The sequence below is a fragment of the Tenacibaculum bernardetii genome (assembly GCF_029125915.1).
Taxonomy (GTDB): domain Bacteria; phylum Bacteroidota; class Bacteroidia; order Flavobacteriales; family Flavobacteriaceae; genus Polaribacter; species Polaribacter bernardetii.
Genome location: NZ_JAQJCU010000004.1, coordinates 115344 through 173014, shown reverse-complemented (window position 1 = coordinate 173014; position 57671 = coordinate 115344). Strand labels below are relative to the sequence as shown.

Sequence of the window (57671 nt, the reverse complement as noted above, 5' to 3'; positions counted from 1 at the left end):
ATGTTTTTCTTAGCTACAACTAATAATCCTTTTAAATCTAAAGAAAGAAATTTTCCTGTAGATTATATTATGCCTTGGCAAGATAATTTTTCTGTTTCAATTACAATACCTCAAACATATTCAATTGAATCTTATCCAGAAAATATAGCAATAGGTCTGCCAGATAATTTAGGAATATTTAAGTTTCAAATTACTATTCAACAAAACAAAATTAAACTTTCATCTATTATGCAAATTAATTCAAACATAATTACTCCTGAACATTATAACAGTTTACAACGCTTTTATAAAGATTTAGTAAGTAAACAAACCGAAAAAATCGTTTTAATTAAAAAATAAGAATTAATAGTAGAGTGATTTTATAAAAAAAAGAGCAATTAATTGCTCTTTTTTTTTATAAAATTATTGCTTTAGAGCTCTTAACTTTACCTATAGCAAAAGTACTATAAGTACTCTCTATATGTTTTAATGCGGTTAATTTATTAACCATAAAATCGCGATATTCGTTCATATCTTTTACATATATTTTTAAGATATAATCGTAATTACCACTCACGTGAAAACACTCAGTTACTTCTTCTAATTTGGTGATTTCCTTTTCAAAAAAAAAAATATTTTCTTTTGCATGCTTCTCTAACTTTAAGTGACAGAACGCTAAAAACGATTTCTCGATTTTTTCTTTATCTACTATTGCTACGTATTGTGTAATTACCCCTTCTCTTTCTAACTTTTTTATGCGTTCATAAACAGCCGTAACCGACAAACCTAAGAACAAAGACAGCTGTTTTGTAGTCTGTTTACTGTCTTTTTGAAGTAAAACTAAAAGTTTTTTATCTATTGCGTCTAATTTCATCTGAATAATATATTGGTATTTTAAAGAATAACTATATAAATTTAATTTTAAAAACTAATATAACCATATTTTATAGTAAAATAATCTATAATTCAACTTTTATCTTTCTTTAAAAACAAAAAAACGAGTGTTTTGCAATTTAAATAACATGTTATGAATTTTAAAATGATAAAGCTCATAACCTAAAGAAAATTTACACACTATTTTTAATTATGAATGAAGTAATCGCTTTTGGTATTTTATCATTTACGTCTTTTTTTACGTTGATAAATCCTTTTGGAACCATGCCTATTTTTATGACTATGACTGCTGATTTAGATCAGAGCCATAGAACAAAAACTGCTCAAAAAGCAGCTGTTGTTAGTTTTATAACAATTGTGATTTTTGCCTTTTCGGGTCAGGTTTTATTTAACTTTTTTGGTATTTCAGTAAATAGTTTTAGAGTTGTTGGTGGTGTAATTTTCTTTTTAATGGGAATGGATATGCTACAAGCTCGTTTAGGAAAAGTGAAATTAAAAGAGTCTGAAATAAAAACCTATGTAGATGATATTTCTGTAACACCCCTTGCTATACCTATGATTTGTGGTCCTGGGGCATTAACAAATGCAATTGTGATGATGGAAGATGCTCATACTTTTGAAATGAAAATAGCGTTAATCTTCGCTGCTTTTACTGTTATTTTACTAACCTATTTTATATTATACAGTTCTTCTAAAATCATTAAAATACTTGGTCAAACAGGTATTAATGTAATGATGCGTTTAATGGGATTAATTGTTATGGTTATTGCTGTAGAATTTTTCTTTAGCGGATTAAAACCAATATTATTAGATATTTTTAGAGCGCTTTAAATTCCCTTAAATCGTTTTAAAAACTCGTTTAAGTCTTTTTTAGAAGGTGGATTTCCTGAAAACGGAACCATATCCCAGCGATTTCCATCTTTTTTTAATTCAAACTTAAATACTGATGTTGTAAAGTCTTTAGGATTTAATAACGGATAGCGTAAATCTAAATATTGTACGTTTTCTGAAGAATCTATTGGCACTAAATTGTAATAACCATTACTAAACCAAGTTAGGGTTTTTATATCTGGATGATTTACATCTAACAATTTTCTGTTTTTAGGAATCGTTAGTATTGTGTCTACTTTTACTTTGGTGTCTAATAAAGAATAGAATCCTATTTTATAATTCTTCTCTGTTTCTGCAACTCCGTACCACAAAACATTATTAAATATTGTTGGTTGTGTAGAAAATCTGCTATAAGAAATACCTGCTTCATCAAATGATTTTTTAAACACCCTATTTATATAAATTTTATTCCCTAAAGTAAATAACATATAAGCCGAACTAATATAAATACCTGTTTTCACCCAAGTTACTCTTCTTGTTCTTTTTCGATTATAAAACATCGCAACAACTAAACATATTAAAAACGGTAATGTATATAAAGGATCTACCACCGAAATATTATTAAACGCCACTCGGTAATCAGAAAATGGTAAAAATAATTGTGTACCGTAAGGTGTAAAACTATCTAATATAGGATGCGTGAAAATCGCTAAAAAATACAACCAAATCCAATTTTTCAGAGTCGTTGTCTCACTGCGTTTACCTTTATTGTATAATTTAAAAATTATCCATCCGAAGAGAAAAGCCCCAAAAACAGCAAATAAAATGGAATGCATAAACCCTCGGTGAAAAGCCATCGCATCAATTTCATTACTATACAACCATCCGCCAATAAACACATCTAAATCGGGGATTGTACCACCAATGGCTCCGAATAACAATGCTTTATTTCCAATCTTTTTACCAAGCACTAATTCGCCACAAGCAGCACCTAAAACAATTTGAGTTAATGAATCCATAAAAGCAAATGTAGTAAACGAATTCTACTTGTATAATTCTATACAAAATCGTAACATTACAAACCGAAAAAAAAGATACAATGCAAGACGATAAAAACTTATCTGAAATTAATATAGATAGCCAAAAAATTATTGATAATAAAGAATTAAATATTTGGGAAGCTTTAATTCCTGTAATCATTTTAATGAGTTTATTGGCGTATAATATTTTTTATGCAGACGGCGCTTGGTTAGGAGATTATTCTAATCAATATATTTTATTAATAGGAGGCTTAGTTGCTGCTGGTGTTGGGTTTTACAATAAAGTATCACTTAAAAAAATGGTTTCTGAAGTTTTAGAAAACTGGAAAAGTGTTTTCGTTCCTATTATGATTTTGTTTTTAGTTGGAGCTTTAGCAGGAACTTGGTTGGTAAGTGGAATTATACCTGCCATGGTATATTACGGATTACAAGTATTAAGTCCTGAAATATTTTTACCTGCATCGGTAATAATTGCAGCAATTATATCGGTAGCTACAGGAAGTTCTTGGACCACCTCAGCAACGGTAGGTATTGCATTGGTAGGAATTGGTAGTGCATTAGGAATTCCGACAGGAATGATTGCTGGTGCTGTAATTTCTGGAGCTTATTTTGGCGATAAAATGTCGCCTCTTTCTGACACTACAAATTTAGCTCCTGCTATGGCTGGCACCGATTTATTTACACATATTAAATATATGGCATATACCACAGTGCCAACAATTACAATTACACTTATTGTTTTTGCTATATTAAGTGCAACAATTGATACTACAGGAAGTACAGATATAAGTAATTTATTAGCGAGTATTAAAAATACGTTTCATATTTCACCGGTATTATTTATTGTTCCAGCAGTAGTTATTGCCATGATTTTATTAAAAACAAAACCATTAGTTGCCTTAGGTACTGGAGTTGTTTTAGCTGCTGTTTTTGCTTTTATTTTTCAAGGTGATGTGTTAGATGCTTTATCTGAATCTAGATATCAATCCGTTTTAAATGCTGTTATAACAGATACTCAAGTACAAACGGATAATGAAAAGTTAACCGAATTATTTAGCGCAGGTGGTGTTGTTGGAATGCTATGGACCATCTTATTGATTATATGTGCTATGGTTTTTGGTGGAGTTATGGATGCTATTGGTGCCTTAGCAAAACTTACAAAAGAATTATTAGCAATAGCAACTTCTGTATTCGGATTATTTGCAAGTACCGTTATTAGCTGTTTAGGGTTAAATATTATTGCTTCAGATCAATATTTAGCGATAGTAATTCCTGGTAAAATGTTTAAACAAGCTTATGAAGACAAAGGTTTAGCGCCTGAGAATTTAAGTAGAACCTTAGAAGATTCAGGAACCGTAACTTCGGTATTAATTCCGTGGAACACCTGTGGTGCTTACCAAGCTGGTGTTTTAGGTGTTGGTGTTGGCGAGTATGCTTTATACGCCATATTTAATTACTTAAGTCCGTTTATGACGTTGTTGTTTGCTGCTTTTAGAATTAAAATCAGACAAATCGCTAAAAAATAAATACGTTATTACGAAGAATTTTTATTCCGAAGTAATCTTACAATCAAAAAACTATATTTTATAGATTCCGTCACTTTGTTCAGAATGACGGAATTTTTTTTATATGATACAAAAAGCCACCATAAACGATAGGAATTTATTAACCAATATTGCTTTAACCTCTAAGGGGTATTGGGGCTATTCTAATGAATTAATAGAAAGTTGGCGAAGTGATTTAACTGTTACATCTAAAATGATTGAAGATGTATTTGTTTATAAATTTCTTCAAAAGGATAAAATTGCAGGCTTTTACATTTTAAACCAACCCATAGAAAATAAAATTGGACTAGAAATGCTGTTTATTCTTCCTGAATTTATTGGAAAAGGAATTGGTAAAAATTTATTATTACACGCTTTTACAAAAGCGCGTAACCTAAAAGTAAACAAACTAACTTTATTAGCCGATCCAAATGCGGTGGACTTTTATAAAAGTCAAGGCTTTGTTATAATTGACAAAAAGGAGAGTTCTATTCCGAATCGGTTTTTACCAATAATGCAGAAAGATTTAATAGCATAGATACTGCTAAAAGCAGCCAAGGTAATCCGTGTAATAAAACATCAAACCAATCCTTAAATTGCATTGCTTGTTCACCTGAAAAAGCATTTCCTCCTAAAATCCATTTTAGTTTACCAACAATATGTGGCGGATTAAAAGGAGCCAATCCTAAGGTTAAACTAGCTATTAAAAATAGTTTCCAATTATTTTTTAATTGATTTTTCATTTTTTAGATATTATATGATATTTATAAATTGCGAAAAGAAAAATCAAAAATGAATGGAGCGTTATTAACAATAATATCTTAAAATAAAATCCAAATTCTATTTTATCACTTTCTCTAAAATAAATTAATAGTGTGTAAAAAAATAGAATTACGATATTACATGAAATAAAAGAGAATAACTCTTTCCATCTTGCCAGAAAAAAAATACTCAAAAAACTGAATGTTAATGAGAGTATAAGAAAAATCAAAATAAACAACATACGTAATAGTTCTTATTTAATTATATAAACCAATTCCAAACAATTCCAAAACGGATTACAAAATCTCTGTATGGGTTGTTAGAATCAGATAAATAATTCTTTTTTAAGAAAAAAGAACTCACATTGTCTGCCTTAAAGTAAATACGTGTTCTACGCACTCTTGCGTTAAAAAACACATCAACCGTAGGATAACCTATTTCAGTATCATTTTGCAGCCTGAATTCAGCTAATAACGGATTATAAGTATTGGCTTTGTATTCTGAAAAATAATTTAACGTAGTTCCTATTTGCACATATAAAGGATCTCCTTTAAACCAACTATCAGAATAATACAAGGTATTTCTTGTTACAATTTCCGGAACTCTAAATACATCATTACCATTTGCTACTTTTTGATACATTACTGTGTTATCCAAAGCAAATTTTCCGAAAGTAAATTCTTTGGCTACTTTTGCTTTTAAATAATTAACACTCCCCGAAAATTGTTGCGGAGAACTTGTTTCATCAAAATAAGTGTAATTATCAATATTTGTAATATCTACAGATGCATTTCCCCATTTAGATTCAAACACACCGCCTAATGTTCTTGTTCCTACAGCAGCAAAATCGTTTTCCCAATTATAGTCGTTATAACTACTTTGGTGCAGTAAAAAGTTAAAGTTTGGTAATTTGTTACTTATTTCTAAATGCGCTTTTATCGTAAATAAACTATCCTTTTTATAAAAGGCTTCAGCTTTTAAATCGTTTCCAGAAAGTCTTGCGCTACCTGGTGTTAAATTACCAGAGGCATTTATATAAAAGTTTTTTATTTTTCCGTTCCAATTTGCACCAAAAGAAACTGCTTTTCCTATTAACTTATTCTTAGTAATTCCAACTAAATTATTCTGTAGGTTTTCATACCCATAACTATACGAGGTATATCCTGTTTTTACGCGGAACTTCCCCAATATATATTTAGAATTAAAATCTAAAAAAACTTCATTATTGTTAAGTAAATAACTGGCTTTATCATTTATGCTTCCTGATGTGTTTGCGTCACCAAAATAAGATGGTGTTGCAGTTGACTGGTTGAAACGATAGTATTTAGAATCTCTTGTAAAAGAATGTCCTATTTTTAAATTCGAAAAATCATTTTCATGTAAGCTATCTTTTGCTGATAGTAGCTTAAAGGTATGTTCAAAATACAAACGTTTTCCTTCTAGTGTATTTTCGGCATCATTTAAATTCACATCTAATCTACCTCTATTGCCACTAAAGTTAGGATCGTCGTTTAAGAAAGCCTCTAAAGAAGTAGCTGTTAAACCTCCGTTTTCTTGATTAAAAAAATCTTGATTAACTGCCTGACCTTTTATAGCATATTGTCCTTTAGGAGTTTCATATTTAAAACTCATTCTAAAATTACCTGAACTTGATAATGCGCGCCTGTAAGCACCTAACGAACGAATCCCTTTGTAGGACAAGCCTACATTAAATCGTTTTGAAAAATTTGTGGTAAATAAAATATCTAAAACTTGCCCTTGCTCTAATCCTGTTCTATATAAAACTTCGGTTGTTGGTGTTGGCACATGGTAATAATCTACATCTTCTTTTTCGAAATAATTAAACTGTTTTGCTCGAAAACCAATATCAGGGAACTGAGAAATACCTTTAAAATTATATCCTAAATTATTAAATGTTTGTCCTTGGTTATGAAAGGGTAATAACTCGAAATTATCCTTTCTTAAAAAATTAAACTTATAATGCTTTTTTAACGTTAACGTAGTATCTACAATTGTAGTATCGTTTTTAAAAGAGATTATCTTATAATCGGTATACTTTGTTTTACCGCTAAGTTTTACGTTAACCTCTCCTTCATATATAGAATCATTGCTCTGATTAAAACCACCTCTATTCCCTACATTTAAACCTCTCGGAAGGTCTCTTTTCTGAGAATACATTTGAGCGCTTAACACTAATAAAATAATGATTATAAAAAATTTCTTCATAATGACAAAAGTAAAATAATTAAACGACAAAAATTGTGAATAATTTCTTTGAAAACTGTTAATTTGTAATATGTTGAAATTAAATTATAGCGGACATATTTTAGAGGCAGGAACAGATGAAGCTGGTAGAGGTTGCCTATCTGGGCCTGTGGTTGCAGCAGCCGTTATTTTACCTGAAAATTTTCATCATGAATTACTGAATGATTCTAAGAAAGTTTCAGAAAAAAAGCGTCGTGAATTACGCCCCTATATCGAAGAACATGCCTTAGCCTTTGGCGTTGCTTTTGTAGATCATAAAGAAGTAGATGAGATAAATGTTTTACAAGCATCTATAACTGGTATGCAACGCTCTATAGAACAACTTTCTCCGCAACCTACATTTATTATTGTTGATGGTAATAAATTTAAACCTTATAAAGAAATTCCGCACGAAACAATTGTAAAAGGTGATGCTAAATTTATGAGTATTGCAGCAGCATCTGTATTAGCAAAAACATATAGAGATGAATATATGGAAAAAATTCATCAAGAATATCCGCAATATAATTGGCGAAAAAATAAAGGCTACCCTACAAAAGAACATCGAAACGCAATTCGTGAATTTGGTGCAACTCCTTACCACCGAATGACTTTTAAATTACTTCCCGAACAATTTAAATTAAAACTTTAGTTTCTCTATTTTTGTCTTCCAATATTTTAGAAGATGATTAAAAGAACGCGTGCAGAAATTAGCAAATGTATTATTCATAAAGTTGCTAATAAATACAATAGTGGCCAAAATGCTTTTTCAGAAAGCTTAGTTCGTTTCGATGAAGAAAGCTACGAATTATTGATGCCTTTTTTATTAAAAAACTTTGGTACAGTAACACAAAGTTATCGTTTTAACCATCATGCTGATGTTCGTTTAAACGAAATTAACAAATACACTTCTGATATTTTTGAAGATGAAAACACGTTCATAGAGCATTCTAAAAACATTGTAAATCACTTATACGAACAATCAAATTCTGCCAATATAAAAACAGGTGATGTTTTGGTGGTTTATTTCGAAGGCATCGAATATAAAGACATCTTAACTGAAGCTGTTGGTGTTTTTAAAATTGAAAGCAAAGTAGATTTTTTACAAACATATTTAGATGATGATAGTTTTGATGTGGTTGTTCAGAAAGGAATTTCAACTAAAAAATTAGACAAAGGATGTTTAATTGTAAATTCTTCTGATACTGAAGGAACCGTAATCTTATCAGTAGACAACAATAATTATGATGCGCAATATTGGATTAAAAATTTCTTAAATGCAAAATTTGCAGATGATCGTAATTTACATACTCAGAATTATTTAGAAATGTGTAAAGATTTTTCTGAAGAAATTATAAAACCTGAATTCGGAAAACATGAACAAAGCAATTTCTTAGCCAATACGGTTGATTATTTTAAAGAGCATGAAAACGTAGATTATCATGGTTTTAAAGAAGAAATTTTTGAAGACGAGAAACATAAAGGCATGTTTGAAGACTACAAAAAACATTTTGAAGGTTTGAATGATGTTTTAATTCGTAATAACTTTGAAGTTTCGGATGCGGTATTAAAAAAAGAAAAAAGTAAGTTTAAAACAGAATTTAAACTCGATACAAATATTCTAATTAAAATTGATGTAGACGCACCTGATGCTTCTTCAGAATATCTAGAACAAGGTTATGATGAAGAGAAAAAAATGAAATATTATAAAGTATTTTATAATACTGAAAAATAAGTAATAAAAAAGGGAACGTTTAAAACGTTCCCTTTTTTATTACCTATTTTTTAATGCTATTCTAAACTTGCTTCAGAATCTCATCGTTAGATTCTTACTCTTTCTCAGCCATTTTCTTAACGTAATCAGTAATAATAACGATTTGAGTTGGCCCTACTTTACCTTCAATATAATTTGCGTTTTCATGATCTAAAGAAATTCTACGAACAGCAGTACCTTGTTTGGCAACCATACTAGAACCTTTTACTTTTAAATCTTTAATTAATACTACAGAATCTCCTGCTTGTAAAATTACTCCGTTTGCATCTCTGTGAATTATTTTTTCACTTTCATCTAAATGATCTCCACTTTCTTTAGCATAACGTAAATCATCATCTTCTAAATACAACATATCTAACAAATCCTGAGGCCAACCTTCTTTACGAAGTCTAGATAACATTCTCCAAGCAATAACCTTTACGGCTCTAAACTCACTCCACATACTATCATTTAAACAACGCCAATGATTTGCTTCTGTTTTTTCAGCATCTTCAATTTGCTCAACACAAGTATCACAAGCTAATAAGCTACCATCAACACCACCAATAGCCATTGGTTTAACTTCATAAATTGATAAATTATCTTTTGAAGCGCATAACTCACATTGATTTCCACTTCTATCTTGTAATTCTTCTAATAAACTCATTTTTTTACTCTATAAATTAATGTCTGTAAAAATACATTTTTATTTTTCTTCAAGCTTTTATAATAGTTAAAAAGTAATTTTATCCTTCAGTAAAACAAAAAAAGCCTAGAAGATTAAATTTTCTAGGCTTTTTTTAATATTTTTCTTAAAAGAAAAGGTTAATCTTCTAAATACAATTCGATTAATCCTTTTGGCGTTTCTACTTCAATTGTTTTATTCTCTCGATCTACTTTTTTAATAAAGTCGTCAATCATAGGTATAAAAATCTCGGTATTACCGTTTTCAATTTCAAAAAGAGGTTGCGCTGCTTTATCATTTATATATGCTAAAGTACCTACCTCTCCGTAATTTTTATCAATAATCGTAAAACCTATAACTTCATGGTAATAAAATTTATTTCCAGTAAGTTTTGGCAGTAAATTTAAAGGCAAATAAATTCCTGCTCGCATAATAGCATCAGCATCTTGCTCGGTATCTACATCTTCAAATTTTACACGAAACATAGTGCTTTTACTTAACGAAGATTTTTCAATAAAAAAAGGAACCAGATTATTGCCTAAATCGACAAAAACTGATTCCAAATTTTCGTAAAGATCGGGTTCATCAGTGTCTAACTTAATAACCACTTCACCCTTAAAACTATGTTTTTTAACGATTTTGCCAAGATAAAAACACTCTTCTTTTTGCATCATCATTATAGTACAGTTTTTTATTCTTCGCTATCTGCTCCGTTATCTGCAGCTACTTCTTCACTATCCGCAACAGGTGCAGCAGGTGTATTAGCAGCAATACGTGCAGCGTTTACAGCTTTTTCAGCTTCTAAAGCTTTTGCTTTTGCATCAGCATCAGCCTTTGCTAAACCATCAACTTTACCAGCTACTAAACCAGTTTTTTCCTCTAACCAAGCTGCAAATTTAGCATCTGCTTGTTCTTGTGTTAAAGCTCCTTTTTTAACTCCACCAGCTAAATGATTCTTTAATAAAACACCTTTATAAGATAAAATGTTTCTTGCAGTATCCGTTGGTTGAGCACCTTTTTGTAACCATTCTACAGCTGTATCAACATCTAAGTCAATTACTGCTGGGTTCGTGTTAGGGTTGTACGTTCCGATTTTTTCTAAATAACGACCATCTCTTTTTGATCTTGAATCAGCAGCTACTACCCAGTAAAAAGGTTTTCCTTTTTTACCGTGTCTTTGTAATCTAATTTTTACAGGCATAATTTTTAATTTTTAAGGTACGCGACCTTGATTATTAACAAATCTTATCATCTCGTGATAAGTGGGCGCAAATGTATAGCTTTTTTTTTATTAAAAATTAAAAACGTAACATTATTGCAATAAAAAAGAGCCTGAAAAACAAGCTCTTAAGAAAATTTTGGTGAGTTTAGGTATTACAACACTCTAACGTCAACTGCGTTTAAACCTTTTTTTCCTTCTTTAAGATCATACTCTACTGTATCTCCTTCTCTAATCTCATCGATTAAACCTGATACATGTACAAAATACTCTGTGTTTGATCCTGACTCAGTAATAAATCCAAAACCTTTAGATTCATTAAAGAACTTTACTGTTCCTTCTTTCATTGTAAAAAAATATTATATTTAATAAAGTGCAAAGATACTTCTATAATTCGATTCTTAATTAATTTTATATCAATAAAACTAAAACTTAACATCTACGTAACAATAGATTATGTGTATTTATTGACTATAAAACTCAATATCACGTTACAAACTCGTTAATAACTTCTACTAAAAACAACACAAATTCTTCGTATTTTTACACTTTACTTATACCTAAACGCTTCAATAAAACACTCTAGATGTATTTAATTTTTGATACTGAAACTACCGGACTACCTAAAAGTTGGAATGCGCCTATTACTGACACTAATAATTGGCCTAGAGCTACTCAAATCGCGTGGCAATTACATGATGAATTAGGTAATTTAGTTGAGCATAACGATTTTTTAATTAAACCAGACGGATTTAATATTCCGTATGATGCAGAAAGAATTCATGGTATCTCTACCGATTTAGCGCAGGAGCAAGGAATTGAACTTTCTGAAGGTTTAGCGTTATTTAATGAAGCTTTAAGTAAAACAAAATTTATAGTTGGGCAAAATCTTGCTTTCGATATTAATATTATGGGGTGTGAATTCCATCGTTTAGGTGTTGATAACAACTTAACAAAACTACCAATATTAGATACATGTACAGAGCATACAGCAAAAATGTGTCAGATTCCTGGTGGTCGTGGTGGTAAATTTAAATTACCAACATTAACCGAATTACACCAGCATTTATTTGGAGACGGTTTTGGAGATGCGCACAACGCAACTGCCGATGTAGAAGCAACAACTAGATGTTTTTTAGAATTAATTCGTTTACGTCAGTTTACCAAAGAACAACTTCAGGTTACAGACGATTTTTTTGATCGCTACACTCAAAACAACCCAAGTGTTACTCAAATAATCGGACTAAATCACTTAAATCTTAAAAGAGAAAGTGAAAAAATTCGCGCTAGAAAAGAAAAAGCAAAAGGAGATACAACAACTATAAGTACTAATGAAGGTTTAGCTGAGTTAAAAGATAGTCAGTTCGCACACCTTCATAATCATACACAATATTCTGTTTTACAATCTACCATACAAATTGGTAATATTGTAAAAGCTGCTGCAAAAGATAACATGTCGGCAGTAGCAATGACCGATACAGGTAATATGATGGCTGCTTTTCATTTCGTACAAGCAGTTTTAAATCATAACAAAGCTGTTGATTCGGCTAATATTGAAGCTATAGAAAAAGGAGAAGAACCTACTCAAAAACCTTTAAAACCAATTGTTGGTTGTGAATTTAATATTTGTAACGATCACACTAATAAAAGTCAGAAAGACAACGGTTACCAAGTTGTTTTATTAGCTAAAAATAAAAAAGGATATCACAACTTAGCAAAAATGTCGTCTATTGCTTTTGTTGATGGTTTTTATTACATCCCTAGAATTGATAAAAAAGTAGTAGAACAATACAAAGAAGACATTATTGTACTTACTGGTAGTTTGTACGGTGAAGTGCCAAGTAAAATATTAAATGTTGGTGAAGCGCAAGCTGAAGAAGCATTAATTTGGTGGAAAGAACAATTCGGTGATGATTTGTACATCGAATTGATGCGCCATAATCAAGAAGATGAAAAAGTTGTTAATGAAACACTCTTAAAGTTTTCTAAAAAGCATAACGTAAAAACAGTTGCATCTAACAACACATTTTATTTAAGCAAAGAAGATGCCAATGCGCATGATATTTTACTTTGTGTAAAAGACGGTGAAAAACAAGCAACACCTAAAGGTAGAGGTCGTGGTTATCGTTATGGTTTACCTAACGACGAGTACTACTTTAAATCATCTGAAGAGATGAAAACTTTATTTGCAGATCTTCCTGAAGCCATCATTAATATTCAGGAAATTGTAGATAAAATAGAACCTTATACTTTAGCTCGTGATGTTTTATTACCTGCTTTTGATATTGCTGACGAATTTAAAGATGAAAAAGATAATGAAGACGGAGGTAAACGAGGTGAGAATAATTTCTTACGCCATTTAACATACGAAGGTGCAAAAAAACGATATGGCGAAATAACTGATAGTATTCGTGAACGTTTAGATTTTGAGTTGGAAGTAATTGAAAAAACTGGATATCCTGGTTACTTCTTAATTGTTGAAGATTTTATCCGCGAAGCGAGAAACATGGATGTTTCTGTAGGGCCAGGACGTGGTTCTGCCGCTGGATCTGTAGTTGCCTATTGTTTATGGATTACCAATATAGACCCTATTAAATACGATTTACTTTTTGAGCGTTTCTTAAATCCCGAACGTGTATCAATGCCCGATATCGATATTGATTTTGATGATGAAGGGCGTGGTCGTGTAATGGATTATGTAATCGACAAATACGGTGCAAATCAGGTAGCTCAAATTATTACCTACGGTACCATGGCTGCAAAATCTTCTATTAGAGATACTGCTCGCGTATTAGATTTACCGCTTTTTGAAGCTGATAGAATTGCCAAGTTGATTCCTGGAATGAAGCTAAAGAAAATATTCTCTTTGGATGACAAGACCTTAAAGGAAAAACTTCGTGCTGAAGAAATAGAATTAGTAAACGAACTAAAAAGACTTTCTAATGGAAATGATTTAATGGCAGAGACCATTAATAAAGCTCGGATTTTAGAAGGTTCTGTTCGTAACACTGGTATTCACGCCTGTGGTGTAATTATTACTCCAGATGATATTACCAAATTCGTACCTGTTGCACTTGCCAAAGATTCCGACATGTATGTAACTCAGTTCGACAACTCGGTTGTTGAAGATGCTGGTTTACTAAAAATGGATTTCTTGGGATTAAAAACGTTAACCTTGATTAAGGATACCGTTAAAATTGTAAAAGCACGACACGATGTTCTTTTAGACCCTGAGACCTTTCCGTTAGATGATGTAAAAACCTATGAACTTTTCCAAAGAGGAGAAACTGTTGGTATTTTTCAATATGAATCTCCAGGAATGCAAAAACACATGAGATCTTTAAAACCTACCGTTTTTGAAGATTTAATTGCCATGAATGCCTTGTATCGTCCAGGACCGATGGAATATATTCCTTCTTTTATCCGAAGAAAACACGGAGATGAAGAAATTGAGTACGATTTACCTGCCATGGAAGAATACCTAGCTGAAACCTACGGAATTACCGTATACCAAGAGCAGGTAATGTTACTTTCGCAAAAATTAGCTGATTTTACCAAAGGTGAAGCCGATGTTTTACGTAAGGCAATGGGTAAAAAGCAAATTGCTGTTCTTGATAAAATGAAACCAAAGTTTGTTAAACAAGCAATTGCAAATGGTCATGATGAAAAAAAATTAGAAAAAATTTGGACAGACTGGGAAGCCTTTGCTTCTTATGCTTTTAACAAATCGCACTCTACTTGTTATGCTTGGATCGCTTATCAAACTGCGTATTTAAAAGCCCATTACCCGGCTGAATATATGGCTGCGGTTCTTTCTAACAACATGAACGATATTAAATCGGTTTCATTTTTTATGGAAGAATGTAAGCGTGCCGGAATTACTGTTTTGGGGCCTGATGTAAATGAATCTTTCTCTAAATTCTCAGTAAACAAAGAAGGAGCAATTCGTTTTGGAATGGCTGCAATTAAAGGTGTTGGTGGTCTTGCCGTAAAGGCAATTATTAATGAACGTGAAGAGAATGGTCATTTTTCTTCTGTTTTTGATCTTGCTAAACGAGTTGATTTACGGGTGGCAAATAAAAAAGCATTTGAAGGTTTAATTTTAGCTGGCGGTTTCGATTCTTTTACAAATACACACAGAGCACAATATTTTGTGGAGGATGAAAAGAATCAAAAATTTATAGAAAAAGCATTACGTTTTGGTAACAAATATCAAGAAAATCAGAATTCTTCTCAGGTTTCTTTATTTGGCGGAGCCTCTGAAGAAGAAATGCCCGAACCAATTATCCCAACTTGTGATACTTGGGCAACTATGGAGCTATTAGGTAAAGAAAAAGAAGTAGTAGGTATTTATATTTCTGCGCATCCGCTAGATGATTTTAAAAACGAATTAAAATTTTGCAACGCAGCATTATCTCATTACAATGATTTACCTAAATACGAAGGCATGGCATTGTCTTTTGGTGGCATCGTAACCGATGTACAGCATCGCATATCAAAAGCAGGAAAAGGTTGGGCTACTTTTTTTATTGAGGATTATAGTGAGAATTTCGAGTTTAGAATTTTTGGTGAAGAATACCTTCGTTTTAAACACTTTTTGGTTCCTAATTCTTTCTTATTTGTAAAAACAATGGTAAAACCAGGTTGGACAAACAAAGAAGGTGTAAAAGGTGAACCAAGAGTCAGCTTTAACGAGTTCTTATTACTTCATGACATTATGGATAAAATGTGTAAAAAAATAACCATAAAGATGCCTTTACAAGATGTAAAAGAAAACAGAATTAAAGATTTGCAGCATTTATTTGCAACTAATAGAGGAACTCAGAATTTACATTTTACTATTTGGGACACCGAAGAAAAAATAGAGCTGAATTTACCAAGCAGAAATACTAAAATTAAAATTTCTAATGAATTTTTAAAGTTATTGGATGAGCAACATATTAATTATAAATTGAATTAAAAATGCTTTCTAAACATCTTAACAGTGATGCTTTATTAGTAAAGGCAGTTAATGAAAAACTGTATGCAAATTTAATTACTCAGTTAAATAAAGATTTTAGCTTAGCCAATTTAGCAATTAATTTAACTAAAAACAGCACACCAACTACATTAAAGGACGAGTTAACAAAAGTAATAAAGCATTTAATTCTGGCGGATTTAAACAGCTATAAAAATCTTTTATATATTATTGATATTACTGAAACAATGACTTATAAAAAAGAAGCATCAAATATTGACACCTATACCGAAAGTATTGTCTTTTTAATATTAAAAAGAGTTTGGAAAAAAGTATGGTTTCGGGCTAATTATTCTAATTAGTTATTTCTCTAAGAAGTGTAAAATAATTTCACTCACTTTTTCTAATTCAGCAGATAACTGAGTTTCATTCCAAGGATGTTTTACATTAAAAACATGATCTGCTCCTTCAATAACTTGTAGTTTACTTTTAGGATTCCATTCATGCAGTTCTTTTGCTTCATTAATAGAGATTGAAGTGTCATTATCTCCATGGATAATTAAATGCGGAATCTTTAATTGTTATTCAGCAGATTTGATATTAAGGCGTTTCTCATTATCTTTAAAATCAGTATAAAACTGATAATAATGTGGCATTTGTTGTTTCGTTCTTCCATTTACAACATATTTAACACCAGATTCTTTCCATTCTTTTAAGTTACCAACAGTAGCAGTCCGTTTGCCTAAATCACTAACACTTGCTAATGTAATAAGTTTTGTAATTCTATTATCTTCTGATGCTTTTATTATTGCAATGCCGCCGCCTCTACTATGACCTATTAAATTAATATCACTTGTATTAAAACTTTCACTGTCTTTAAAATAAGAAGCCGCCCAATCTAACACATCATTTAAATCGTCAAGTTCTTTTGTGTAGTTATTATTCCCGAAGGCTTCTAAATCTGTAAAATCAATAGGATTTTCTATAGTTCCTCCGTTATGAGAGAAGTTAAATTTAACAAAACAAAATCCTACATTAGCAAAATATTCAGCCATTAAATTCCAAGCCCCCCAATCTTTAAAACCTTTATAACCATGACAAAAAATAACAATCGGTTGATTACTCTTTTCTCTTGAAGAAAACACATCAATTAAAATAGATTTTTTATCAACTCTATCTAGAATTATGTTCTTTTTGATTTCCATAATAGGAGTTATTCTAATTAGTCAATTCTCTAAACAAGCTTTCTAAATTTTTATTTTCGGTATTTAAACCAAGAATTTTAAGTCCATTTTCTTGCGCAAAATCAAAAATTACTGGGCGCATATCTTCTGATGTTTCAAAAGTAAGTATCCAATTATTTTCTACCGTATTTTTATAATAAACAATATTTGGTAAACGCTGTATAAATTGTTCTTCTAACTTATAATCAAACGTAACTTTAATTGTTTGTTCCTTGCTTGTTTTAAGTTCAGAAATTGGTTTATCAATAACCAGTTCCCCTTTATTTATAATAATTACACGATCGCAAACCGCCTCTACCTCTTGCATAATATGGGTAGATAATAAAACTGTTTTATTCTTACCAAGCTCTTTAATCAACTCACGAATTTCTACTAATTGATTCGGATCTAAACCTGTAGTTGGTTCATCTAAAATCAATACTTCCGGATTATGTAAAATTGCTGCTGCCAAACCAACTCGCTGTCTATATCCTTTTGACAGTTGATTGATTTTTTTATGTGCCTCAACTAATAATCCAACTTGTTGAATAACAGTTTCTATTTCTTCTTTTTTAACTTGATGCAATGATGCTTGAAATTGTAAATACTCACGCACATACATATCTAAATACAACGGATTGTGTTCAGGTAAATAACCTATTTTTTTCTGTGCTTCAATAAGGTTTTTAACAACGTCTATTCCGCTTACAAAAACAGTTCCTTCACTTGGCTGAATAAATCCGGTTAAGATTTTCATAGTGGTAGATTTTCCCGCTCCGTTTGGACCTAAAAACCCCACTATCTCTCCTTTTCTTGCTTTAAAAGAAATATCATTGACTGCTTTTTGTGTTCCGTAAATTTTGGATATAGAAGTAAGTTGTATTGACATATTTTTATCAATTGAGGTTCTGAAATAAAATCAGAATAACATAAATTATCGTGTCTCTTCGAGCGCAGTCGAGAAGTATTTTATACGGTCTCGACTGCGCTCGACTTGACATTTAAAAACCGTTTATTTTCTTTTGTAAGAAACGAAACTGTAATCGTATTTATTTTTTTCATCTGCTTTGCAATCCTCTCTAGATATTTCTTCCCAAACATCTAAATCAATGGTTGGAAAAAAAACATCTGCTTCAAAATCGTGATGAACAATCGTAATATCTAATTGATCAACCAACCCTTTTTCGATGGCTTGTTTATAAACCTGGGCTCCTCCAATTATAAAAACATCCGAAGCTGATTTTGATAATTCAATAGCCTCTTCAATTGAGTTCGCGACCAAACATCCATCTTTAAAATAATCATTATTCCTAGTTATAATAACCGATGTACGATTAGGTAATGGTTTTCCAATACTTTCGAAAGTATTACGCCCCATTAAAATATAATGTCCCGAAGTAACTTTCTTAAATCGTTTTAAATCCGCAGGCAAATGCCAAATTAAATCATTATCTTTTCCTAAAGCATTGTTATTTGCTATTGCAGCAATTATTGTAATCATAGATTGTATTTAATAAATGGCTAGACACTCTTTGCCCACTCTTTAATATAACTTGTTAAATCTCTTTTACTTGTAGTAGCTTCGGCTAAAACATCTGTTTTTATATTATCAACTAAAGTTTCTATTGCTTCTAAAACCTTTTCATCATTAATATCAGCTATTTTATCATACAGAGCATCTTTTAAAACATCAACATTTGTAGTCATTTTCTATATTTTTTAGGTTCCTATTACAAAGCTACTAAAGAAATTATAAAAAATAATGTTAAATTATACTGCTACAGCACCTTTAATATGTGGATGCGGATTATAATCTACTAATTCGAAATCTTCAAAAGTAAAATCTTCAATGTTTTTGATTTCAGGATTCATTTTCATTTTTGGTAATGCCCTTGTTTCTCGAGACAATTGCAATTCTAATTGTTCGATATGATTGCTATAAATATGTGCATCTCCAAAAGTATGAATAAACTCCCCTGCTTCATAACCACAAACCTGAGCAATCATCATTGTGAACAATGCATATGAAGCAATATTAAACGGAACACCTAAAAAGATATCAGCACTTCGTTGATATAACTGGCAAGATAATTTTCCGTCTGCTACATAAAACTGAAAAAATGCATGACACGGAGGTAAAGCTGCTTTATCGTTAGCAACGTTTTCAGAAAATGATTTTGAAGTATCAGGCATTACAGAAGGATTCCATGCAGAAACTAACATTCTACGACTGTTCGGATTCGTTTTTAGTGTTTCAATAACATCTTTTAATTGATCAATTTCATCACTATTCCAATTACGCCATTGATGACCATAAACAGGTCCTAAATCGCCGTTTTCATCAGCCCAAGAATTCCATATTTTAACACCGTTTTCTTGTAGATACTTAATATTTGTATCACCTTTTATAAACCAAAGCAACTCATATATAATCGATTTTAAGTGCAACTTCTTTGTAGTTACCATCGGAAAACCTTCACTTAAATCAAAACGCATTTGATAACCAAAAACACTTTTTGTTCCTGTTCCTGTTCTATCACCTTTCTCGTTTCCGTTTTCTAAAACGTGTTTTACTAAATCTAGATATTGCTTCATCTTCTACTTTTGATTTCTGTAAAAATAAAAAAGCTTCAACATTTAATGCTGAAGCTTTTAAAATTATATTAATAAGTTATTAACTATTTAGTTATCTGTGGCGACTCGCCACTACCCAATAATCATACCGGCTATGGTTGCAGACATTAAAGAAGCTATTGTTCCTCCAATTAAAGCCTTAATACCAAATTCTGATAATGTTTTACGTTGCCCTGGTGCTAATGACCCAATACCACCAATTTGAATACCAATGGATGCAAAATTTGCAAATCCGCATAACATATAAGTTGCCATAATAATAGATTTATTATACGTTAAATGCGTTGCGTTTGCAATATTTTTAAGTTCTGCTAACTGAATATACCCAACAAATTCACTTGCAGCTAATTTAATACCTAACAATTGCCCCATTAAAGCCATATCTTCTTTTGCAACACCAATCAACCACATTAAAGGAGCAAAAACATATCCTAAAATTGCCTCTAAAGAAAACTTAGTATAACTTGTATTTGCCGCCATCCAAGTGTTTAGTGATGTGACATCTCCTACCCAACCTAAAACACCATTTATCATAGCTATGAAAGCAATAAAAACTAATAACATTGCTGCTACATTCATTGCTAATTGCAAACCTTCTGTTGTTCCGTTAGCAATAGCATCTAATATATTCGAACCTATTTTATCAGACGAAACCTCAACTTCTGTATTTACTTTTTCTGTTTGTGGATACAAAATTTTAGATATAATTATGGCTCCAGGTGCTGCCATTACTGACGCAGCCAACAAATGCTTTGCATACAATAATCGTAAACCTTCGTCTTCACCTCCCAAAAACCCAATATAAGCTGCTAAAACAGCTCCGGCTACTGTTGCCATACCACCAATCATTACTAATAGTATTTCTGATCGGTTCATTTTTTCTAAATATGCCTTAATCAATAAAGGAGCTTCTGTTTGACCTAAAAATATATTTCCTGCAACAGATAAACTTTCTGCACCTGATATTTTTAAAACCTTAGATAAAAGCCATGCTAACGCTTTTACTACTTTTTGAATTAAGCCAAGGTAAAATAATAATGATGTTAATGCCGAAAAGAAAATAATGGTAGGTAATACTTGAAAGGCAAAAATGAATCCGTAAGAACTCATATCTGATACCAAACCACTAAATAGAAATTCACTTCCTGCTCGTGTAAAATCTAATACGCTTACAAATAAACCTCCAACTATTTCAAAAGCTGTTTGAACAAAAGGAACTCTTAAAACACCTATGGCAATAACCAACTGAAAAGCCAATCCTAAACCAACCGTTTTCCAATCAATCCCTTTTCTATTGGCACTAAATAAAAATGCGATAATTAATAAAGAAACCATTCCTAAAACACCACGCCATAAACTCTGTGTAGAAAATCCACTACTTGGTATAATAGCTTCTGACATCTCTGTTTTTTCTTTACCTTGATTTGCTATAAACACTGCGTTATTGCTAGATGTAAAACTATATAACACATCTTTTTCTGCTAATACTAATGCTTCCTCTGTTAATTCAACTACATTATAATAACGAACTGTATCATTAGGTTGTTTGTGATTAAGAATTAATAAATTATTCTGATGAATATAATTTCCTGCTGCTTGTAAACTGTCTTTAGCGAGTATAGAATAATTAAAATCACCTCTAGTTAAGTTTAAAACATCTGATGGATTTACGGCAACTACCGAATTACCATCAGTAGTAGTAATCGATGAAAAACTCCACTTTTTCTCTATGCTCTGACCAAAAGTTAGTATTGATGCACAAAGCATTATGAGAGTAAATAATTTCTTCATTTTATATATTTTATTAAGAACGTTTGCTTATTTCGTCACGAAGTTCTGCTGCTAACTCATAATCTTCGTTAACTACAGCTTCATTAAGTTGTTCGTGTAATTCTTGTAATGATAAATGCGTATATCCCTTTTCCTCTTCAAACTCATCTTCTAAAGAGAATTCTATCTCGTCAGATTCTAGATCTTCTTCTATAATTAACTCTTCGTCTAGCTTTAAGTAAACACCTGCTTTATCTAAAATATTTTCATAAGTAAAAATAGGTGCTTGAAAACGAACTGCCAGTGCAATTGCATCAGAAGTACGAGTATCAATAACTTCTTCAACTCCTTCTCGCTCGCAAATTAAACTAGAGTAAAAAACACCATCAACAAGTTTATGAATAATAACCTGAGTTACTTTGATAGAGAATTTATCAGAAAATGTTTTAAATAAATCGTGTGTAAGTGGTCTTGGTGGTCGAATTTCTTTCTCTAAAGCGATTGCTATAGATTGTGCTTCGAATGCTCCAATAATAATAGGGAGTGTTCTTGTACCGTCCATTTCACTTAGCACTAATGCATAAGCTCCACTTTGAGTTTGGCTATACGAAATCCCTTTAATAGTTAGTTTTATTAAACTCATGTACAATTATAAAATAACAAAAAGCTGTCTAATTTTAGGCTCTACGCTTCAAATTTAGACAGCCTTCTTAAGTGGGCACAATTTACTAAAAATTATGAGTTGAACTCTAATTTCTATAAAAAGAAAATTTACCCACTAAAATTATGCTTGTTTAAAAGCTTTTAATTTTTCTATTAACTGCGGTACAACTTCAAAAGCATCACCAACAATTCCGTAATCTGCAGCTTTAAAGAAAGGAGCTTCTGGATCTGTATTGATAACCACTTTTACTTTTGATGCATTAATACCAGCTAAGTGCTGAATTGCACCCGAAATACCAATGGCAATATATAAATTTGAAGCTACTGGCTTACCAGTTTGCCCTACGTGTTCACTATGAGGACGCCATCCTAAATCAGAAACTGGTTTAGAACATGCTGTTGCAGCTCCTAAAACAGTTGCTAACTCTTCAATCATTCCCCAGTTCTCTGGACCTTTCATTCCACGACCTGCAGAAACCACGATATCAGCATCAGCAATAGTTACTGTACCACTAGCTTTATTAATACTTTCTGATTTTACTCCTAGCTCTGGCAAAGTTGCATCAAAACTCTCTGTCGATCCGCTTACCGAATTTTCGTGAGCTCCGTATGAATTCTTTGCTACTCCTACTACTTTTTTCTCTGTTGAGATTTCAGTATTGTTAAATCCTTTATTTGAAAAAGCTTTTCTTCTTACAACAAACGGACTAACACTTGCTGGCAAAGCAACAACATTAGATGCATATCCTGCCTCTAAACCTACAGCAACTAAAGGAGCTACCGTAAAACCATTAATACTAGAATCTATGATTACTGTATTTGCTGATTTTGATTCTGCTACTTGCTTAATAATAGAAGCGTATGCTTTTGCATTAAAAGATGCTACGTCATTTTTTACTTCAATTACTTTTTCTGCTCCGTATGCATATAATTCAGAAGCATCTCCACCGTTGATAGTTAATACCAACATGTCGCTTCCTAATTGTTCTGCTACTTTTTTTCCGTATGAAACTACTTCAAAAGCAGTTTTTTTAAATTTTCCTTCCGATGCATCGGCAAAAACTAATACAGACATATTTTTATGTTTTTTTATGTTATCGCGAGAAAAATAATTTTTAAAACAAATTACCTCACTTTATTCGCAACAACGTGGTTTTAAATCTTACTATTAAATTGCTTTCGCTTCGTTGTGTAACAAGTCGATTAATTCATCAACAGTATCAACTAACTTTACAGCTCCTTTTTCAGCAGGCTTCTCAAAATTTTGAGTAGCAGTACTTGCAGCAACACCTGTTGGTTCTACTACAGCTAAAGGTTTTTTACGAGCCATCATAATTCCACGCATATTTGGTATACGTAAATCTTTTTCTTCTACTAACCCTTTTTGCCCCGCAATTACCATTGGTAAAGTTGAAGAAACTTTCTCTTCTCCTCCATCAATCTCTCTTCTTAAAGAAACATTTGCCCCATCTATTTCTGCACCTACACAAGCATTTACAAAATTAAAATCAACTAAAGAAGCTAACATCCCTGGTACCATTTGACCGTTGTAATCTGCTGATTCTTTACCTGCTAAAACTAAATCGTAACCACCGCTTTTAACAACAGCTGCTAATTCTTTAGCAACCATAAAACCATCGGTAGGTTCTGCGTTTATACGAATTGCATCATCTGCACCAATAGCTAAAGCTTTACGTAAAGTTGGTTCTGTTGAAGCACCTCCTACATTTACAACTGTTACACTAGCACCTTGCTTTTCTTTAAACCACATAGCACGAGTTAAACTAAACTCGTCATAAGGATTTATAACATATTGAACTCCGTTAGTATCAAACTTTGTATTGTTATCTGTAAAGTTAATTTTCGAAGTAGTATCAGGTACATGACTGATACAAACTAATATTTTCATATATCGTTGTTTTTAAGAAACTTAATTTTTGAGCTACGAAGTTACGGTTTTTTTTTAATTTACTATGCATGCATAGTATTTTTTTTAACTTCCTAATTATTTAATAACAGAAGGTTACAAAGGTAAGTAACGATTTGTTTAAGTTAAAAACCTATTTCTTATTTCTATTTTTGTTATTTTTGCAATCTTGATAAACAACTACTAATATAACGTATGAAAACAATACAATTTAGAGAGGCTATTTGCGAAGCTATGAGTGAAGAAATGCGAAGAGACGAGAGCATTTACTTAATGGGTGAAGAAGTAGCTGAATATAACGGAGCTTATAAAGCTTCAAAAGGGATGCTAGATGAATTTGGTGAGAAAAGAGTTATTGATACTCCTATTGCTGAATTAGGTTTTGGTGGTATTGCAGTTGGATCTGCAATGAATGGAAATCGTCCTATTGTTGAATACATGACTTTTAACTTCTCTTTAGTTGGTATTGATCAAATTATTAACAATGCTGCTAAAATTCGTCAAATGAGTGGTGGACAACTAAATTGTCCTATTGTTTTTCGTGGCCCAACAGGTTCTGCCGGTCAATTAGGTGCTACACATTCACAAGCTTTTGAAAACTGGTTTGCAAACACACCAGGTTTAAAGGTTATCGTACCATCTAATCCTTATGATGCAAAAGGTCTATTAAAAGCAGCTATACGTGATGATGATCCAGTTATTTTTATGGAATCTGAACAAATGTATGGTGATAAAATGGAAGTTCCAGAAGGTGAATATATCATTCCTATTGGTGTTGCAGATATTAAAAGAGAGGGTACAGATGTAACGGTAGTTTCTTTTGGTAAAATTATTAAAGAAGCTTATAAAGCTGCGGATGAATTAGCTAAAGAAGGTATTTCTGTTGAAATTATCGACCTACGCACTGTTCGCCCAATGGATCATAATACAATTTTAAAATCTGTAAAGAAAACTAACAGATTAGTAATACTTGAAGAAGCATGGCCTTTTGGTAGTGTATCTTCAGAAATTACTTTTAGAGTACAAGATGAAGCTTTTGATTATTTAGATGCTCCTATAAAAAGAATTACAACTGCTGATACACCAGCACCATATTCACCAGTTTTATTAGCTGAGTGGCTACCAAATGCTAGTGATGTTGTTAAAGCTGTTAAAGATGTTTTATATCTTAACAAGTAATAGAGAAATAAGAAATTAAAAAGAAACAAAAATCCTTTTGACATTTGTCAAAAGGATTTTGCAGTATTAAAAAAAATGAAGAAATCACTCCTAATCCTACTTCTACTCATTACCAGTTCTTTATATTCTCAAATCACATTAAAAGGTAAAGTTGTTGATGAATTTAACAACCCTATGCCTTTTGTTACTGTATTTTTAAAAAATACAGTATTCGGAACGACCACCAACGATGATGGAACATTTTTTTTAAAAACAAAGAGATTTAGAGGTACTTTAGAAGTTTCTTTTATTGGTTTTCAAACACAAACTTTAAAAGTTAATAAAAAAACTAAATACTTAAATATTTCTCTTAAAGAAGAAGCTGATCAATTAGATGAGGTAATAATTGTTTCGAAACCTAAAAAGCGATTAAAGAAAAAAGAGAATCCTGCATATCGTATTTTAAAAGAAATCTGGAAAAGAAAACGAAAAAACGGACTTGATTTAGTTGATAATTATCAATACAAGAGACAAAGCACTATTGAATTAGGTCTTAACAATTTAGATACTATTTTTTTAAAAAACATTTTTAAAGATGAATATCAAAAAACAATAGATAAGGTAAAATACGATAGTGATGGTGTTAATTATTACATTCCAATTTATTTAAACGAAGAAGTAGCGAATATATATGGAGATAATAAAAACGAGAATATTAGAGAAGATATTGAAGCTGAAAAATCTGAAGGACTAGGCACAAAAGGTTTTGTCTTTGATAGAATGTCAAACACTTTTCAAGATGTTGATGTCTTTAAAAACAACATCAACTTATTAAGAAAATCTTTTATAAGCCCTTTATCTAACGATGGTTTTGCTACATACGATTATGTACTTTATGACAGCATCGTGAAAAATAACAAAAAATCATACAACATATACTTTTTTCCTATCAGAGATGGGGATCTAGCTTTTCAAGGGAACTTTTGGGTATCTGATAAAACATTTTCTATCGAAAAAATAAAAATGAAAGTCCATAAAAGCATCAACTTAAACTTTGTTAGAGGCTTATCATTTGAAAAAGAGTTTGAAGTAAGAAACGATAGTATTTACATACCTACTAAAAATGCCTATGTAGGTGATTTTACATTTCTTGACAAAAATGAAAGCAACAAAGGGTTAACAATCAAAAAAACAATTCTTTACAACGACTATATATTAGACAAACCACTTGCTAAGGATTTTTACACACAAGAGATTGTTAAAATAAGACCCAACCAATACAGAAAAGAAGACTCCTATTGGAAATCAAAACAAAATGAAGAAAGCAACTCAACATATAATTTTATAAGTATTGTAAAAGAAAAAAAACAAATTAAAAACATAACTGGCTTAATAAATACGGTTGCTAGTGGATTTATAAATACGCCAGCCGGAATTCAGTTTGGACCATTATGGACAATCTTTGCCAACAACCAAGTAGAAGGCTTCAGAACCAAAGTTGGCTTCAGAACCTTTAAATCTAAAGATGATCGTTTTCGTTTAGGTGGTCACTTAGCCTATGGTTTTAAAGACAAGGAATTTAAATACGGTTTAGAAGGTCGCTATTTATTATCATACAAACCAAGAATAGCAGTTGGGTTGGCATATCAGAAAGATATAGAACAATTAGGAAGTGTTTTATTAAATACTACGCAACTCTTAGGTTCCTCTTTTGGTACCGACGCTTTATTTTCTAGAGGTGACAACTTCTTTTTATCTAAAGTAGAAAAAATTGCTACTAATTTCGATTATCAGATTAAAACCAATTTACACGTAGGTGTTAACTTTTCACATGCAACCATAGAATCTGCATCTCCGAAAGATTTCTCTATGGATTATCTTGATGAAAACGGAAATATTAGATCTGGAATAACAGATGTTGCTTCTGATCTTTACATTTCTTATACACCTGGTCGATTTGTATACGGACTAGGAGTTGAAAGACGTTTTGGGCGTAATATTTTTCCGACTTTAGTCTTGAATTATCGCAGAGGATACAAAGGAGTATTTAACGGATCACATACTTACGATAAATTACAGTTTAAATATAACCAACCTATTCTTTTAAGTAAATTCGGAGTTTTAGATGCTACTCTAGAAGCAGGTAAAACATTTGGTACACTACCAATAGGTTTATTAAACGTAATACCAGCAAACCAAACATTATCATTAACAAAAAACACATTTGCCTTACTAAATTACTATGATTTTGTTACCGACTCTTATTTAGCGACACATTTCGAGCAGCATTTTAATGGCTTCCTCTTAAACAGGGTTCCTTTACTAAAAAAACTTAAACTACGTAGTTTGGTTACTTTTAGAGCTGCATACGGAACCATATCTAAAGAAAACAGAGCTATTAACGATGGTCTAGTAAATAGTAGTGGCGCTGCAAATATTAACTACAACACCCCTAATAAACTCTATTATGAATACAGTGTTGGTCTTGAAAATATTGGGTATGGTAACTTACGTTTTTTACGTATAGATGCTATTTGGAGAAGCAACTACACACCTCCTGCAGGCTCATTTGCTCCACCAACTCCGAAGTTCGCAATACGAATAGGAATTAAACCAGGCTTATAATCATTAGTTTAACAATAAAATAATAGTTCTTTTTTGTTAAAAAACACTAATAAATTATTACTTTTGCAAACCGATTTTTAGAAACGAAGAAAAGCAAGATAATATGACTGCAAAAGAAAGAAAAACAGTAGATGTTTTAATTGAAATACCAAAAGGAAGTAGAAATAAATACGAATACGATTTTGACTTAGGAAAAATTCGTTTCGATAGAATGTTATTTTCATCAATGATGTACCCTGGAGATTATGGTTTCATTCCTGAAACTTTAGCTTTAGATAACGACCCATTAGATGTATTAGTTTTAGGAGCTGAACCAACTTTTCCTATGTGTGTTATGGAAGTAAAACCTATCGGTGTTTTCCATATGGCAGATGAAAAAGGACAAGATGAAAAAATTATCTGTGTTCCTGTTTCTGATCCTATCTGGAGTCAATTAAACGACTTAAAAGATATGAATCCTCACCAAGTGAAAGAAATTACTCACTTTTTTCAAGTTTATAAAGACTTAGAAAAGAAAAAAGTAGATGTTGGTGGTTGGGGAGACGCAAACGAAGCTTATGAAATCTTAGATAAGTGTATCGAGCGTTACGAAAACAGCGAGCATAAAGCAAACGGAGATTTTACTATTTAACCAGTAAAATTCTATATAAATTACCAAAACCTCTCAGAACATTCTGAGAGGTTTTTTGTTTAGTCGCTGATTTCGTTATATTTACGAACATCAATTAACTAATCAAAACATAATTTATATGCAATCAATAATGATTTGGATGCCAATTGCAGCTGCTGTAATAGGATTACTTTACATGCTCGTTAAGAAAAAATGGGTAATGAAACAGAATTCAGGAGATGGGAAAATGAAAGAAATTTCTGACCATATTTACGAAGGTGCCTTAGCTTTCTTAAATGCAGAATACAAACTATTAACAGTTTTTGTAATTATCGTTAGTATATTACTGGCAATTATAGCCTACTTCGTTCCAACAACAAGCTATTTAATCGTAATTGCATTTATATGCGGTGCTATTTTTTCTGCTTTCGCAGGAAACATGGGTATGAAAATAGCGACCAAAACAAATGTAAGAACTACGCAAGCAGCAAAAACAAGTTTACCTAATGCCCTTAAAATTTCTTTTGGAGGCGGAACCGTAATGGGACTCGGCGTTGCCGGATTAGCAGTTTTGGGATTAACTACATTCTTTATCGCTTTCTTTTACTTCTTTACGGGAGGTGTTTGGACAAACACCATGGATATGACAATTGTTCTTGAAACTTTAGCTGGATTCTCTTTAGGTGCTGAAAGTATTGCTTTATTTGCTCGTGTTGGTGGAGGGATCTATACAAAAGCTGCAGATGTTGGTGCCGATTTAGTAGGTAAAGTTGAAGCTGGTATTCCTGAAGATGACCCACGTAACCCTGCTACAATAGCAGATAATGTAGGTGATAACGTCGGTGATGTTGCCGGTATGGGCGCAGATTTATTCGGTTCGTATGTTGCAACAGTTTTAGCTGCAATGGTTTTAGGAAATTATGTTATTAAAGATATGGGAGGAAGTATTTCTGATGCCTTTGGCGGAATTGGACCTATATTATTACCAATGGCAATTGCGGGTATCGGAATTATAATTTCGATAATCGGAACCATGTTGGTGAAAATTAAAAGTAATGATGCTAAAGAGTCTCAAGTAATGGGCGCCTTAAACTTAGGTAATTGGGTTTCTATTGTTTTAGTAGCAATCGCTTGTTTTATTTTATGCAAATGGATGCTTCCAGAAAACATGAAAATGGAATTCTTTGGTGAAGGTTTACAAGACATCTCATCTATGAGAGTATTTTACGCAACATTGGTTGGCTTGGTTGTTGGTGCTGTTATTTCTTCAGTAACTGAATATTATACTGGCTTAGGAAAATCTCCTATTTTAAAAATAGTACAACAATCTTCTACGGGGGCCGGAACAAATATTATTGCCGGTTTAGCAACAGGTATGATTTCTACATTCCCTTCTGTTTTATTATTTGCTGCCGCAATTTGGTCATCGTACGCTTTCGCTGGATTTTACGGAGTAGCACTAGCCGCGTCCGCAATGATGGCAACTACCGCTATGCAATTAGCTATTGATGCTTTCGGACCAATTGCAGACAATGCTGGTGGAATTGCAGAAATGAGCGAACAAGAACCAATTGTACGTGAACGTACAGATATTTTAGATGCCGTTGGTAACACAACTGCCGCAACAGGGAAAGGTTTCGCAATTGCTTCTGCCGCATTAACATCATTAGCTTTATTTGCTGCTTATGTAACGTTTACGGGAATAGACGGAATTAATATTTTTAAAGCACCTGTTTTAGCTATGTTATTTGTTGGTGGAATGGTTCCCGTTGTTTTTTCCGCTTTAGCGATGAATGCCGTTGGTAAAGCAGCCATGGAAATGGTACAAGAAGTAAGACGCCAGTTTAAAGAGATTCCAGGAATAATGGAAGGTACTGGGAAACCAGAATACGATAAATGTGTCGCAATTTCTACAGAAGCTTCTTTAAGGGAGATGATGTTACCAGGAATGTTAACAATCGGATTTCCTTTAATTATTGCTTTTGTTCCAATGTTATTCGGAATGAATAATTTAGCGATTGCCGAAATGTTAGGTGGCTATATGGCTGGTGTTACAGTTTCGGGTGTACTTTGGGCAATATTTCAGAACAATGCCGGTGGCGCATGGGATAATGCTAAAAAATCTTTTGAAGCTGGAGTAGAGATCGACGGAAAAATGACTTATAAAGGTTCAGATGCTCACAAGGCAGCGGTTACTGGTGATACGGTAGGTGATCCTTTTAAAGACACTTCTGGTCCATCAATGAATATTTTAATCAAACTTACCTGCCTAATTGGCTTGGTAATTGCTCCTATTTTAGGCGGACACAATATTGATGCAAATTCTCATTCCGAAGATATTACTATCACAAAAGATGGTGAAACAGTTAAAGTGGAACTTAAAAATGTTACCTATACTGATGATGACGGTAAAACAACCGTCATCAAAAACGAAATCAGTAAAATTATAAAAGTAGACATTAGTAAAAATGATAACGGAACTGCAAAAGCCACAATAATTACAACTGCAAACGAAAACGGAGAAGAGGTTATAAAAGAAGAAGTTATAGAAGGAACTTTAGCCGAGGTTAAAAAGAAAATAAAAGCCTTTGAAAAAAGCGGAGAGAGAATTAAAATTAACGTTACGGAATAAGATCATAAAATCGTTAAAGAAATAATCGTTGATGTTGAAAAAGTAAAATAATTTAACAACTATATTTTATAGAAACCCGATAGTTATATTCTATCGGGTTTCTTATTTTTGTAAGATGTCTAAAAGAACCCAATCTGATTTTAAAATAGAGAACCCGAAAGAGTTTGAGCAAAAATTATTTGCTTGGTCTAAACAGTTTGAAACTGCTATTTGGTTGGATTCTAATAAGTACGAGCAAAAATATTCTTCGTTCGATTGTTGTTTGGCTGCAGATGAATTTACATCGATAAAAACTGATGCTCATAATGCTTTTGATAAATTAAAAGAATATCAATCATACACCAAAGATTATCTTTTTGGCTATATTTCTTATGATGTAAAAAATGATGTTGAAAAACTACAATCCACTAATTTTGACGGGCTTCATTTTCCTGACTTGTATTTTTTTCAACCTCAAAAGTTAATTTTCATTAAAGGAAATACGGTTGAGTTTCATTATTTACAAATGATAGATGATGAGCTAGAAGAAGATTTTAATGACATCTTAGAAACGAATCCTAATCTTATTTTGAATGAAATCGAAAAATCATCAGAAGAAGAGAAAATCAAAATAAAACTTCGTATTCACAAAGATGAGTACCATCAAAAAGTAACAAAAATTTTAAAACATATTCATAGAGGCGATATTTATGAAGCTAATTTCTGTCAAGAATTTTATGCTGAAAATACCAATATCAATCCTTATAAAATATACACGCATTTAAACGACATATCAGAACCACCTTTTGCTACTTTTTTCAGGCACGAAAACTTGTATTTATTATCAGCAACACCAGAAAGGTATTTAAGAAAAGAAGGAACAAAAATTATATCACAACCAATTAAAGGTACCGCAAAACGATTAATCGATGTTATTGAAGATGATAAAATAGCTTTCGATTTATCACGCGATGAAAAAGAACGAGCAGAAAATGTGATGATTGTAGATCTGGTTCGCAATGATTTATCAAAAACTGCAAAAAAAGGAAGTGTTATTGTTGAAGAACTTTGTAAGGTGCATTCTTTTAAACAAGTGCATCAAATGATATCAACCATAGTTTCTGAGGTAGAAAAAACCATACACCCTGTTGATGTTATTAAAGATACATTTCCGATGGGAAGTATGACCGGAGCTCCGAAAGTATCAGCAATGAAAATTATTGAAGAATTAGAAGAGACCAAACGCGGATTGTATTCAGGAACCCTTGGTTATTTTACGCCTAATGGCGACTTTGACTTTAATGTAATTATTAGAAGTATTTTATACAATACAAACAAAAAATACGTTTCATATTCAGTTGGTGGCGCAATTACAGCCAAGTCAACTCCCGAAAAAGAATATGAAGAGTGCCTACTAAAAGCAAAAGCAATGAAATATGTGCTATTAAACTCAAAGTAGTTCACTATATTGAACCCTCAATATTTAAAAATTCCATGAATTTTACCAATCCATTAGTATATGGCATACCTTGTTTTTTGGGTCTCATTTTATTAGAACTTACTTATAGTAAAACACACAATAAAAAAGACTTATATAACTGGAAAGATTTAGCCTCTAGCCTAACAATGGGAGTTGGATCTGTAATTTTAGCTCCTTTAATTAAAACTATTTCGGCAATTATTATCTTTAATTATGTGTATGAAATTTTTAATCCGCTAGTAAATGGTGTTCGTATGAATATTATGGGTTGGGAGTCTTTTGGATATGCTTGGTATGTTTGGATTGCTTGCCAATTGCTAGATGATTTTAGCTACTATTGGTTTCACAGACAAAATCATATGGTTCGTTTTTTATGGGCGGCACATATTGTTCATCATTCATCAAATAACTTTAATTTAGGAACCGCCGTTCGTAATGGTTGGTTTACCATTTTATACAAACCTTTTTTTTATATGTGGTTACCTGCAATTGGTTTCCCACCAGAAATGGTAGTCGTTTGTTTGGGAATTGAAGCTTTATGGCAATTTCAATTACATTCGGTTTACATATCAAAAATTAAATATATTGATGTAATTTTTAACACACATACAATGCACCAAGTACATCACGCAAAAAATATTGAATATATGGATAAAAATCATGGAGGATTTTTAAACATTTTTGATAGAATATTTGGTACGTGGAAAGAATTAGATGAAGAAATTGATATTGAATACGGTGTAACTCATGCTCCTAATTCATATAATCCTTGGGTAATTTTAACCCATGAATATAAAGATATTTTTAACGATACCAAAAAATCTAGTAATTGGATTCATAAATTTATGTATATTTTTGGCCCTCCGGGATGGAGTCATGACGGAAGTACGATTAGTGTTAAAGAGATGCGAAAACTTATCGCCCAAAAAAAATAGGAGTAATGATAATAGATCAAGAAGAAAAATTTAAAGAAGTACTTCCTAAAATAGAAGGAAACGTAAATGAACAAAGTTTTTTTAATAAATTTTTAGAACTGTATCCTGAAGCTTGGAAACAACATAAAATTACCTTCTCTAAATTTAAGAGAGGTAAACAGTTTGGAAAAACAATTCCGTTACCAAAACCCGAAGTTTCTTTGAGAAAAGAAATAAGAATCTGGTTACAAAAACAATAAACTATGACTCATCAAGAATTTAATTTCGATTATCATAAAACTACTTTTTTTGGTCAGTTTTGGCAACCCGAAACTGTAAAAGCTGTGGTGGTTATTATTCACGGAATGGGAGAACACTCTGGTCGTTACCAACATGTTGCTAAAAAACTAACAGATAATAATTTTGGTGTTATTGCTTTTGATCATTTTGGCCATGGTAAAACTACCGGAAAAAGAGGTCATAATCCTGGTTTTGATACTGTTTTAGAAAGCCTCTCAAAATTAACTAACAAGGCAATCAGTGTTTTTGGCAACAAACCAATGTTTTTATATGGGCATTCAATGGGCGGTAATGCTGTAATAAATTATACATTACGTAAAAATCATAATTTTGCAGGAACCATTGCTACAAGTCCAATGTTAAAGTTAGCCTTTGATCCGCCAGCATGGAAATTATCTTTAGGTAAACTTATGCAAAAAATTGCACCATCTATTACTTTAGGTAATGAACTTGATGCAAACGATATATCTCGCGACAAAGAAGAAGTTAAAAAATATATTAATGACTCTTTAGTACACGATAAAATTAGTCCGAATTTTTCTTTATCATTTATTGACTCCGGTGAATGGGCTATTGAAAACGCATCAACTTTAAAAAAACCAATGTTATTATTACATGGAACTGGCGATAAAATTATCGATTATAAAGGAACCGAAGCTTTTGCCAATGCTACAGAAAAAGCAAGCTTAAAACTTTATAAAGGCGGTTACCATGAGCTACAACATGATTTATGTAAAGAAGAAATGATGCAAGACATTGTTAACTGGTTAAATAATCAACTATAAAAATATAGTTTATAAAATGTTACAACAATTAGCGGAACATATTGATAATCATTTTTCGTTTTTAAAAGAAAGAAAACTCTTAATTGCAATCTCTGGTGGAGTTGACAGCGTTGTTTTAACACATTTATTACATCAATTAAACTTTACTATTTCTTTAGCACATTGTAATTTTCAGCTAAGAGATGAAGAAAGCAATTTAGATGAACTGTCTGTTAAAGAGCTAGCCAAAAATCTAAACATTCCTTTTTTCTCAGTACTATTTGAAACATCCAAGCATGCTGAAGAACATAAGTTATCAACTCAAATAGCTGCTAGGAAGCTTCGATACAACTGGTTTGATGAATTGATAAAAGAACATAATTTCGACTATATTTTAACTGGTCATCATGCTGATGATAATCTAGAAACTTTTATTATTAATTTAACCCGAGGAACAGGTTTAGATGGCTTAACAGGTATTCCAGCTATAAACGGAAAAATCGTTCGTCCTTTATTAATTTTCTCACGAGAACAAATAGAAACATACGCCACAGATAACAACATTCAATGGCGAGAAGATGCTAGTAATTCTGAAATAAAATATATCAGAAATAAAATAAGGCATCAAATAGTCCCTCTTTTAAAAGAGCTAAACCCTAGTTTTTCAAAAACACACCTTAAAACTACTGCCTTCCTTAAACAGTCTCAGCAAATTGTTACTGATAAAATGGAAGAAGTATCATCCAAAACACTAAGTAAAAAAGGAGCTCTATTAAAAGTAAATATTCTAGAACTACTCAAGTTATCAGATCCAAAAATTTATTTATATCAACTTTTAAAAGAGTATAAATTCACAGAATGGAATGATGTTTACAACTTAATTTATGCCCAATCAGGCAAGAAAGTCGTAACAAATTCACATACTTTATTAAAAGATAGAGATTTTTTACTACTTTTACCCACTAATGAGCAAGATACTATTGAAAATGAAGAGGTTATAATTCATAAGGATAAAATAAGAATAACAAATCCGATTAACTTGTTATTCGAAAAGGTTCTTAAAAAAACAATTATTGATACAAATTGTATTTTTGTTGATAAAATTTTGTTAAATTACCCCCTCGTCATTAGAAAACAAAAAGCTGGCGATTATTTCTACCCAACAGGTATGTTAGGTAAGAAAAAGGTTAGCAAGTATTTTAAAGATGAAAAATTATCTCTTTTTGATAAAAACAACACGTGGTTGCTTTGCTCAAATGATGATAAAATTATATGGATTATTGGAAGGCGACAAGACAAACGTTTTTTACCTTCAAATAAAACAACACAATTATTAAGAATAACTAATTAAAAACAACCCCTTATAAACTAACTCGAATGAAAAAATTCTTTACTCTATTTTTATTATTCATCGGTTTAACGGTATTTTCCCAATCTGATGACAATCCTATTGTGGTAACACCTACCGTTGAAAAAATTTCGGATACAGAATACGACTTAATTTTCGATATTGAAATTGCAGAAGACTGGCATTTATACTCACAGTACAACCCAGAAGATGCTTCTTTACCAATGTCAATTTCTCCAGCTGAAGGACAAACAGGTTACACTCTTAACGGAAAAGCAAAAGAAGGTGATACTGAAACTGAATTTAGTGAAATTTGGGGGAAAGATGAAATATTCTTCGTAGATGAAGGTAGGTTAGTACAAAGAATTACAGTTTCTGATGCTAGCTTAACACAAATAACACTTAATTTAGATGCACAAGTTTGTAAAGAATATTGTCTGCCTTTTGATGAAGATTTTACTTTTTCATTAATTGGAGAAGAAGTTGTACAAACTGTTGTTGAAGTTGATGACAAGAGTCAATCTTTAGCGCAATCTTTAAACCTAAACTTAAAAAACACTGCTTTATTAAAAAGCACAACTCAAAAATCTTCTGAAGAAGACGGAGATAGTTTACTTAACATATTCTTACTAGGATTTGTTGGAGGTTTACTTGCTTTTTTAACTCCTTGTGTTTTCCCTATGGTACCTTTAACGGTATCTTACTTTACTAAGCATAATGAGAAAAAAGGAAAAGGGATTCGTAGTGCTATTCTATATGGTTTCTTTATTGTGTTAATATACGGTTTATTAAGCTTACCTTTTCACTACTTAGATACTTTAGATCCTGAGATTTTAAATAGTATTTCAACAAATATGTGGTTGAATTTATTTTTCTTTACTGTATTAATATTCTTTGCAGGTTCATTCTTCGGATTTTACGAATTAACACTACCTAGCTCATGGAGTAATAAAGCAGATAGCGCCTCTAGTATAGGAGGAATTATTGGTATATTCTTTATGGCTTTAACTTTAGCTATTGTTTCTTTTTCTTGTACAGGACCTATTTTAGGGTCATTATTAGCAGGCTCTTTAGGAAGTGATGGTGGTGCGATGCAATTATCAGCAGGTATGATTGGTTTTGGAGCAGCTTTAGCATTACCTTTTGCTTTATTTGCAATGTTCCCTAAATGGTTAAATTCTTTACCAAAATCGGGAGGCTGGTTAAATACTGTAAAAGTATTTTTAGGTTTCTTAGAATTAGCTTTTGCTTTTAAATTCTTATCAAACGCCGATTTAGTAGGTCACTGGGATTTATTAAAAAGAGAAGTATTTATCGGTATTTGGGCTTTTATATCATTATTAACTGCATTATATTTATTCGGTTTCATAGGTAAAAAGTACGGTAAAATTACTTTCTTTAGAGTATTATTAGGAATGGGTTCTTTAGCTTTAGCTATATACTTAGCTCCTGGTGTAATGGAAAAACCGGTATGGAATCAAAATGCTCTATTAAGTGGGTTTGCTCCACCTCAATTTCATAGTATTTACAAAAAAGACAACAAATGTCCTTTAGGATTAAATTGTTTTAAAGATTTTGAAGAAGGTATTGCTTATGCAAAATCAGTTAACAAACCAGTATTATTAGATTTTACAGGATGGGCATGTGTTAACTGTCGTAAAATGGAAGAAAATATTTGGGTTAAACCAGAAATCTATTCTTTAATTAGTGATGATTATGTTTTAATATCTTTATATGTTGATGATCACGAAAGACAATTACCTGAAGAAGAACAATTCGATTTTATTAAACCAAATGGTAAAGTAAAAAGAATTAGAACTTATGGTGATAAATGGGCTACTTTACAAGTTGCTAACTTTAAAACAGCATCTCAACCATTTTATATATTAATGAGCCCAAATTTAGAGCTTTTAAACTCACCTCAACAATATACAGATCATACATCATACTATAACTGGTTAAAAACAGGATTAGATAATTTTAACAATAACTAATCCATTACAATATATATTTAAAAAACACCTCTTTAATAAAGAGGTGTTTTTTTGTTAGACTAACTAGTAATAACATCACAATCTATAATTAAAAAAAGATAATAATTTTAGCTATCTTTAACAGAAAGAGAAAGTTATGCTAATAAAAACCTATGGATCTGCTGTTTTTGGTATTGAAGCCACAACTATAACTATAGAGGTTAATATAGATAAAGGAGTAGGTTATCATTTGGTAGGTTTACCAGACAATGCAGTTCGCGAAAGCTCATATCGTATTTCTGCAGCATTTAATAATAATGGATTTAAGCTTCCCGGGAAAAAAATAATTATAAATATGGCCCCTGCCGATATTCGTAAAGAAGGCGCCGCTTACGACTTAACCTTAGCTGTTGGTATTCTTGCTGCTTCTAATCAAATTAAAACCACAAACATTAACGAGTACATTATAATGGGAGAACTTTCTTTAGACGGAAGTCTGCAACCCATTAAAGGGGCTTTACCAATTGCTATTAAAGCTAGAGAAGAAGGTTACAAACATTTTATACTACCAAAAGAAAACGCAAAAGAAGCTGCAATCGTTAATGATTTAAATGTACTAGCGGTTGATAATATTATGCAAGTTATTAATCACTTAGAAAATAAAGAATTAATAACGCCTACAATAGTTGATACTCGTGCAGAATTTTTCAAGCATATTGATTTTCCTGAGTTTGATTTTTCTGATGTAAAGGGACAAGAAAGTATAAAACGCTGTATGGAAATAGCTGCCTCTGGCGGACATAACATTATTTTAATTGGTCCGCCAGGAGCAGGAAAAACAATGTTAGCAAAAAGACTCCCTTCCATATTGCCACCAATGACATTGCAAGAAGCGTTAGAAACTACCAAAATACATTCTGTTGTTGGTAAAATAAAAAATTCGGGATTACAGTTTAGTCGTCCTTTTAGATCTCCACACCACAGCTGCTCGGATATCGCTTTAATTGGTGGTGGAAATAACTTACCTCAACCGGGTGAAATTTCCTTAGCTCATAATGGTGTTTTATTTTTAGATGAATTACCAGAGTTTAAACGCGGAGTTTTAGAAGTAATGCGACAACCTTTAGAAGACAGAGAAGTAACAATATCAAGAGCTAAATTTACAGTAAACTATCCAAGTAGTTTTATGTTGGTTGCTAGTATGAATCCTAGTCCATCTGGTTTTTTTAACGATCCTAGCTCACCAATGACATCTTCGCCTGCAGAAATGCAGCGCTATTTAAGTAAAATATCCGGACCCTTATTAGATCGAATTGATATACATATTGAAGTAACTCCAGTTCCGTTTGATAAATTATCAGAAGAAAGAAAAGGAGAACCTAGTGTAGAAATAAGAAAACGAGTAACAAAAACTCGTGAAATACAAACAGCACGTTTTAGTAATTCGGATACTGTACATTACAACGCCCAGATGAATGTAAAACAAATTCGTGAGTTTTGTAAACTATCCACCGAAAGTAAAAATTTACTAAAAAGGGCTATGGAAAAACTAAATTTATCTGCAAGAGCTTATGATCGAATTTTAAAAGTAGCACGTACAATTGCAGATATTGATGCATCTATAAATATAAAATCTGATCATCTAACAGAAGCAATTCAATATCGAAGTTTAGATAGAGAAGGCTGGTTGGGATAAAAAGTTAAAACATCGTGTTTGTACAGAAAAATCAGTAATTTAGTAACTTATAAAAAACAATTAAATAGATCAAACCAATGAAAAAAATAGTTTATTTAATGGCAATTGCCATTGCTATAATTTCTTGTAAAAAAGAATCAAATAATTTTGTTACTTTTTCTGGAAAAATAACAAATCAAAATTCTGATTCTATCGTTATTTCTAATCCTCAATTAAAATTTAGTAGAGTAATTAAGGTTAACGAAAACGGCGCTTTTAAAGACACGCTGAACCTTAAAGATGGTTTTTATCGTCTATTTGACGGTCAGGAGTCAACGACTCTATATTTAAAAAACGGTGCAAATGTTAACATGACAATTGACTCAAAAGAATTTGATGAAACTGTTACTTATACAGGTGAAGGCTCTGATGAAAGTAATTTCTTAGCAAAAACATCACTATTGCAAGAAAACCTTTTAAATGATAAAGATTTATTTACATTACCAAAAGATAAGTTTGATACGAAAGTAAATAATTACACTGCTGATTTTAACAAAAGAATAGCAGATACTAAATTAGATTCTACTTTTGTTGCTTCCCAAAAACAAAACATTACAGGTTTAACAAATTACTTAAACAAAACACATGCCGACAAGTTATATTTAGCTACTAAACTAGCAAAAGGAATTGAGTCACCTAAGTTTGTTGATTACGAAAATTTTAAAGGAGGTACAACTTCTTTAGATGATTTAAAAGGTAAATATGTTTATATTGATATGTGGGCAACTTGGTGTAATCCTTGTAAACAAGAAATTCCTTTTTTACAAAAAGTAGAAAAGCAATACCATGGTAAAGACATCGAATTTGTAAGTATTTCTGTTGATAGTGAAAGAGATTACGAAACTTGGAAAAAAATGGTAGCTGACAAAAACTTAACCGGAATTCAATTGTATTCTAAAAGAGATAAAAGCTTTGCTGGTGCCTATAAAGTAAATAGCATACCGCGTTTTATCTTAATCGACCCACAAGGTAATATTGTAGATGCAAATGCACCTAGGCCTTCTAGTCCAAGGCTAATTGAATTATTTAATTCTTTAAAGATATAATTCAAGTTTAAAACTTATATAAAAAATCCTGCAACTTAGTTGTAGGATTTTTTTTTGAAGCCAATTCCCGCTTTCCGCACTCGCTCTCTTCGAGGAGCTCAAACAAATACTTCAATCGGGGCTAGGTATTTTAATATATTTAATTTTAAAACAATTAGTTACTCTAGTTTATCAATAATGAGTTAACTTATTAGATGTGATTCTGAAATAAATTCAGAATGACGCTATAAAAAAACATATTTGTGTTTAAAGACAAGAACTAAAACCTTTCTCTATAACTCTTAATAAAACGTCATTACGAGAAAACCGAAGTAATCTTATTATTAGAGATAGATTGCCACAGTTTAAAAAAATAAACTTCGCAATGACCATTACAAAATAGCAAAATCTCTGAAAATGTAATTTTATACTAAGACTAGGTATAAAACCTATTTATACTTCTTAAACAAACGTCATTACGAGAGAAACGAAGTAATCTTCTTCTTAAAATAGAATAGCTCCGAAATTCAACATTATTAGCTATAATACCAAAACAATTAAAACACAACCTTTCGACTGCGCTCAAGGTGACAAGAAACAAAATGGAGTTATAATAAATTATTGTTGTGAACCTAAAGCTGCGTTAAGGATAGCAGCGACATCCTTTTTTAATGTGTGTTCGAGTGATTTTTTGAAGAATGAAAAGAATTGTATCGAGAACATATATTAGAAAAAATATAGCGGATAGCCTGTGAAAACGCCAAAGAAAAACCCTTACAAATTAATGCAAGGGTTTTAAGTTTATGTATGATAAAATTCTAAAACAACCTTTCGACTGCGCTCAAGGTGACAATTTTAGAATAATAAAATTTAGTATCTGTAGTGTTCTGGCTTATAAGGCCCTTCAACAGTTACACCAATATAAGATGCTTGCTCAGAACGTAATTCTGTAAGCTCTACTCCTATTTTAGCTAAGTGTAATTTTGCTACTTTTTCATCTAAATGCTTAGGTAACATGTATACATCATTTTCGTAAGCATCTTTGTTTTTCCAAAGTTCGATTTGTGCTAAAGTTTGGTTTGTAAATGAGTTACTCATTACAAAACTTGGGTGACCAGTTGCACAACCTAAGTTTACTAAACGTCCTTCTGCTAATAAAATAATATCGTTTCCGTTGATGTTATATTTATCAACCTGAGGTTTGATAGTGTCTTTTGTATTACCATGGTTTTTATTTAACCAAGCCATATCAATTTCGTTATCGAAGTGCCCAATGTTACAAACAATAACTTTGTCTTTCATTGCTTCGAAATGACGTCCTTGAATAATGTCTTTGTTACCAGTAGTTGTAATAATAATATCAGAATTACCAACAACAGTTTCTAATCTTTTAACTTCAAAACCGTCCATTGCAGCTTGTAAAGCACAAATAGGATCAATTTCTGTAACTGTAACGATAGAACCTGCACCTTTAAAAGAAGCAGCTGTACCTTTACCTACATCACCATAACCACAAACTGTAACACGTTTACCTGCTAACATAATATCAGTTGCACGACGAATTGCATCAACTGCAGATTCTTTACATCCGTATTTGTTATCAAATTTAGATTTAGTTACAGAATCGTTTACGTTAATTGCTGGCATTGGTAAAGTTCCTGCCTTTACTCTGTCATACAATCTGTGAACTCCTGTAGTAGTTTCTTCTGATAATCCGTTAATTCCCGCAGCTAATTCAGGATAACGATCTAATACCATATTTGTTAAATCTCCACCATCATCTAAAATTAAATTCAATGGTTTTTTATCTTCACCAAAGAATAAAGTTTGTTCGATACACCAGTCAAATTCTTCTTCTGTCATATCTTTCCAAGCATATACAGGTGTTCCTGTAGCAGCAATTGCAGCAGCAGCCTGATCTTGTGTAGAAAAAATATTACAAGAACTCCAAGTTACCTCAGCACCTAAAGCTTGTAAAGTTTCTATTAAAACAGCAGTTTGAATTGTCATGTGTAAACATCCTGCAATTCTAGCTCCTTTTAATGGTTGCTCATCTTTATATTCTTCACGTAAACTCATTAATCCTGGCATTTCAGCTTCTGCCAATAAAATTTCTTTCCTTCCCCAATCAGCTAAAGTGATATCTTTAACTTTAAAAGGAACGTATGTAGCGTTTTTTGTGCTCATATTTATGTATATTTATATATCTAAATTTCTAAGTCGCAAAATTACGAAATAACTTTCTAAAATATGCCTGTTCACAAAACATTAACGGTAAACGAAACCACTAAAGTATTGATTTGGAAGATTGAAGAATCTTTTGAAAATTTATCTGAAGGCATTGAACTTACTCAGAGTAGTAAAGATCGTGTTAACAACATGAAATCGGATTTACACCGTAGGGGTTTTTTAAGCGTTCGTCACTTACTAAATAAGTTTGGCTATACTGATGCAGACTTAGTATATGATGAATACGGAAAACCGCATTTAAAAGACGGTAAATTTATTTCGATCACACATTCTTTTACTTTTTCGGGTATTATAATTTCTGATGACAAACCCGTAGGTATCGATATTGAAAAACAACGAGATAAAATCTTAAAAATAGCCCATAAATTTACGCCGATTGAAGAATATAAATCGATTGCAAACCACGAAGCTTTAGTGAGTAAACTAACCGTTGTTTGGGGAGCCAAAGAGAGTTTGTATAAAATTTACGGAAAGAAAAAATTACTCTTTTTAGACAATATTTACATTGAAGATTTCTCTTTTGAAACAAACGAAACTTCTGGTAAAATTTTATACGAAGGTGTTACCGATGAATATAAAATTTACTTTTTAGAAACCGAAGGTTTTACTTGTGTGTATGCTAGTTAAAAAAAAATTCTTACATTCTTAATAGACTTTAGTTTAAATGGTTTTTAAAAAAACTATTAAGAACGTAAGGGGTCTAGATTTTTTTTTAAAAACCCAACTCTTTTTTAATTTCTAATTTCTTATTAACAATAGTAGTATCTGCTTTTCTTATTAGACGCTCTTTTTCTGTAAAATAATATTTATATTTTGCTCTGGTAATATCGATATTATAATCATCAAAATTCCCTGAAATATCAACACCTGCTTTAAATGGCACTGGCGATTTTAAGATTGATACATGATAATTATATGTCATATCTAAATTTTGCGTACCTCCTACTGCCAACCTATAACGATCGATTATTATTTCTGCAGGATAAATTTTAAGCTTACTATTTTCTACTTGCATCTCTACCTGTAAACTACTAACAGGTGTTGTCTGTTTATTTTTAAACATAAGTGTTTTGGCTAAATCCCTAAAAGTAGGACCATCAAAAACAATAAGATTCTTTGCTTTTAATGCTGCAATACTTTTAACAGAAGGTATAACGACCTCCATATTATTATTTAGGTTTGCTTTTCCTTTCATTCTAAAATCTACTTTTCCTTCAAAAGATTTCGACATCGGAAACAATGAATCTAGCGTTGGCACAATCTTTACCAAATTATGCATTTGCACATTATATAAATTAAAATCGAATTCAATTTTAGCTTCCTTAATTGTTTCCGCTTTATAAGCTATAGATGTTTGTAGTTGCGATTGTAATGTGGTTAATTTTAAATCATGCAGGTTAATTTCTCCTTCTTTTACGGTCATTAACCCATAAATATCTGTAAAATTATTCTCTCCCCATTTTACTTTTTTAATATTTGTATTAAATTTAAAATCGATGTTTTTGGGTACTACGAAAGCAACTTTTTTTGCTGTAGAAACGGTATCTTTTTTAGGAAGATTATCGGCACTAGCCTTACTTAAATCTATATTATTTAGTAAATTCATGATCTCATTGGTATCAATAAAATCAGCTTCAAAATTTAACACCGCTTTAATCTTTTTTTTGTTTTGAATGGAAGCGATAAAGTTAGAGAAGCTTCCTGTTAAGGTAGCATCCGATTTTCCAAATATAAACTTAGCATTATTCAATTGTAACTCATCGTTTTTTATAGATACTTTAGAGTGTTTCATATGCAATAACAAAGGGAATTTAGGCGTGTAAACGTACAATGCATCAAACTCTACAGCACCTTTAGGTTGCCATTTTTTATTCTCGTCATTTTCAAATGTAAGCTGATATTTACCTTGCTTAATTCCTATAAAACGCTTGTAACCCCAAATAGCCGCACTATCAATAGTAAAGTTAGATATTGTTAATGGTCTCTTTTTATACTTAGTAGATTTAAAACTAATTTTCGCTTTCGATTTTTTAATAATTCCTTTTATGCTATCACCAAAAGCATAATCTAAGTTTTTAAGTGAAATATTAGCATTCAATACCTTGTTTTTAGGAGATATTTCTTGCGTGTCTAAACCCAGGTTTAACGCTTCTAATTTGATGCTATGCTTTTTTTTATATTTAAAAATTAAATCTTTAAAAGCAATGTCTCCTGTTAAATTGCTTTCTTGTTTTGCATTGTTATTTTTACCGAAAACGATATTCGTTTTTTGTGATTTGAATACAAAATCTGCTGTTTTATGATCTATTAATACCTCATTTAATTCTAATGTACCAAAAGCATTAATACTTTTGTAATCTTGATTTATAATTGCATTTTTTGTAAAAGTGGTACTAAGATTAATATTCGCAATACCACTTGCTTCAATATCCTTATTTATAGGGAAGGTTTCTTTTAAAATATTAAAATCTACTTTACTTTTAACCTTAATATCTATTGCAGGGTTGTTAATCAGGTTTTTAATTTCACCATTTACATTCAAATCAATTCCTGTTCCTTTTATTTGTAAATCTTTAATATTTACATAAGATTTTGAAGGCGTGTTAAAATTTATAAAAGCGTTAGCGGAGGTTTTAAAGACATCAATTTCTCCTGGAAATTTTCTAAATTTAAATGCGCCATTATTAATTTTTAAGGAAGTATATATATCTGGAAAAATATCTTTACCGTAGGCTCCTTTTACATTTGCATTAAGTACAACTGCCCCATATGTAATTAAGTCACTTTTATTCTGCAAAACACTTTTAGGAACAAGTGCTATTATGGTTTTTAACGACGGTACATTTAATTCTAATTGTAAATCTGTATCTATCTTCTTATTAACGCGGTCTATTTTTAAATCTCCACCTGCAATAAATTCAATACCGTTTGCATTTAATAAACTTTCATTTACATGAATTTTATTTGTGTTTTTCACATAGTTTAATTGGGTTTTAATATTTAAATTTAGCCTACTTAAAAACAACTTATCATCTTTAATAAAACTAATTTTTTTACCATTAGCATCTACACCAAAAACTAAACCTTCCTTATTTTTACGTATACTTAAATCTAAGTTAAAATCAGAAACTGTAACTAAAGCCTGGGTTAAAGAATCTTCATAATGCAAGTTTGCTTTTTCAATTTGTAACTTATCAATATTAAAAGTTTTTAAATATTTAGATACATCAGTTGTCGTTGAATCTTTTGGCACCGTTTCTTTACTCTCTTTAAGAATGTTCCAATTCGCTTTTCCTTTACCATCTACAAAAGCATAAATTTCAGGTTTTTTAAAACTAATCTTCTTTATATCAATGCCTTTCTTCGTCAACAACCTCATCAAATTAAAAGTAATTTGACAATGCTCAAACTTTACTAACGTATCGTTTTTATTTAAGTGAATATTTTTTTCTAAAATTATTTTATTACTCCTTATACTTCCATTTCTCATATTAATTGAGAAATATGGAAATGTTGAAAAAAACACTGGCTCTATTTCTTCACACGCTATTTTACCATTTACATTTTCATTTAAAAGTTCAATTATTTGTGGAGTAACTTTCGTTGGAGTAAAAATAAAATTCACTCCTATTCCTATAACAAGCATTAGTATCGAGAAAAGAATAATGAAGATTATCGAAATTCTTTTTATTGTTTTTTTTACTGTCATTGCGTCTTTTTTATAAATTAACACCCTTAGTTCCTTAAGTTAAGAACTAAAAATACTAATCAGCAAAACTAAGTTAATAATTCTTATTATTTTTGCTTTTAATCTTTTAGATTACATTTTACAAAAACATTGTATGAAAATATCCGTAGAACTTACCTTAACGCCACTTCAAAATAAATTTGAAGAACCAATTATCAATTTTATAAAAAAACTAAGAGCTTCTGGCTTAACTGTACTTGAAAATCCTTTAAGCACACAAGTATATGGTGATTACGATACCGTAATGCAAGTGGTTACTACAGAATTAAAAAACTCCTTCGAATTAATCGATAGCGGAATCTTATTTATGAAAATTGTAAAATCTGACCGTAGCGACTATGAACCAAGTTTTTGATTTTCTTTTTAATCAGTACACAACTTACTCGACCTCAGATATTTGCTTAGAAGTTATTGCCGTAATTTTTGGTTTTTTATCTGTTTGGTTCTCTAAACAGAATAAAATTTGGGTATTTCCTACCGGAATGATTAGCACCGCTATTTTTGTGTATCTGTTATTAAAATGGCAACTATTAGGCGATATGATGATAAATGGCTACTATTTTATCATGAGTATTTACGGTTGGTATATTTGGACTCGTAATGTAGATGCAACTCATGTTACTCCTATTTCAAGAACAACTACAAAAGAAAAGAAAACTAGTGTTTTTATCTTTTTTTCAACTCTAATTTTTGTATTTGCTGTATATACTTATTTTGATAAATGGAACAATTGGACAGCTTATGTAGATACTTTTACTACCGCTACTTTCTTTGTAGGAATGTGGTTGATGGCGAAACGTAAAATTGAAAATTGGATTTATTGGATTATCGGAGATATTATCTCTGTGCCTCTTTATTTTTACAAAGGCTTTACGTTTACAAGTTTTCAATATTTAATTTTTACCTTTATTGCCGTTAGCGGTTATTTAGCATGGAAAAAAAGCTTAAACAAAAAAACAGCAACCTTGTAAAGGTTGTTTTATTCGGACCTGAAAGCACAGGTAAGACAACGCTTTCTGGGCAATTAGCACGTTATTACAATACCGTTTGGACACCAGAATTTGCGCGCGAGTATTTGCAAGACAAATGGAATAACGAGCGTAAAATTTGTGAACAAAAAGACATAATACCAATTGCCGAAGGACAAATAAAACTAGAAAACGATTTATCGCTAAAAGCGGATAAAGTTTTAATTTGCGACACCGACTTACTCGAAACAAAAGTATATTCAGAAGAATATTATGGTGGTTTTGTAGATCCTATACTCGATGAAGCTGCTATTGAAAACTCTTACGATATTTATTTCTTAACTTATATTGATACTCCTTGGGAAGCTGATGATTTACGTGATAAACCAGGCGAACGTTTAGAAATGTTTACTGCTTTTGAAAACACCTTAAAAAAATACAATCGGCCGTACGTTTTATTAAAAGGAGGTAAAGAGACGCGATTAAAAAAAGCAATTGAAATTATTGACGGACTACTTTCTAAAAAAGAAAATCTGTATTCTTTTTCTACTACTTTAAACAAACCTTCTTTATAATTATGAATACGCACGAACTTGTTAAAGAACTAAAATTTAAAGCCATAAGAAGCTCTGGTGCGGGCGGACAACATGTAAATAAAGTATCGTCTAAAGTCGAATTAACTTTTGATCTTGCTAATTCTAATCAATTATCTGAAAGGCAAAAAGAAACACTCCTTAAAAAACTGGCTTCTCGACTTACCAAAGAACATGTTTTAATATTATTTTCTGATGAAACACGTTCTCAACACAGAAATAAAGACCTTGCTATAAAACGTTTTTTAGCGCTAATTACCCAAGGCTTAAAAAGACCTAAAATAAGAAGGACTACGAAACCAAGTAGAGGATCTGTTTTAAGAAAAGCTGAGAACAAAAAAAGAACCTCCGTTAAAAAAACTTTGAGAAAGAAACCAAAACTCGATTAAACAGCTAAATACTTCGCAAAAATCTTAGCCCTGATTGAACGGTTTGTTTGAGCTCTTTTGAGGCACGAAAAAAGCGAGTAGAGAAAGCAGGAAATAGCTTCAAAAAAATATTGCTATACTTTTAAATGCTTTATGTTAACTACTTTTTACCAACCTTAACATTACACTTAAAATTATCTATTCTTTTGTTTTCAATTATAAAATTCGCTTTACCTTTGCCACGTTCTCGTAAAGGGGTGCCTATATCGGCTGAGATCATACCCAATGAACCTAGAACAGGTAATGCTGTTTAGGGAGGCGATAATCGCCATTTTGTAAAACAAACTGTTGTGAACCAGGTAACGTAATCTTTATGTAAAAGATATTTTCGCTACCCTCACAATAACGTAAGCAATCAATTATTCAACAATAACAAGGAATAATTACCTCTTTTTATTCGATTTTATTTTATAAAAAAATGAGACCGATGTCTTTTAGTAAACAAATGAAAGCTGTAGCTTTTTTAATCGTATTATTTACTGCTATAACAGTAAATGCACAAAACTTTATTATAACGGGTAAAGTAGTTAACAATAATCAAGAAGCGCTTGTAGGTGCTACCATTGCTGTAAAAGAATTAAAAAAAGGAACCGCTACCGATTTTGACGGAAACTTTAAATTAAAACTAGAAAAAGGAACATATGGTGTTGAAATTTCTTTTGTAGGTTTTAAAACTTTAGTTAAAAACATAGCTGTTTTAAAAGATCAAAATATTACCTTTCAATTAACTTCTGATGCTACTCTTTTAGAAGAAGTATTAGTTTCTGCAGTGCGTGTACAAGCTGATGCACCTGTAACACACTCTAACTTATCTAAAAAAGAAATTTCGAAACGTAATTTAGGTCAAGACATTCCTGTTTTATTAAACTATTTACCAAACGTTGTTTCTTCTTCAGATGCTGGTGCTGGTGTAGGTTATACCTACATGAGCGTTCGTGGGTCTGATGCTACAAGAGTAAATGTTACGATAAATGGAATTCCGTATAACGATGCCGAAAGTCAAGGAACTTTTTGGGTAAATTTAGGCGATTTTGCTTCATCTACACAAAGTTTACAATTACAACGTGGTGTTGGTACCTCAACCAATGGTTCGGGTGCTTTTGGTGCAAGTTTAAATATTCTTACAGATGCTAGTGCCAAAAAAGCTGGTGGAGAAATTTCTAATTCTTTTGGTTCTTTTAACACAAGAAAGCACACAGTAAAATTTACGACAGGAAAACTAAACAAACACTTTGAATTTGCAGGACGTGTATCTAACATTTATTCTGATGGATATATAGATAGAGCTTCTACTGGTTTAAAATCGTACTTTTTACAAGGTAGTTATACGGATGAAAATACGTTAATTAAAGCTTTAGCTTTTGGAGGAAAAGAAGAAACGTACCAAGCTTGGGACGGAATTTCGGCACAACAATTAAAAGAAGATAGAAGACAGAATCCGTTAACCTACGATAACGAGGTTGACAACTATCAACAAGACCATTATCAATTACATTGGAACGAAAAATTAACTAATAATTGGACCACCAACCTTGGTTTAAACTATACACGTGGTAAAGGTTATTTCGAGCAATTTAAAGACGGTAGAGATGCTGAAGATTATAATAACTTAATTGTTGATGGTAGTGATGTTATTGTTCGTCGTTGGTTAGACAATCATTTTTATGTTGGTAATTTTAATGCTACTTATAAAAATAAAGGTTTAGAAATTATATCGGGAGGTTCTTTTAGTAACTTTAAAAACGATCATTACGGTGAACTTATTTGGGGTAGCGATTTAGCTGCAAATACCAATATTAGAGACCGATACTATGACGGAAAATCAACTAAAAACGACTTTAGTGTTTTCTCTAAAGTGTCTTTTAACATTACCGAAAAACTTAGAACTTTTATCGATTTACAAGGACGTTTTATTTCTTATAAAACAAACGGATTAACCTCAAAAAGAAAACCTTTAAATGTTGATGAAAATTTTAAATTCTTTAATCCAAAAGTAGGTTTAACTTACAAACTAAATGACCAAAATAGTTTTTACGCATCTTTTGCAAAAGCAAATAGAGAACCAAATAGAAGCGATTTTAAAGCGGGAGTAAATACTTCGGAAAGTTTAAATGACTACGAATTAGGTTGGCGTTTAAAAAATGACTTAGTTAAATTAAACACGAACGTATACTTTATGGACTATCAGAATCAGTTAGTATTAACTGGTGAAATTGATGATACTGGAGACCCTTTACGTGGTACAAGCGGTAACAGTTATAGATTAGGTTTAGAAATTGATGCTGACATTCGTTTAACAGAGCAGTTTTCTGTTCGTCAAAACATTGCTGTAAGTAAAAACAAAAACGTGGATTTCTTTACTAATAGAGACGGATCTTTACAAGAATTAGGAAATACTACTATTGCAAATTCACCAAATATTGTTGCTGGTAACGCATTTACCTATCAACCTTCTGATAATTTTCAGGTAGCTTTTTTAACAAAATTTGTTGGAGAGCAATACTTAAGTAATACGGATACAAAAGCATCAAAATTAGATAGCTATTACACAAGTGATTTAAATGTGATGTATGAATTAAAAACAGCATCAATTTTTAAATCAATTGTATTTACAGGTTTGGTAAACAATGTTTTTAACAAAGAATATGTAGATAGAGGTTATATTTATTTAGATGATTGGTCTACTCCTGGAACTACACAAGAAGCACAAGGGTATTATCCGCAGGCAACTATTAACTTTTTAGTAGGTGTTACTTTAAAGTTTTAAAAAACTTAAATTTATTGAATCACAAAAAAAACCTGAGTTATAACTCAGGTTTTTTTGATTACTAATTTCTTTTTACCATTGTTTATACTTGGGTGTAAACCTAAATAAATTACCTTATTGAGATAATCAACTAATATTTATAGATTGAGTCTGAAAAATAATTTTTATCTTAAAGATTATTAAAAATAATGACTGAACTTTGTAATAAAGTTTTGAATATCATGGACCATACACGTTTAATTGAAGTTATTAATAGCCAAAAAGCAGCTATTAAAATATCATCTACACTAAAAGCAGAGTCACAACGCTTTACACAATTAATGTTTAATACGTTTTTTGATAGTGAAACTGACACCGAAAAATCATTAATTGATTTAAAAGCGTTATTTATAAAAATAAGAGATATTGCTTGCCCAGAAATTAAAGGTAAGCCCTGTAAAACTTGGAACGATTTTATTAAAGGCATTCCAAACTTATTTTGTAATCTAAAAAAAGATGCAGAAGCTATTTTTAATAATGATCCTGCTGCTAAATCTCTTAACGAAGTATATCTAGCATATCCTGGTTTTTTTGCCATTTCAATCTTTAGAATGGCTAAAGAATTTAACCGTTTAGGCCTTCCTTTAATACCTAGGCTTATGACGGAATATGCTCATCAACTAACTGGAATTGATATTCATCCAGGTGCAACTATAGGTGAATCATTTTTTATAGATCACGGTACTGGAGTGGTTATTGGCGAAACAGTTATCATACATAATAATGTTAAAATATTTCAAGGAGTTACGCTTGGTGCACTTAAGGTAAAAAAAGGACTTATAAATAGTAAAAGACACCCAACAATTGAAGATAACGTAATTATTTACGCAAATGCCACGATCCTAGGAGGAAATACTGTCATTGGGCAAAATAGTATTATCGGGGGTAACGCTTGGGTTACAAGTTCTGTCGCAAAAAATTCTATTGTGACACATAATCCTCTAATTGAAATAATTCCTATGAAATAATGAGTAAAACACTAATAAATCAAATTGGTAACACACCAATAGTAGAATCAATAGCTTTAAATTCTAATCCGAATGTAAAATTATATTTTAAATTAGAAGGCAACAATCCGGGGGGAAGTGTAAAAGACCGCGCTGCCTACAACATGATTAAAACAGCTTTAGATTCTAAAAAAATAAGCACCTCTACAAAATTAATAGAAGCTACTAGTGGCAACACAGGTATTGCTTTAGCTATGATTGCAGGTATATTTAACCTCGATATTGAATTGGTAATGCCCGAAACAGCTACTAAAGAGCGAGTTCAAACCATGAAAGCTTATGGTGCCAAGGTTACCTTACATCCCGATGGTATTGAAGGTGCTCGTGATTACGCAGAAAATAAGGTAAAAGATGAAGGTTTTTATTCTTTCAATCAATTTGCGAATGAAGATAACTGGAAAGCTCATTATAAAACTACTGGACCAGAGATATGGAGAGATACTAACGGAGAAGTAACTCACTTTGTATCTTCTATGGGAACTACAGGAACTATTATGGGTACTTCTACCTATTTAAAAGAAAAAAATGAAGCTATTCAAATTGTTGGTGTGCAACCAACCGAAGGATCAAAAATTCCTGGTATACGCAAATGGTCTAAAGAATATCTACCAAAAATTTTCGATGCTTCTAAAGTCGATAGCGTTTTTGAAGTAAGTAGAGAAGAAGCAATTTTAATGTCGAGAAGATTAGCTAAAGAAGAAGGTATTTTTGCAGGTATGAGCAGCGGTGGTGCTACAACTGCAGCCCTAAGACTTGCCAGCGAACTAAAGGAAGGTGTAATTGTTACCATAATATGTGATCGTGGTGATCGTTATTTATCTTCTGAACTATTTGAATGGTAGCTACAAAATTAGAGTTCTCTAATTTTTGATAATTTATTTTTTCAATATTAGATCTATTCAGCTGTAATAATTTTATTTCATACTGATATAAGAGCTTATGTTGATGTTAAATTTACCAATACAGGCCTAAACATAAGTAATTACAAGTAAACATAAAAAAATAGGGCTATTAGCATCTTAAATGAAACTAATAGCCCTATTTTTAGTATAAAATACTTTTATTTAAACTTATAAAATCATCCCAAAAACTACAAAGTATACACAAACCTAAATGTTACAAATCGCGGTTGTATAAATGTTTCTGAACTAAAAACAGAAAGATTGTTAGCGCTATTTCTTACTTGAGAATCAATATTTAAAAGGTTTGTAGCTTTAATTTCATACTCCCATTTTGCATCTCTATCCTTTCTATACGATAAAGTAGCATCCCAGTTCTGAAAAGATTGCGAATTACCGTTGCCTAAATCTTGATTTGTATAGGTATAATTGGTTTTAAATGTGATTCTTTTTTTAATATAAGCATCAAATTCTATTGAAGGTGCATTGGTTGTAAATGTAGTACTTCTGCTTCCTTGGTCATTATTTGTAATACTATAACGGTATCTTAAACTTACATTTGGTGCTTCTCTATAATTAGTTCTTACACCTGGCGTATAACTTTGTGTATAACCCTTATTTAACGACTGAGTTCCCTGTATTAATTGATTTATTTTGCTGTAATTAAAACTTGCATTTAAGCTTGCTCTTATTTTACCAAAAGTTCGTTGTACGCGTCCAAATACATTAACATTTTCATCTGCAAAATTCGAATTAAAAAAAGTACTTGTTCGTATAACATTTTCAAAATTTGTTAAACTTCTTACCTGATCTATATTGCTAGAATATGCCGCTCTGGCAAAAACATTCGTATAATTAAAAAGATTAAAGCTACTGTAAAATAAACTCACATTATGCGATAATGCATTTTGCAAATCTGGCTCACCAAATTGAATACTATTATAGTTATTTAATACCAAACCTTCTGCTAATCTTGTAACATCTGTAAACTGATTTCGCATTTCATATCGCAAAGTTAAAGACTCACTTTTCTTAAACTGAATTCGAGTTTCGAAATCAGGCAAAACTCTAAAAAAGTTATCTTCATACGTTTCTCCGAACTGTACGTTTTCGTTTCCGTATGCATGCAAAGAAAAACCTGGTGTTATTGTAAATTTACCTGCTTTTAATCGATAGTGTACACCTAAATAAATATCACTAAAATTATATGTTATATCGTTAGATGCTTTTCCGTCATTAAAATTCGGCGTAGGCACAAATTTAGATCCATCGTTTAAAAACTGAAATATTGAAGAATTAAATTCCTGTTTACTTATAATTGTTCCTAATGTAAGGTTAAGGTTACTTTTTGTATTTAAAATATTAAAGTAATCTAATTTAGCATCTAGTTGATTCGATTTTATACGCCTATTCTGCCCTAAATCATAAGTATTTAATGATGTGTCTAAACCTAAAGCATCTGCTGTTGTATCAAAAGGATCCTCTCCATTTGGGTCATTACCTAAAACAGCATTGTAAAAAGGATCTTCATTCTTAATTAAATGCTGCGCCTCGAAAGCAAAAATGTTGGTTTCGTTAAGCGTATAATAATAATTTATTTTTTGATTGATGCTAAAAGGTGTTACTTCTTCTAGTTGATTTGTGTTGCCTAATACTGATGAAAAAATACGTTGATCTTGTGTGTCGCTAGATACACGAGCTATAATATCGTATTCTAATTGATTGTTCATGTTCGGCTTATAAGACGCGCTTAATTTTAACAAACCTTGATTAGAGCGCTCAGTACCATTCTGAGTGGTTTCCTCATCAGGAATACCTAAATCAGGATTTGTGTATTGCACAAAACTTGTTTCTTTAGAAAGTATACGACTACTATTGTAAATTAAAAACCCACTAAGATCTAGTGTCTTTTTTGGTGAATAACTAAAATTTCCTGTAGCTAATTTATTATCTACTTGTAAAGTATTTGCCTGATTTGTTAAAAAATTAAGGCTGTTATATCCTAAATTAATACTTGTTCCGCTGCTACTACTTGGCGCTCTAAAACCGCCACCAAAACCTCTAATATCTCTACGAGTTAAAGCTAGTTCACCTATATTATTAAGGTCTCCAATAAAGTTAATACTATATTCCGGATTGTAATAAAAAAGCTTAGGTTGCACTAAGTAAAGTTCTTTATCGGGTGAAGATCCGCCGCCTACAGTTACATTACCAAACCAAAAATTCTCTTTCCCTTCTTTTAACTTTATATTTAAAGCTACATTGTTCTGATTGTTACTTACGGCTCTTAATTGACCTACTTCAGAGTAATTACGTAAAACCTCAATCTTATCTACAGCCTTAGATGGTATATTTTTGGTTGCTAGCTTTGTATCGCCATCAAAAAAATCCTTACCATTTACCATTAATTTATTTACAACCTTACCTTCTACTTCTATTTGCCCATTTTCATTAATCTCTACACCTGGTAATTTTTCGAGTACATCTTCTAACTTTCGTTCTGTTCCGTTTTTAAAAGAATCTGCATTATAAATTAAAGTATCACCTTTTACTGTAACAGGCATTTCGTAGGTAATTTCTACTTCATCTAGCGTATTATCTGATAAGAGTATAAAATCTCTATTTAAATCATCTTCTTTAGTTGATATAACCTCTTCAAAGGTTTTCATACCTATATAACTAATTTGAATCTTATAGGTTCCGTTTTTACCTAAACTTAACTTATATTTTCCTTTCTCATCTGTAATACCGTATGCTTCTAAAACACTTGTTTCTTCATTTATAGCAATCACATTGGCTAAATCTAAAGACACGTTTAAACTATCTTTAACAACACCTTCGAGTTTAATTTGCGAAAATGAAATACTAACTAAAAAAAACAAGGCAACAGAAAGTGCTTTTTTCATGATTATATGGTATTGGTTATATTTAATTAAGATATTTTTCTAAAGGATATTAATTTCTTCTTCTTCCTCGATTGTTACGCATCTCAATCATTTTACCTTTAATTGTTGCCTGATAATCATTTTTAGTTATTTCTTTTCCTTTACTAGGCGCTTCTATTTCTATTTTATCTTGTGGATTCATTACAATTTTAGAACACAATAATGTTGTATTACCTGCGCTTACTTCTAAAATAAGACCCGGTAAACCCCAGTATTCTCCCGGACCATGACTTACTGGTATTTTTGGAGTATACCAAGCTTCAACAGCTGTCATTTCTATTGCTGGCTCTGCTGATTTAACGTCTAAAGAATCTGTCTTTTTAGTAGAAGAAGATCTTAAATCTGCCCATGAAAAATTAAACCAAGTAAGTTCTTTGGTTGGTATTAAGGCTGTAGCTTTAAAACATAAATACTGTCCTATTTGCTTTGACTCCTTACCCATTTTCCATTTTATAACTTGTAACTGATCTTTTACTAAAAATTGCTTTCCATAAAACTCTTGACTTTGCACTAAAGCATTTTCCTTTATGTTTTTATATTGATCTCCTTGCGTAAAGTTCTTACCCCAAGAATCTGTTGCTCCAGAAATTGCATCTAACTTATCTTCCTCTAAAAATATCGATTTCTCTTTATTAAAATTAAGCACATATCTTTTCTCTAACCGATTCTTTAATCGTGCTTGTATTTGTTTCTTTTGAGCTTCACTCATTCGAGCTCCCCAACTACCAAGTTCCATTTTAGATTTAGAAAAATAAAAGGCTTGTCCTTGAAACTCTTGACTATTTGGCGTAAAAGACACTAATAAGACAGACGTTAACAAGATTAATTTTAAGAAAAGTGGTTTCATAATTTATTTATTTTGTTTAACAAATATAAGCAAACATTAAACACGAAATATTGTTTGTGATAAATTTAACAGTAATGCTGTTTTACTTAAAGCAATATACTCGAAACTTTTAACTTATTTAATAGTTATAAAAACCAAAAAACGAGCTAGAAGCTCGTTTTTGATATACTTTTTATAAGTACTATGAAATTATTATTTTTTAACTATTTCTTTTTCCCATGCTTTATAACCGCCTAAAACATTATATGGTTGAAATCCTTTTTTTAATAATAACTCTGATGCTATTTTAGATCTACCTCCTGATCGGCAATAGATATATACTGGTTTTGTTTTATCTAATTTAGCCAATGCCTTTTTTTCAAAATCACTACCTGTTACATTTATTTCTATCGCATTTTTAATAGTCCCTTCTACCCATTCTTCTGGCGTACGAACATCTACTAGCTGAACATTTTCATTGTTCTTTAATACAACTTGTAAATCGTTAATAGTAATATCTTTCACTCCATCTT

General features: G+C 31.4%; 50 protein-coding genes (2 of these 50 cut by a window edge). 28 read left to right on the top strand and 22 right to left on the bottom strand.

The window, feature by feature from the left end:
* Positions 1-339: the 3' end of a DUF3857 domain-containing protein gene (locus P2G10_RS04985; protein WP_218772167.1), read on the top strand. The gene continues 1689 nt to the left of window position 1, outside the view; only the last 339 of its 2028 coding nucleotides appear in the window; the start codon falls outside the window, past its left edge; it ends in the stop codon at positions 337-339.
* Between the two features lie 55 nt (positions 340-394).
* Here P2G10_RS04985 and P2G10_RS04980 read toward each other — a convergent pair whose 3' ends face one another.
* Positions 395-853 (bottom strand): Lrp/AsnC family transcriptional regulator, encoded by a 459-nt coding sequence (locus P2G10_RS04980; protein WP_275315464.1) that lies wholly within the window; start codon positions 851-853, stop codon positions 395-397.
* A 212-nt stretch (positions 854-1065) separates the two neighbouring features.
* On the opposite strand from P2G10_RS04980, the gene P2G10_RS04975 reads away from it, so the two are divergent.
* A complete protein-coding gene (locus P2G10_RS04975) occupies positions 1066-1704 on the top strand; it encodes a MarC family protein (protein ID WP_218772165.1) in 639 nt (212 codons plus the stop codon).
* Here P2G10_RS04975 and P2G10_RS04970 read toward each other — a convergent pair.
* Positions 1701-2723: a metal-dependent hydrolase gene (locus tag P2G10_RS04970; protein WP_275315461.1), complete on the bottom strand. Its 1023-nt coding sequence runs from the start codon at positions 2721-2723 to the stop codon at positions 1701-1703. The two genes, P2G10_RS04975 and P2G10_RS04970, sit on opposite strands and share 4 nt — an antisense overlap.
* Positions 2724-2803: 80 nt before the next feature.
* Here P2G10_RS04970 and nhaC point away from each other — a divergent pair, with 80 nt between their 5' ends.
* Together nhaC and P2G10_RS04960 are read left to right on the top strand one after the other, a co-directional pair.
* Positions 2804-4270 (top strand): Na+/H+ antiporter NhaC, encoded by a 1467-nt coding sequence (gene nhaC, locus P2G10_RS04965; RefSeq protein ID WP_218772163.1) that lies wholly within the window; start codon positions 2804-2806, stop codon positions 4268-4270.
* Positions 4271-4373: 103 nt separating this feature from the next.
* A complete protein-coding gene (locus P2G10_RS04960) occupies positions 4374-4826 on the top strand; it encodes a GNAT family N-acetyltransferase (protein WP_275315458.1) in 453 nt (150 codons plus the stop codon).
* Here P2G10_RS04960 and P2G10_RS04955 read toward each other — a convergent pair.
* Together P2G10_RS04955 and P2G10_RS04950 are read right to left on the bottom strand one after the other, a co-directional pair.
* The gene (locus P2G10_RS04955) at positions 4777-5031 is read right to left on the bottom strand and encodes a hypothetical protein (RefSeq protein ID WP_275315456.1); all 255 of its coding nucleotides are present in this window, start codon (positions 5029-5031) and stop codon (positions 4777-4779) included. The genes P2G10_RS04960 and P2G10_RS04955 overlap by 50 nt on opposite strands.
* A 280-nt stretch (positions 5032-5311) precedes the next feature.
* Positions 5312-7276 (bottom strand): putative porin, encoded by a 1965-nt coding sequence (locus tag P2G10_RS04950; RefSeq protein ID WP_275315454.1) that lies wholly within the window; start codon positions 7274-7276, stop codon positions 5312-5314.
* Between the two features lie 70 nt (positions 7277-7346).
* On the opposite strand from P2G10_RS04950, the gene P2G10_RS04945 reads away from it, so the two are divergent.
* Positions 7347-7946, top strand: coding sequence for a ribonuclease HII (locus tag P2G10_RS04945; protein WP_275315452.1), 600 nt, complete (start codon positions 7347-7349; stop codon positions 7944-7946).
* A gap of 33 nt (positions 7947-7979) precedes the next feature.
* Complete coding sequence (locus P2G10_RS04940; RefSeq protein ID WP_275315450.1) at positions 7980-9029, top strand: nucleoid-associated protein; 1050 nt, start codon at positions 7980-7982, stop codon at positions 9027-9029.
* Between the two features lie 94 nt (positions 9030-9123).
* Here P2G10_RS04940 and P2G10_RS04935 read toward each other — a convergent pair whose 3' ends face one another.
* The 4 genes from P2G10_RS04935 to P2G10_RS04920 form a co-directional block, all read right to left on the bottom strand.
* The gene (locus P2G10_RS04935; protein ID WP_275315448.1) at positions 9124-9714 is read right to left on the bottom strand and encodes a PhnA domain-containing protein; all 591 of its coding nucleotides are present in this window, start codon (positions 9712-9714) and stop codon (positions 9124-9126) included.
* Positions 9715-9872: 158 nt separating this feature from the next.
* Positions 9873-10403, bottom strand: coding sequence for a ribosome maturation factor RimM (gene rimM, locus P2G10_RS04930; RefSeq protein WP_275315513.1), 531 nt, complete (start codon positions 10401-10403; stop codon positions 9873-9875).
* A 20-nt stretch (positions 10404-10423) separates the two neighbouring features.
* Positions 10424-10933 carry a 30S ribosomal protein S16 gene (locus P2G10_RS04925; protein ID WP_218772156.1) on the bottom strand — a complete coding sequence of 170 codons (510 nt, stop codon included), beginning with the start codon at positions 10931-10933 and terminating at the stop codon, positions 10424-10426.
* A 173-nt stretch (positions 10934-11106) separates the two neighbouring features.
* Positions 11107-11298, bottom strand: coding sequence for a cold-shock protein (locus tag P2G10_RS04920; protein ID WP_218772155.1), 192 nt, complete (start codon positions 11296-11298; stop codon positions 11107-11109).
* A gap of 239 nt (positions 11299-11537) precedes the next feature.
* Here P2G10_RS04920 and dnaE point away from each other — a divergent pair, with 239 nt between their 5' ends.
* A complete protein-coding gene (gene dnaE / locus P2G10_RS04915; RefSeq protein ID WP_275315447.1) occupies positions 11538-15911 on the top strand; it encodes a DNA polymerase III subunit alpha in 4374 nt (1457 codons plus the stop codon).
* A gap of 2 nt (positions 15912-15913) precedes the next feature.
* Positions 15914-16270, top strand: coding sequence for a hypothetical protein (locus P2G10_RS04910; RefSeq protein ID WP_275315445.1), 357 nt, complete (start codon positions 15914-15916; stop codon positions 16268-16270).
* 219 nt (positions 16271-16489) lie between these two features.
* Here the strand turns inward: P2G10_RS04910 and P2G10_RS04905 are convergent, their stop codons facing one another.
* From P2G10_RS04905 to P2G10_RS04865, 9 genes are all read right to left on the bottom strand, one after another.
* The gene (locus tag P2G10_RS04905) at positions 16490-17113 is read right to left on the bottom strand and encodes an alpha/beta hydrolase family protein (protein ID WP_338056304.1); all 624 of its coding nucleotides are present in this window, start codon (positions 17111-17113) and stop codon (positions 16490-16492) included.
* A gap of 13 nt (positions 17114-17126) precedes the next feature.
* Positions 17127-18020 carry a gliding motility-associated ABC transporter ATP-binding subunit GldA gene (gldA, locus tag P2G10_RS04900; RefSeq protein WP_275315443.1) on the bottom strand — a complete coding sequence of 298 codons (894 nt, stop codon included), beginning with the start codon at positions 18018-18020 and terminating at the stop codon, positions 17127-17129.
* A 123-nt stretch (positions 18021-18143) separates the two neighbouring features.
* Entirely contained in the window at positions 18144-18632 is a 489-nt protein-coding gene (locus P2G10_RS04895) for a dihydrofolate reductase (RefSeq protein ID WP_218772150.1), read from the bottom strand.
* Between the two features lie 20 nt (positions 18633-18652).
* Positions 18653-18838: a hypothetical protein gene (locus P2G10_RS04890; protein WP_275315442.1), complete on the bottom strand. Its 186-nt coding sequence runs from the start codon at positions 18836-18838 to the stop codon at positions 18653-18655.
* 63 nt (positions 18839-18901) lie between these two features.
* On the bottom strand, positions 18902-19726 hold the full coding sequence (locus P2G10_RS04885; RefSeq protein ID WP_218772148.1) for a thymidylate synthase: 825 nt from the start codon (positions 19724-19726) through the stop codon (positions 18902-18904).
* 111 nt (positions 19727-19837) lie between these two features.
* A complete protein-coding gene (locus tag P2G10_RS04880; protein WP_218772147.1) occupies positions 19838-21556 on the bottom strand; it encodes a NupC/NupG family nucleoside CNT transporter in 1719 nt (572 codons plus the stop codon).
* 13 nt (positions 21557-21569) lie between these two features.
* On the bottom strand, positions 21570-22178 hold the full coding sequence (locus tag P2G10_RS04875; protein WP_218772146.1) for a bifunctional nuclease family protein: 609 nt from the start codon (positions 22176-22178) through the stop codon (positions 21570-21572).
* Positions 22179-22319: 141 nt separating this feature from the next.
* The gene (locus P2G10_RS04870) at positions 22320-23273 is read right to left on the bottom strand and encodes an electron transfer flavoprotein subunit alpha/FixB family protein (RefSeq protein WP_218772145.1); all 954 of its coding nucleotides are present in this window, start codon (positions 23271-23273) and stop codon (positions 22320-22322) included.
* Positions 23274-23366: 93 nt separating this feature from the next.
* Positions 23367-24107 (bottom strand): electron transfer flavoprotein subunit beta/FixA family protein, encoded by a 741-nt coding sequence (locus P2G10_RS04865; protein ID WP_218772144.1) that lies wholly within the window; start codon positions 24105-24107, stop codon positions 23367-23369.
* A 213-nt stretch (positions 24108-24320) separates the two neighbouring features.
* Here P2G10_RS04865 and P2G10_RS04860 point away from each other — a divergent pair, with 213 nt between their 5' ends.
* From P2G10_RS04860 to P2G10_RS04805, 12 genes are all read left to right on the top strand, one after another.
* Positions 24321-25304 carry a pyruvate dehydrogenase complex E1 component subunit beta gene (locus P2G10_RS04860; RefSeq protein ID WP_218772143.1) on the top strand — a complete coding sequence of 328 codons (984 nt, stop codon included), beginning with the start codon at positions 24321-24323 and terminating at the stop codon, positions 25302-25304.
* A gap of 75 nt (positions 25305-25379) precedes the next feature.
* Positions 25380-27908 carry a DUF5686 and carboxypeptidase-like regulatory domain-containing protein gene (locus P2G10_RS04855; RefSeq protein WP_275315440.1) on the top strand — a complete coding sequence of 843 codons (2529 nt, stop codon included), beginning with the start codon at positions 25380-25382 and terminating at the stop codon, positions 27906-27908.
* A gap of 103 nt (positions 27909-28011) precedes the next feature.
* On the top strand, positions 28012-28539 hold the full coding sequence (locus tag P2G10_RS04850) for an inorganic diphosphatase (protein ID WP_275315439.1): 528 nt from the start codon (positions 28012-28014) through the stop codon (positions 28537-28539).
* A 118-nt stretch (positions 28540-28657) separates the two neighbouring features.
* A complete protein-coding gene (locus tag P2G10_RS04845) occupies positions 28658-31150 on the top strand; it encodes a sodium-translocating pyrophosphatase (protein WP_275315438.1) in 2493 nt (830 codons plus the stop codon).
* A 115-nt stretch (positions 31151-31265) separates the two neighbouring features.
* Positions 31266-32588: an anthranilate synthase component I family protein gene (locus tag P2G10_RS04840; RefSeq protein WP_275315437.1), complete on the top strand. Its 1323-nt coding sequence runs from the start codon at positions 31266-31268 to the stop codon at positions 32586-32588.
* A 35-nt stretch (positions 32589-32623) separates the two neighbouring features.
* A complete protein-coding gene (locus P2G10_RS04835; RefSeq protein WP_275315435.1) occupies positions 32624-33544 on the top strand; it encodes a sterol desaturase family protein in 921 nt (306 codons plus the stop codon).
* 5 nt (positions 33545-33549) lie between these two features.
* On the top strand, positions 33550-33783 hold the full coding sequence (locus P2G10_RS04830) for a hypothetical protein (RefSeq protein WP_260587019.1): 234 nt from the start codon (positions 33550-33552) through the stop codon (positions 33781-33783).
* 3 nt (positions 33784-33786) lie between these two features.
* Positions 33787-34608, top strand: coding sequence for an alpha/beta hydrolase (locus P2G10_RS04825; RefSeq protein WP_275315432.1), 822 nt, complete (start codon positions 33787-33789; stop codon positions 34606-34608).
* Between the two features lie 16 nt (positions 34609-34624).
* Positions 34625-35938, top strand: coding sequence for a tRNA lysidine(34) synthetase TilS (gene tilS, locus P2G10_RS04820; protein ID WP_275315431.1), 1314 nt, complete (start codon positions 34625-34627; stop codon positions 35936-35938).
* 26 nt (positions 35939-35964) lie between these two features.
* Positions 35965-37929 (top strand): protein-disulfide reductase DsbD family protein, encoded by a 1965-nt coding sequence (locus tag P2G10_RS04815; RefSeq protein WP_218772134.1) that lies wholly within the window; start codon positions 35965-35967, stop codon positions 37927-37929.
* Positions 37930-38065: 136 nt separating this feature from the next.
* Positions 38066-39604: a YifB family Mg chelatase-like AAA ATPase gene (locus tag P2G10_RS04810; RefSeq protein WP_275315430.1), complete on the top strand. Its 1539-nt coding sequence runs from the start codon at positions 38066-38068 to the stop codon at positions 39602-39604.
* Positions 39605-39681: 77 nt separating this feature from the next.
* Entirely contained in the window at positions 39682-40689 is a 1008-nt protein-coding gene (locus P2G10_RS04805) for a TlpA family protein disulfide reductase (protein ID WP_275315428.1), read from the top strand.
* Between the two features lie 849 nt (positions 40690-41538).
* On the opposite strand, the gene ahcY is transcribed toward P2G10_RS04805, so the two are convergent.
* Positions 41539-42855 carry an adenosylhomocysteinase gene (gene ahcY, locus P2G10_RS04800; protein ID WP_218772131.1) on the bottom strand — a complete coding sequence of 439 codons (1317 nt, stop codon included), beginning with the start codon at positions 42853-42855 and terminating at the stop codon, positions 41539-41541.
* 63 nt (positions 42856-42918) lie between these two features.
* On the opposite strand from ahcY, the gene P2G10_RS04795 reads away from it, so the two are divergent.
* A complete protein-coding gene (locus P2G10_RS04795) occupies positions 42919-43545 on the top strand; it encodes a 4'-phosphopantetheinyl transferase family protein (protein WP_275315426.1) in 627 nt (208 codons plus the stop codon).
* Positions 43546-43630: 85 nt separating this feature from the next.
* Here the strand turns inward: P2G10_RS04795 and P2G10_RS04790 are convergent, their stop codons facing one another.
* Positions 43631-46627: an AsmA family protein gene (locus P2G10_RS04790; protein ID WP_275315424.1), complete on the bottom strand. Its 2997-nt coding sequence runs from the start codon at positions 46625-46627 to the stop codon at positions 43631-43633.
* A 133-nt stretch (positions 46628-46760) separates the two neighbouring features.
* On the opposite strand from P2G10_RS04790, the gene P2G10_RS04785 reads away from it, so the two are divergent.
* From P2G10_RS04785 to cysM, 7 genes are all read left to right on the top strand, one after another.
* Positions 46761-47021, top strand: a complete 261-nt coding sequence (locus P2G10_RS04785) for a thiamine-binding protein (protein WP_218772129.1) — start codon at positions 46761-46763, stop codon at positions 47019-47021.
* Entirely contained in the window at positions 47005-47637 is a 633-nt protein-coding gene (pnuC, locus tag P2G10_RS04780) for a nicotinamide riboside transporter PnuC (RefSeq protein WP_275315422.1), read from the top strand. The genes P2G10_RS04785 and pnuC overlap by 17 nt, the downstream gene beginning before the upstream one ends.
* Positions 47598-48209: an ATP-binding protein gene (locus P2G10_RS04775; RefSeq protein WP_275315421.1), complete on the top strand. Its 612-nt coding sequence runs from the start codon at positions 47598-47600 to the stop codon at positions 48207-48209. The genes pnuC and P2G10_RS04775 overlap by 40 nt, the downstream gene beginning before the upstream one ends.
* A gap of 2 nt (positions 48210-48211) precedes the next feature.
* A complete protein-coding gene (gene arfB, locus P2G10_RS04770) occupies positions 48212-48616 on the top strand; it encodes an alternative ribosome rescue aminoacyl-tRNA hydrolase ArfB (protein WP_275315420.1) in 405 nt (134 codons plus the stop codon).
* A gap of 484 nt (positions 48617-49100) precedes the next feature.
* Complete coding sequence (locus P2G10_RS04765) at positions 49101-51422, top strand: TonB-dependent receptor (RefSeq protein WP_275315512.1); 2322 nt, start codon at positions 49101-49103, stop codon at positions 51420-51422.
* Between the two features lie 221 nt (positions 51423-51643).
* Positions 51644-52429, top strand: a complete 786-nt coding sequence (gene epsC, locus P2G10_RS04760; RefSeq protein WP_275315418.1) for a serine O-acetyltransferase EpsC — start codon at positions 51644-51646, stop codon at positions 52427-52429.
* Complete coding sequence (gene cysM, locus P2G10_RS04755; protein ID WP_275315417.1) at positions 52429-53310, top strand: cysteine synthase CysM; 882 nt, start codon at positions 52429-52431, stop codon at positions 53308-53310. The genes epsC and cysM overlap by 1 nt, the downstream gene beginning before the upstream one ends.
* 248 nt (positions 53311-53558) lie before the next feature.
* Here the strand turns inward: cysM and P2G10_RS04750 are convergent, their stop codons facing one another.
* The 3 genes from P2G10_RS04750 to P2G10_RS04740 form a co-directional block, all read right to left on the bottom strand.
* The gene (locus P2G10_RS04750; protein WP_275315416.1) at positions 53559-56273 is read right to left on the bottom strand and encodes a carboxypeptidase-like regulatory domain-containing protein; all 2715 of its coding nucleotides are present in this window, start codon (positions 56271-56273) and stop codon (positions 53559-53561) included.
* Between the two features lie 49 nt (positions 56274-56322).
* A complete protein-coding gene (locus P2G10_RS04745; protein ID WP_275315414.1) occupies positions 56323-57159 on the bottom strand; it encodes a GLPGLI family protein in 837 nt (278 codons plus the stop codon).
* A gap of 192 nt (positions 57160-57351) precedes the next feature.
* Positions 57352-57671 carry the 3' portion of a rhodanese-like domain-containing protein gene (locus P2G10_RS04740; RefSeq protein WP_275315412.1) on the bottom strand. The gene runs 64 nt beyond the window's last position, so 320 of the gene's 384 nt are visible here — the last part of the coding sequence; the start codon falls outside the window, past its right edge; the stop codon is at positions 57352-57354.

Excerpts from the sequence above, each read along its gene's own strand:
- P2G10_RS04980 (WP_275315464.1), bottom strand. The coding sequence starts at position 853 with ATGAAATTAGACGCAATAGATAAAAAACTTTTAGTTTTACTTCAAAAA.
- P2G10_RS04975 (WP_218772165.1), top strand. The coding sequence starts at position 1,066 with ATGAATGAAGTAATCGCTTTTGGTATTTTATCATTTACGTCTTTTTTT.
- P2G10_RS04970 (WP_275315461.1), bottom strand. The coding sequence starts at position 2,723 with ATGGATTCATTAACTCAAATTGTTTTAGGTGCTGCTTGTGGCGAATTA.
- nhaC (WP_218772163.1), top strand. The coding sequence starts at position 2,804 with ATGCAAGACGATAAAAACTTATCTGAAATTAATATAGATAGCCAAAAA.
- P2G10_RS04960 (WP_275315458.1), top strand. The coding sequence starts at position 4,374 with ATGATACAAAAAGCCACCATAAACGATAGGAATTTATTAACCAATATT.
- P2G10_RS04955 (WP_275315456.1), bottom strand. The coding sequence starts at position 5,031 with ATGAAAAATCAATTAAAAAATAATTGGAAACTATTTTTAATAGCTAGT.
- P2G10_RS04950 (WP_275315454.1), bottom strand. The coding sequence starts at position 7,276 with ATGAAGAAATTTTTTATAATCATTATTTTATTAGTGTTAAGCGCTCAA.
- P2G10_RS04945 (WP_275315452.1), top strand. The coding sequence starts at position 7,347 with ATGTTGAAATTAAATTATAGCGGACATATTTTAGAGGCAGGAACAGAT.
- P2G10_RS04940 (WP_275315450.1), top strand. The coding sequence starts at position 7,980 with ATGATTAAAAGAACGCGTGCAGAAATTAGCAAATGTATTATTCATAAA.
- P2G10_RS04935 (WP_275315448.1), bottom strand. The coding sequence starts at position 9,714 with ATGAGTTTATTAGAAGAATTACAAGATAGAAGTGGAAATCAATGTGAG.
- rimM (WP_275315513.1), bottom strand. The coding sequence starts at position 10,403 with ATGCAAAAAGAAGAGTGTTTTTATCTTGGCAAAATCGTTAAAAAACAT.
- P2G10_RS04925 (WP_218772156.1), bottom strand. The coding sequence starts at position 10,933 with ATGCCTGTAAAAATTAGATTACAAAGACACGGTAAAAAAGGAAAACCT.
- P2G10_RS04920 (WP_218772155.1), bottom strand. The coding sequence starts at position 11,298 with ATGAAAGAAGGAACAGTAAAGTTCTTTAATGAATCTAAAGGTTTTGGA.
- dnaE (WP_275315447.1), top strand. The coding sequence starts at position 11,538 with ATGTATTTAATTTTTGATACTGAAACTACCGGACTACCTAAAAGTTGG.
- P2G10_RS04910 (WP_275315445.1), top strand. The coding sequence starts at position 15,914 with ATGCTTTCTAAACATCTTAACAGTGATGCTTTATTAGTAAAGGCAGTT.
- P2G10_RS04905 (WP_338056304.1), bottom strand. The coding sequence starts at position 17,113 with ATGGAAATCAAAAAGAACATAATTCTAGATAGAGTTGATAAAAAATCT.
- gldA (WP_275315443.1), bottom strand. The coding sequence starts at position 18,020 with ATGTCAATACAACTTACTTCTATATCCAAAATTTACGGAACACAAAAA.
- P2G10_RS04895 (WP_218772150.1), bottom strand. The coding sequence starts at position 18,632 with ATGATTACAATAATTGCTGCAATAGCAAATAACAATGCTTTAGGAAAA.
- P2G10_RS04890 (WP_275315442.1), bottom strand. The coding sequence starts at position 18,838 with ATGACTACAAATGTTGATGTTTTAAAAGATGCTCTGTATGATAAAATA.
- P2G10_RS04885 (WP_218772148.1), bottom strand. The coding sequence starts at position 19,726 with ATGAAGCAATATCTAGATTTAGTAAAACACGTTTTAGAAAACGGAAAC.
- P2G10_RS04880 (WP_218772147.1), bottom strand. The coding sequence starts at position 21,556 with ATGAAGAAATTATTTACTCTCATAATGCTTTGTGCATCAATACTAACT.
- P2G10_RS04875 (WP_218772146.1), bottom strand. The coding sequence starts at position 22,178 with ATGAGTTTAATAAAACTAACTATTAAAGGGATTTCGTATAGCCAAACT.
- P2G10_RS04870 (WP_218772145.1), bottom strand. The coding sequence starts at position 23,273 with ATGTCTGTATTAGTTTTTGCCGATGCATCGGAAGGAAAATTTAAAAAA.
- P2G10_RS04865 (WP_218772144.1), bottom strand. The coding sequence starts at position 24,107 with ATGAAAATATTAGTTTGTATCAGTCATGTACCTGATACTACTTCGAAA.
- P2G10_RS04860 (WP_218772143.1), top strand. The coding sequence starts at position 24,321 with ATGAAAACAATACAATTTAGAGAGGCTATTTGCGAAGCTATGAGTGAA.
- P2G10_RS04855 (WP_275315440.1), top strand. The coding sequence starts at position 25,380 with ATGAAGAAATCACTCCTAATCCTACTTCTACTCATTACCAGTTCTTTA.
- P2G10_RS04850 (WP_275315439.1), top strand. The coding sequence starts at position 28,012 with ATGACTGCAAAAGAAAGAAAAACAGTAGATGTTTTAATTGAAATACCA.
- P2G10_RS04845 (WP_275315438.1), top strand. The coding sequence starts at position 28,658 with ATGCAATCAATAATGATTTGGATGCCAATTGCAGCTGCTGTAATAGGA.
- P2G10_RS04840 (WP_275315437.1), top strand. The coding sequence starts at position 31,266 with ATGTCTAAAAGAACCCAATCTGATTTTAAAATAGAGAACCCGAAAGAG.
- P2G10_RS04835 (WP_275315435.1), top strand. The coding sequence starts at position 32,624 with ATGAATTTTACCAATCCATTAGTATATGGCATACCTTGTTTTTTGGGT.
- P2G10_RS04830 (WP_260587019.1), top strand. The coding sequence starts at position 33,550 with ATGATAATAGATCAAGAAGAAAAATTTAAAGAAGTACTTCCTAAAATA.
- P2G10_RS04825 (WP_275315432.1), top strand. The coding sequence starts at position 33,787 with ATGACTCATCAAGAATTTAATTTCGATTATCATAAAACTACTTTTTTT.
- tilS (WP_275315431.1), top strand. The coding sequence starts at position 34,625 with ATGTTACAACAATTAGCGGAACATATTGATAATCATTTTTCGTTTTTA.
- P2G10_RS04815 (WP_218772134.1), top strand. The coding sequence starts at position 35,965 with ATGAAAAAATTCTTTACTCTATTTTTATTATTCATCGGTTTAACGGTA.
- P2G10_RS04810 (WP_275315430.1), top strand. The coding sequence starts at position 38,066 with ATGCTAATAAAAACCTATGGATCTGCTGTTTTTGGTATTGAAGCCACA.
- P2G10_RS04805 (WP_275315428.1), top strand. The coding sequence starts at position 39,682 with ATGAAAAAAATAGTTTATTTAATGGCAATTGCCATTGCTATAATTTCT.
- ahcY (WP_218772131.1), bottom strand. The coding sequence starts at position 42,855 with ATGAGCACAAAAAACGCTACATACGTTCCTTTTAAAGTTAAAGATATC.
- P2G10_RS04795 (WP_275315426.1), top strand. The coding sequence starts at position 42,919 with ATGCCTGTTCACAAAACATTAACGGTAAACGAAACCACTAAAGTATTG.
- P2G10_RS04790 (WP_275315424.1), bottom strand. The coding sequence starts at position 46,627 with ATGACAGTAAAAAAAACAATAAAAAGAATTTCGATAATCTTCATTATT.
- P2G10_RS04785 (WP_218772129.1), top strand. The coding sequence starts at position 46,761 with ATGAAAATATCCGTAGAACTTACCTTAACGCCACTTCAAAATAAATTT.
- pnuC (WP_275315422.1), top strand. The coding sequence starts at position 47,005 with ATGAACCAAGTTTTTGATTTTCTTTTTAATCAGTACACAACTTACTCG.
- P2G10_RS04775 (WP_275315421.1), top strand. The coding sequence starts at position 47,598 with ATGGAAAAAAAGCTTAAACAAAAAAACAGCAACCTTGTAAAGGTTGTT.
- arfB (WP_275315420.1), top strand. The coding sequence starts at position 48,212 with ATGAATACGCACGAACTTGTTAAAGAACTAAAATTTAAAGCCATAAGA.
- P2G10_RS04765 (WP_275315512.1), top strand. The coding sequence starts at position 49,101 with ATGAAAGCTGTAGCTTTTTTAATCGTATTATTTACTGCTATAACAGTA.
- epsC (WP_275315418.1), top strand. The coding sequence starts at position 51,644 with ATGGACCATACACGTTTAATTGAAGTTATTAATAGCCAAAAAGCAGCT.
- cysM (WP_275315417.1), top strand. The coding sequence starts at position 52,429 with ATGAGTAAAACACTAATAAATCAAATTGGTAACACACCAATAGTAGAA.
- P2G10_RS04750 (WP_275315416.1), bottom strand. The coding sequence starts at position 56,273 with ATGAAAAAAGCACTTTCTGTTGCCTTGTTTTTTTTAGTTAGTATTTCA.
- P2G10_RS04745 (WP_275315414.1), bottom strand. The coding sequence starts at position 57,159 with ATGAAACCACTTTTCTTAAAATTAATCTTGTTAACGTCTGTCTTATTA.